53 protein-coding genes and 2 pseudogenes (1 of these 55 cut by a window edge) are annotated in these 52,791 nt (G+C 42.8%); 28 read left to right on the top strand and 27 right to left on the bottom strand.

Going from position 1 to position 52,791, the window contains the following annotated elements:
• Positions 1–678: the 5' portion of a sugar ABC transporter substrate-binding protein gene (locus C7B70_RS08895; RefSeq protein ID WP_106368700.1), read on the bottom strand. Its footprint begins 636 nt before the window's first position; only the first 678 of its 1,314 coding nucleotides appear in the window; the start codon lies at positions 676–678; its stop codon lies off the left edge, out of view.
• A gap of 133 nt (positions 679–811) precedes the next feature.
• On the opposite strand from C7B70_RS08895, the gene pilM reads away from it, so the two are divergent.
• The 4 genes from pilM to C7B70_RS08915 all read left to right on the top strand — a co-directional run bounded on the left by pilM (position 812) and on the right by C7B70_RS08915 (position 5,965).
• Positions 812–1,930: a type IV pilus assembly protein PilM gene (gene pilM / locus C7B70_RS08900; protein WP_106368701.1), complete on the top strand. Its 1,119-nt coding sequence runs from the start codon at positions 812–814 to the stop codon at positions 1,928–1,930.
• On the top strand, positions 1,923–2,762 hold the full coding sequence (locus tag C7B70_RS08905; protein WP_106368702.1) for a PilN domain-containing protein: 840 nt from the start codon (positions 1,923–1,925) through the stop codon (positions 2,760–2,762). The genes pilM and C7B70_RS08905 overlap by 8 nt, the downstream gene beginning before the upstream one ends.
• The gene (locus tag C7B70_RS08910; protein ID WP_106368703.1) at positions 2,762–3,511 is read left to right on the top strand and encodes a pilus assembly protein PilO; all 750 of its coding nucleotides are present in this window, start codon (positions 2,762–2,764) and stop codon (positions 3,509–3,511) included. Before C7B70_RS08905 ends, C7B70_RS08910 begins: the two co-directional genes overlap by 1 nt.
• Positions 3,512–3,895: 384 nt before the next feature.
• Positions 3,896–5,965, top strand: coding sequence for a type IV pilus secretin family protein (locus C7B70_RS08915; RefSeq protein WP_106368704.1), 2,070 nt, complete (start codon positions 3,896–3,898; stop codon positions 5,963–5,965).
• Between the two features lie 41 nt (positions 5,966–6,006).
• Here the strand turns inward: C7B70_RS08915 and C7B70_RS08920 are convergent, their stop codons facing one another.
• Both C7B70_RS08920 and C7B70_RS08925 read right to left on the bottom strand, forming a co-directional pair.
• The gene (locus tag C7B70_RS08920; RefSeq protein ID WP_106368746.1) at positions 6,007–6,558 is read right to left on the bottom strand and encodes a pentapeptide repeat-containing protein; all 552 of its coding nucleotides are present in this window, start codon (positions 6,556–6,558) and stop codon (positions 6,007–6,009) included.
• Between the two features lie 16 nt (positions 6,559–6,574).
• Positions 6,575–7,993, bottom strand: coding sequence for an LCP family protein (locus C7B70_RS08925; protein WP_233220862.1), 1,419 nt, complete (start codon positions 7,991–7,993; stop codon positions 6,575–6,577).
• Between the two features lie 43 nt (positions 7,994–8,036).
• Between C7B70_RS08925 and C7B70_RS08930 the strand changes: the two genes are divergently transcribed.
• The 4 genes from C7B70_RS08930 (at position 8,037) to C7B70_RS08945 (ending at position 13,731) form a co-directional block, all read left to right on the top strand.
• Positions 8,037–9,098, top strand: a complete 1,062-nt coding sequence (locus tag C7B70_RS08930; RefSeq protein WP_199192153.1) for a mannose-1-phosphate guanylyltransferase — start codon at positions 8,037–8,039, stop codon at positions 9,096–9,098.
• 196 nt (positions 9,099–9,294) lie between these two features.
• Positions 9,295–10,941, top strand: a complete 1,647-nt coding sequence (locus tag C7B70_RS08935; RefSeq protein ID WP_106368705.1) for an AarF/ABC1/UbiB kinase family protein — start codon at positions 9,295–9,297, stop codon at positions 10,939–10,941.
• Positions 10,942–11,201: 260 nt separating this feature from the next.
• Positions 11,202–12,761, top strand: coding sequence for a TolC family protein (locus C7B70_RS08940; RefSeq protein ID WP_106368706.1), 1,560 nt, complete (start codon positions 11,202–11,204; stop codon positions 12,759–12,761).
• 82 nt (positions 12,762–12,843) lie between these two features.
• Entirely contained in the window at positions 12,844–13,731 is an 888-nt protein-coding gene (locus C7B70_RS08945) for a tetratricopeptide repeat protein (protein WP_106368707.1), read from the top strand.
• A 141-nt stretch (positions 13,732–13,872) separates the two neighbouring features.
• Here the strand turns inward: C7B70_RS08945 and C7B70_RS08950 are convergent, their stop codons facing one another.
• Together C7B70_RS08950 and C7B70_RS08955 are read right to left on the bottom strand one after the other, a co-directional pair.
• On the bottom strand, positions 13,873–14,553 hold the full coding sequence (locus C7B70_RS08950; RefSeq protein WP_233220863.1) for a phosphatase PAP2 family protein: 681 nt from the start codon (positions 14,551–14,553) through the stop codon (positions 13,873–13,875).
• Positions 14,535–14,768 carry a hypothetical protein gene (locus C7B70_RS08955; protein ID WP_106368708.1) on the bottom strand — a complete coding sequence of 78 codons (234 nt, stop codon included), beginning with the start codon at positions 14,766–14,768 and terminating at the stop codon, positions 14,535–14,537. Before C7B70_RS08955 ends, C7B70_RS08950 begins: the two co-directional genes overlap by 19 nt.
• A 156-nt stretch (positions 14,769–14,924) precedes the next feature.
• Here C7B70_RS08955 and C7B70_RS08960 point away from each other — a divergent pair, with 156 nt between their 5' ends.
• Positions 14,925–17,009: an NAD(P)/FAD-dependent oxidoreductase gene (locus tag C7B70_RS08960; RefSeq protein WP_106368709.1), complete on the top strand. Its 2,085-nt coding sequence runs from the start codon at positions 14,925–14,927 to the stop codon at positions 17,007–17,009.
• A 140-nt stretch (positions 17,010–17,149) separates the two neighbouring features.
• Here the strand turns inward: C7B70_RS08960 and C7B70_RS08965 are convergent, their stop codons facing one another.
• Genes C7B70_RS08965 through C7B70_RS08985 form a run of 5 tightly spaced genes read right to left on the bottom strand, consistent with a single transcriptional unit; the run spans position 17,150 to position 22,696 of the window.
• Positions 17,150–17,395 carry a DUF2281 domain-containing protein gene (locus C7B70_RS08965; RefSeq protein ID WP_106368710.1) on the bottom strand — a complete coding sequence of 82 codons (246 nt, stop codon included), beginning with the start codon at positions 17,393–17,395 and terminating at the stop codon, positions 17,150–17,152.
• Positions 17,396–17,436: 41 nt separating this feature from the next.
• The gene (locus tag C7B70_RS08970) at positions 17,437–18,129 is read right to left on the bottom strand and encodes a carbonic anhydrase (RefSeq protein ID WP_106368711.1); all 693 of its coding nucleotides are present in this window, start codon (positions 18,127–18,129) and stop codon (positions 17,437–17,439) included.
• Positions 18,130–18,169: 40 nt separating this feature from the next.
• The gene (locus C7B70_RS08975; protein WP_106368712.1) at positions 18,170–19,303 is read right to left on the bottom strand and encodes a CO2 hydration protein; all 1,134 of its coding nucleotides are present in this window, start codon (positions 19,301–19,303) and stop codon (positions 18,170–18,172) included.
• The gene (locus C7B70_RS08980; protein ID WP_106368713.1) at positions 19,300–20,847 is read right to left on the bottom strand and encodes an NADH-quinone oxidoreductase subunit M; all 1,548 of its coding nucleotides are present in this window, start codon (positions 20,845–20,847) and stop codon (positions 19,300–19,302) included. Before C7B70_RS08980 ends, C7B70_RS08975 begins: the two co-directional genes overlap by 4 nt.
• Before the next feature lie 7 nt (positions 20,848–20,854).
• The gene (locus C7B70_RS08985) at positions 20,855–22,696 is read right to left on the bottom strand and encodes an NAD(P)H-quinone oxidoreductase subunit F (protein ID WP_106368714.1); all 1,842 of its coding nucleotides are present in this window, start codon (positions 22,694–22,696) and stop codon (positions 20,855–20,857) included.
• 505 nt (positions 22,697–23,201) lie between these two features.
• Here C7B70_RS08985 and C7B70_RS08990 point away from each other — a divergent pair.
• The 11 genes and pseudogenes from C7B70_RS08990 (at position 23,202) to C7B70_RS09040 (ending at position 31,755) form a co-directional block, all read left to right on the top strand.
• The gene (locus C7B70_RS08990) at positions 23,202–23,510 is read left to right on the top strand and encodes a carbon dioxide-concentrating mechanism protein CcmK (protein ID WP_106368715.1); all 309 of its coding nucleotides are present in this window, start codon (positions 23,202–23,204) and stop codon (positions 23,508–23,510) included.
• Positions 23,511–23,590: 80 nt separating this feature from the next.
• Entirely contained in the window at positions 23,591–23,944 is a 354-nt protein-coding gene (locus tag C7B70_RS08995; protein WP_009633978.1) for a carbon dioxide-concentrating mechanism protein CcmK, read from the top strand.
• Positions 23,945–24,247: a EutN/CcmL family microcompartment protein gene (locus C7B70_RS09000; RefSeq protein WP_106368716.1), complete on the top strand. Its 303-nt coding sequence runs from the start codon at positions 23,945–23,947 to the stop codon at positions 24,245–24,247. It abuts the gene before it with no gap.
• A gap of 40 nt (positions 24,248–24,287) precedes the next feature.
• The gene (locus C7B70_RS09005) at positions 24,288–25,949 is read left to right on the top strand and encodes a ribulose bisphosphate carboxylase small subunit (RefSeq protein ID WP_106368717.1); all 1,662 of its coding nucleotides are present in this window, start codon (positions 24,288–24,290) and stop codon (positions 25,947–25,949) included.
• A gap of 61 nt (positions 25,950–26,010) precedes the next feature.
• The gene (locus C7B70_RS09010) at positions 26,011–26,622 is read left to right on the top strand and encodes a transferase (RefSeq protein WP_106368718.1); all 612 of its coding nucleotides are present in this window, start codon (positions 26,011–26,013) and stop codon (positions 26,620–26,622) included.
• A 23-nt stretch (positions 26,623–26,645) separates the two neighbouring features.
• A complete protein-coding gene (locus C7B70_RS09015) occupies positions 26,646–27,398 on the top strand; it encodes a BMC domain-containing protein (protein WP_106368719.1) in 753 nt (250 codons plus the stop codon).
• A gap of 471 nt (positions 27,399–27,869) precedes the next feature.
• Positions 27,870–28,424: pseudogene (locus C7B70_RS09020) on the top strand (V4R domain-containing protein); the annotation flags it as partial.
• A gap of 24 nt (positions 28,425–28,448) precedes the next feature.
• Positions 28,449–28,919, top strand: coding sequence for an allophycocyanin (locus C7B70_RS27625; RefSeq protein ID WP_106368750.1), 471 nt, complete (start codon positions 28,449–28,451; stop codon positions 28,917–28,919).
• A 46-nt stretch (positions 28,920–28,965) separates the two neighbouring features.
• A complete protein-coding gene (locus C7B70_RS09030; RefSeq protein WP_106368720.1) occupies positions 28,966–30,021 on the top strand; it encodes a hypothetical protein in 1,056 nt (351 codons plus the stop codon).
• 31 nt (positions 30,022–30,052) lie between these two features.
• Positions 30,053–30,931, top strand: a complete 879-nt coding sequence (locus tag C7B70_RS09035; protein ID WP_106368721.1) for a serine/threonine-protein kinase — start codon at positions 30,053–30,055, stop codon at positions 30,929–30,931.
• Positions 30,932–31,149: 218 nt separating this feature from the next.
• Positions 31,150–31,755, top strand: a complete 606-nt coding sequence (locus tag C7B70_RS09040; protein WP_146134022.1) for a hypothetical protein — start codon at positions 31,150–31,152, stop codon at positions 31,753–31,755.
• Positions 31,756–31,762: 7 nt separating this feature from the next.
• Here C7B70_RS09040 and C7B70_RS09045 read toward each other — a convergent pair whose 3' ends face one another.
• Positions 31,763–32,749 (bottom strand): YegS/Rv2252/BmrU family lipid kinase, encoded by a 987-nt coding sequence (locus C7B70_RS09045; RefSeq protein ID WP_106368723.1) that lies wholly within the window; start codon positions 32,747–32,749, stop codon positions 31,763–31,765.
• 178 nt (positions 32,750–32,927) lie between these two features.
• Here C7B70_RS09045 and C7B70_RS09050 point away from each other — a divergent pair, with 178 nt between their 5' ends.
• Positions 32,928–33,185 carry a chlororespiratory reduction protein 7 gene (locus C7B70_RS09050; RefSeq protein WP_106368724.1) on the top strand — a complete coding sequence of 86 codons (258 nt, stop codon included), beginning with the start codon at positions 32,928–32,930 and terminating at the stop codon, positions 33,183–33,185.
• A gap of 35 nt (positions 33,186–33,220) precedes the next feature.
• Here C7B70_RS09050 and C7B70_RS09055 read toward each other — a convergent pair whose 3' ends face one another.
• Positions 33,221–33,778, bottom strand: coding sequence for a DUF2854 domain-containing protein (locus C7B70_RS09055; protein ID WP_106368725.1), 558 nt, complete (start codon positions 33,776–33,778; stop codon positions 33,221–33,223).
• Positions 33,779–34,092: 314 nt separating this feature from the next.
• Between C7B70_RS09055 and C7B70_RS09060 the strand changes: the two genes are divergently transcribed.
• Positions 34,093–34,473, top strand: coding sequence for a hypothetical protein (locus C7B70_RS09060; protein ID WP_106368726.1), 381 nt, complete (start codon positions 34,093–34,095; stop codon positions 34,471–34,473).
• 149 nt (positions 34,474–34,622) lie between these two features.
• On the opposite strand, the gene C7B70_RS09065 is transcribed toward C7B70_RS09060, so the two are convergent.
• Positions 34,623–35,324 carry a tetratricopeptide repeat protein gene (locus C7B70_RS09065; protein WP_106368727.1) on the bottom strand — a complete coding sequence of 234 codons (702 nt, stop codon included), beginning with the start codon at positions 35,322–35,324 and terminating at the stop codon, positions 34,623–34,625.
• A 293-nt stretch (positions 35,325–35,617) separates the two neighbouring features.
• On the opposite strand from C7B70_RS09065, the gene C7B70_RS09070 reads away from it, so the two are divergent.
• Together C7B70_RS09070 and C7B70_RS09075 are read left to right on the top strand one after the other, a co-directional pair.
• Positions 35,618–36,076 (top strand): hypothetical protein, encoded by a 459-nt coding sequence (locus C7B70_RS09070; protein WP_106368728.1) that lies wholly within the window; start codon positions 35,618–35,620, stop codon positions 36,074–36,076.
• Positions 36,077–36,078: 2 nt separating this feature from the next.
• Complete coding sequence (locus C7B70_RS09075; protein ID WP_106368729.1) at positions 36,079–36,630, top strand: glutathione S-transferase family protein; 552 nt, start codon at positions 36,079–36,081, stop codon at positions 36,628–36,630.
• A gap of 52 nt (positions 36,631–36,682) precedes the next feature.
• Here the strand turns inward: C7B70_RS09075 and C7B70_RS09080 are convergent, their stop codons facing one another.
• The 3 genes from C7B70_RS09080 to C7B70_RS09090 form a co-directional block, all read right to left on the bottom strand.
• Positions 36,683–36,820, bottom strand: a complete 138-nt coding sequence (locus C7B70_RS09080) for a photosystem II reaction center protein K (RefSeq protein WP_106368730.1) — start codon at positions 36,818–36,820, stop codon at positions 36,683–36,685.
• A gap of 72 nt (positions 36,821–36,892) precedes the next feature.
• Positions 36,893–38,023 (bottom strand): tRNA guanosine(34) transglycosylase Tgt, encoded by a 1,131-nt coding sequence (gene tgt / locus C7B70_RS09085; protein WP_106368731.1) that lies wholly within the window; start codon positions 38,021–38,023, stop codon positions 36,893–36,895.
• A gap of 70 nt (positions 38,024–38,093) precedes the next feature.
• A complete protein-coding gene (locus C7B70_RS09090) occupies positions 38,094–38,546 on the bottom strand; it encodes a hypothetical protein (protein ID WP_106368732.1) in 453 nt (150 codons plus the stop codon).
• A gap of 277 nt (positions 38,547–38,823) precedes the next feature.
• Here C7B70_RS09090 and cobS point away from each other — a divergent pair, with 277 nt between their 5' ends.
• Positions 38,824–39,597 (top strand): adenosylcobinamide-GDP ribazoletransferase, encoded by a 774-nt coding sequence (cobS, locus tag C7B70_RS09095; RefSeq protein WP_106368733.1) that lies wholly within the window; start codon positions 38,824–38,826, stop codon positions 39,595–39,597.
• A gap of 9 nt (positions 39,598–39,606) precedes the next feature.
• On the opposite strand, the gene C7B70_RS09100 is transcribed toward cobS, so the two are convergent.
• Both C7B70_RS09100 and C7B70_RS09105 read right to left on the bottom strand, forming a co-directional pair.
• Positions 39,607–40,062, bottom strand: a complete 456-nt coding sequence (locus C7B70_RS09100) for a pre-peptidase C-terminal domain-containing protein (RefSeq protein WP_106368734.1) — start codon at positions 40,060–40,062, stop codon at positions 39,607–39,609.
• A 21-nt stretch (positions 40,063–40,083) separates the two neighbouring features.
• Complete coding sequence (locus C7B70_RS09105; RefSeq protein WP_106368735.1) at positions 40,084–40,764, bottom strand: ComF family protein; 681 nt, start codon at positions 40,762–40,764, stop codon at positions 40,084–40,086.
• 85 nt (positions 40,765–40,849) lie between these two features.
• Between C7B70_RS09105 and C7B70_RS09110 the strand changes: the two genes are divergently transcribed.
• Positions 40,850–42,091 (top strand): folylpolyglutamate synthase/dihydrofolate synthase family protein, encoded by a 1,242-nt coding sequence (locus C7B70_RS09110; protein WP_106368736.1) that lies wholly within the window; start codon positions 40,850–40,852, stop codon positions 42,089–42,091.
• 121 nt (positions 42,092–42,212) lie between these two features.
• On the opposite strand, the gene metK is transcribed toward C7B70_RS09110, so the two are convergent.
• From metK to C7B70_RS09145, 7 genes and pseudogenes are all read right to left on the bottom strand, one after another.
• Positions 42,213–43,466: a methionine adenosyltransferase gene (metK, locus tag C7B70_RS09115; RefSeq protein ID WP_106368751.1), complete on the bottom strand. Its 1,254-nt coding sequence runs from the start codon at positions 43,464–43,466 to the stop codon at positions 42,213–42,215.
• Between the two features lie 111 nt (positions 43,467–43,577).
• Positions 43,578–44,309 (bottom strand): HAD family hydrolase, encoded by a 732-nt coding sequence (locus tag C7B70_RS09120; protein ID WP_106368737.1) that lies wholly within the window; start codon positions 44,307–44,309, stop codon positions 43,578–43,580.
• Between the two features lie 377 nt (positions 44,310–44,686).
• A pseudogene (locus C7B70_RS09125) lies at positions 44,687–45,649 on the bottom strand (30S ribosomal protein S1); the annotation flags it as partial.
• 306 nt (positions 45,650–45,955) lie between these two features.
• Positions 45,956–46,453 carry a transcriptional regulator NrdR gene (gene nrdR / locus C7B70_RS09130; protein WP_106368739.1) on the bottom strand — a complete coding sequence of 166 codons (498 nt, stop codon included), beginning with the start codon at positions 46,451–46,453 and terminating at the stop codon, positions 45,956–45,958.
• Between the two features lie 121 nt (positions 46,454–46,574).
• A complete protein-coding gene (locus C7B70_RS09135) occupies positions 46,575–46,673 on the bottom strand; it encodes a photosystem II reaction center protein T (RefSeq protein ID WP_009632497.1) in 99 nt (32 codons plus the stop codon).
• A 153-nt stretch (positions 46,674–46,826) separates the two neighbouring features.
• Complete coding sequence (gene psbB, locus C7B70_RS09140; RefSeq protein WP_106368740.1) at positions 46,827–48,356, bottom strand: photosystem II chlorophyll-binding protein CP47; 1,530 nt, start codon at positions 48,354–48,356, stop codon at positions 46,827–46,829.
• 218 nt (positions 48,357–48,574) lie between these two features.
• Positions 48,575–48,946, bottom strand: a complete 372-nt coding sequence (locus C7B70_RS09145) for a hypothetical protein (protein WP_369831840.1) — start codon at positions 48,944–48,946, stop codon at positions 48,575–48,577.
• Positions 48,947–48,963: 17 nt separating this feature from the next.
• On the opposite strand from C7B70_RS09145, the gene C7B70_RS09150 reads away from it, so the two are divergent.
• Positions 48,964–49,419 carry a cupin domain-containing protein gene (locus C7B70_RS09150; RefSeq protein WP_106368741.1) on the top strand — a complete coding sequence of 152 codons (456 nt, stop codon included), beginning with the start codon at positions 48,964–48,966 and terminating at the stop codon, positions 49,417–49,419.
• Here C7B70_RS09150 and C7B70_RS09155 read toward each other — a convergent pair.
• The gene (locus C7B70_RS09155) at positions 49,416–50,915 is read right to left on the bottom strand and encodes an iron uptake porin (protein WP_106368742.1); all 1,500 of its coding nucleotides are present in this window, start codon (positions 50,913–50,915) and stop codon (positions 49,416–49,418) included. The genes C7B70_RS09150 and C7B70_RS09155 overlap by 4 nt on opposite strands.
• Positions 50,912–51,337 (bottom strand): lactoylglutathione lyase, encoded by a 426-nt coding sequence (gene gloA, locus C7B70_RS09160; RefSeq protein ID WP_106368743.1) that lies wholly within the window; start codon positions 51,335–51,337, stop codon positions 50,912–50,914. The genes C7B70_RS09155 and gloA overlap by 4 nt, the downstream gene beginning before the upstream one ends.
• 101 nt (positions 51,338–51,438) lie before the next feature.
• Between gloA and eno the strand changes: the two genes are divergently transcribed.
• Positions 51,439–52,728, top strand: a complete 1,290-nt coding sequence (gene eno, locus C7B70_RS09165; protein WP_106368744.1) for a phosphopyruvate hydratase — start codon at positions 51,439–51,441, stop codon at positions 52,726–52,728.
• Positions 52,729–52,791 lie beyond the last annotated feature (63 nt).

Here is a 52,791-nt window from a genome sequence, read left to right on the forward strand (position 1 = left end):
TACCAAAGTTACACCCATTTGTACCAATGACTCTAATACTTCAGCAGAATCTTCAGCAACAAAGGTAGTAAACATCGCATATTTACCAGTTTTGTCTTTAAGTTGTTTAGCTACTTGAGCCAGTTGAGTATAACTTGTGGGCGGATTACTTACCCCTGCTTGCTTAAGTAACTCAGTATTGTAAATAGTCAATCGTGTAGTTAAATACCAAGGAATACCAAAACTTTTTCCATCTATAGTACTAGCTTGCCAAATATTCGGTAGATACGTCCCTAACACCTCCTTTGGTACTTTTGCATCCAAGTCTAACCAAGCATTACGAGTTGCGAGTTGAGAAGCAAAATCTGGGTTAAGATTCACAACATCCGGTGCAGTTTTCGCGGCTACTGCCGTTAAAATTTTGCTTTCCATTGCCGACCAAGGAACATCAACCCAGTTAATTTTGATACTAGGGTTCTCTGTTTCAAAGGTACTAATTAAGTTTTTGAAATAATCTGTAAACTCTGGCTGTAACTGCATTGTCCAAAATTCAAGCGGCGGATTATTAGTGCTAGACTGCGGGGCTTGCGTACTTACATTACCTGTATTACAACTAACAATCCAGCTTAACATTAAGCCCAGCATTGCAAAAATTCCGAGTTTTTTCCAGGGTTTGATTTTATTTTTTAACCTTTGCATTATTGACATTTGTTAGAACTTATGGATTGATTAAGGCAGTTTGACATTTTTAAGCTACCTTTACGCAAGAGAAGACATTAATATAAATATCTCATCTAGTTTAGTTATCAACCTTTAGGCAATTGACAAAACTGTGTTTAATCGTTTTAAAAATTTATTGGCAAAACGTAAAGTAGGCGTTGGGATTGAACTTGCTTCAGAGAGAATTAATATAGCTCAATTAAGCAAGCAACGTCAGGGGTTTAAACTAACGGCATTATCATCTTTTCCGGTTCCTGAAGGAATATTCCAAGATGGTCAAATTGTTGATTCACCTGCCTTGGCAGAATTAATAACTTCAGCCTTAGCTGAAAGCAAAATCACAGCCCAGCGCGTCGCCACCGCAGTACCCGGTAGAGAATCTTTAGTAAGACTGATTCCCTTACCCGCCGAACTTGACGATCGCGAATTACGAGAAATGGTACTAAATCACGAAGCTGGGCTATACTTGCCCTATCCTAGGGAAGAAGCCGACGTTGATTATCAAAAGCTGGGGTACTTCGTCGATGAAGATGGCATTGAAAAAGTTCAAGTGCTGCTAGTTGCCACGCGCAAAGAGATTACAGATACTTACATGGATACTTTTGCCCAAGCAGGTTTGGAAGTAGACGTGCTAGAAATTAATAGTTTTTCCTTAATTCGGACTATCCGCGAACAACTACGGCAATTTGCCCCTCAAGAAGCCGCCGTATTAGTGGATATTGAGTTTGACAATACAGAAATTGCCATTATTGTTGATGGAGTGCCGCAGTTTTCGCGCACTGTACCGATTGGGACTTACCAGTTACAAGCGGCATTATTAAGAGCGACAAAATTGCCCGCAACTAGAGACACGCGGATGCTACAAACGATTTCTATTCCTTCTACCCAAGGCGATGATGTTGAAGATTCGATTACATCAACTAATCCAGGTATAGCATCATTACTAAGAGTTCTCGGAGAGTTAACGGATGAATTACGCCGCTCTCTCGATTTCTATCTTAATCAAAATAGCAACTTGGAAATTACGCAAATTTTATTAGCAGGGCCCGGAGGCGGAATTAATAACCTAGAGGAGTTTTTTCGCCAAAAGTTAAACCTCCCAACAGTGCAGATAGACCCCGTGTCTGCTTTGTCCCTAGAAGTAAACGAAGATCAATTTACCAAAGCTCAAAGACCGGGATTGGGAATTGTACTTGGATTAGGACTTAGAGAGGCGTGGAGCGATGTATAGTCTCGATGTAAATTTTGTTAGAAGTCGCAAGCCAGTAAAGGCAGATACCGTCTCCAGAAACTTTAGCGTTCCTCGCCTTTCGGGAGACATGACCCCCATCTATATAGGTTTGGGTGTAGGGTTAGCGTCTTGTGCCTTGGTAGGAGCGGGGCTAGTAATTTTGTCAGCCCAAAATTCAAGGTTAACATCAGAAGTAGCTCAGTTAGACCAAACTCTGACCGCGTTGGGTATTCAAGAACAAGAAATTCAACGCACTAAAACCCAGTTGGAGCAAATTAAGGGGCAAAATAGAGCGTTAGCTACGGTATTTAACCAGATTAGACCTTGGTCAGCTATTTTGCAGGATATTCGCGATCGCATTCCCGCTAATGCCGTCCAAATTCAAAGTATCAAGCAAATTGCCCCCACACAAACGGTTGTAGCAGCCACACCCGCAGCTACCCCCGCACCCGCAGCCACCCCAGCAGCTACGCCAGCAGCGACACCTGCCGCCGTCCCCATTCCCCCAGCGACTCCGATTCCCGTTAGTGGGGTAGAGATTTCTGGGCTTGCGCGCTCCTTCAACGATGTAAACGATTTAATTTTGACTCTCAAGCAATCTTCTTTCCTCCAAAGTGCTGAAACAAGAATAATTACCGCTACGTTGGTGGAAAACCCCGTACAATCAAGCGCTAGGGGAGGCGGTAGGTTGCCACAAGTTGTAAGTTATACAATTCAATCAACTTTCAGCGATGCTGGTGCAACTCAGCTATTAAGAGAGTTAGAACGCAAAGGTACTTTAGGTCTAGTAACGCGAATTCGGACACTGCAACAAAAAGGACTTATCCAATAATGACGTTTAGCGATGATTTTATTACGGTCGGCGAAGGGCAAGAATTACAAGGCTCGCCAGATAACTCCCCCTCTTTGTTTGGCATCAAACTAACACCACAAGTTAGCGGCATTTTAATCGCTGTAGCACTGCTCGCTTTAGCTGCTTACTTGGCTAATAGCTATGTTACGCCCCTATGGCAAAAATACGGAGAATTAACAGCAGACCGCGATCTCAAACAGTCACAAGTTAGTCAAAAACAAGCCAATATTAAGCAAGGCGAAGAACTAAAAAAGGATTTAGACACAGCAAAAAAAAATCAAACAGAAATTTTATCCTTATTTGCTAACGAAAAAACCTTGGATACTTTATTGCTAGACATCAACCGCCTAGTTGATTCGGGTAATTCAACTACTGGTGGGGCAGTTGCTAAACTACAAAAATTTGAACCAGTAAATCAATCCGCCGAAATAATCAACGATGGTTCTTTTGGCTCGGAAGTAAACGGCAAATTAAAACGCCGCATAATTAATATTTCCCTTGCTGGAAATTACGAACAAACCCAGTCAATATTTCGCAACATGGAGCGCCTGCAACCGTTGTTGATTGTCAATGAGTACACTTCAACGTTGCAGCAAGATCCGGTCGATCCTACTACGGGGCGCTTACCTCCAGCTTCGATCAATACAGCGTTCAAACTGCAAGCGCTAATTCCAGCTACTCCCGAAGAAACTGCTGCTGCCGCCGCCGCCGCCGCTCCTAAACAGTAGATGACGCATGAATCGACCCAGAACTATGTTTTAGGAATAGTTCTGTTTAATGTTTCTTTATCTAGCATTTTTGCCTAGTTCTAAAATCATCAAACCTAATAGGTGCGTGTAATTACTTAGCAAAGACAAATTTTACAATAAAGATTAAGTGAAGTTATCCGTAAATTCTCGCTTGTATATTTACGGTAGATAGAGATAAGTTTTTGGGGAAGTTTAATAGATGAAAAGTACAAAAAAAACTTTAAGAAAAGGTAGTATAGTAACCCTTAACTATCTGCCTGTAAAGTAAACAAATCAGCATAATTTAAGGAATTAAATCTAAATAAATAACTAAGTTTAGTATTTTTAGTTCGGCTTTCAAGTAAACATCTATATTTATAATTAGTGAAGTGTGAAGACGTGAAAAATCCTTGGATTAATGGTAGTGTAATAGTTGCAGGAGCAACAGTGGTATTGATGGCCGCCCATCCGGGATTTGCCCAAGTAGCAAAAGTAATAAACGTCCAGCTAAATCAAACAAGTGGTGGCTTGAATTTAGTCTTAGAAACCTCTACAGGCAAGCGTCCGCAAATTTTTACCAGTAAGCGAGGAAATAGTTTTGTTGCTGACATTATCAATACGCAATTACAACTACCTCAAGGAGACGCATTTCGCCAAGTTAACCCCGCGCCAGGAGTGGCTTCGGTCATAATTAATCGGTTAGACGCAAATAGCATTCGGATTGTGGTTACAGGCAGCAACAGCGCCCCCAACGGTCAAATTAGCGATCGCACTGACAAAGGATTTACCCTAAGTTTGACCCCCGCAGCGCCTACGGCTGCCGCCCCTAGCTCTAGTGGAGCAACTCCCACCGCGCAAAATCCTGGGGTAATGGTTCCCAATCCTAACGTCACGATTGATGGGGTTACAACTAGCGGAGCCGTTGCACCAACATTACCTAGAGCCGTCGCTCCGCCTGTAGGAGATATTGCCATTTCTAGCACCGATTCTTCTGCCGCCCAAATCGATCTAGGCACGCAAGAGCGCGTCCCACGTTTGGTATTAAGGGAAGCCCCAGTTAGGGAAGTTCTCGCCTTACTAGCCCGTGCTGCCGGACTAAACCTTGCTTTTAGTGCCGCCCCCGCCGCCGGACAACAGAACCAGCCTAACGATCCTGCTACCACCGCAGAGGGGCCAAAAATTTCTTTAGACATTGAGAATGAATCGGTGCAAGACGTTTTTAACTACGTTTTGCGCTTAAGTGGATTGCAAGCAAACCGCGAAGGACGGACGATTTTTGTAGGTACAAGACTGCCCAACCAATCCCGCGATTTAGTAGTACGCAGTCTTAGGCTCAATCAAGTAACGGTAGGCGTAGCTTTAAACTTTTTAGTGGGCATGGGTGCAGAAAGTGCCGTGAGTAGAGAAAGAACAATTACGAGCGTTAATGCTGTACCCGTTGGCGGTTCGGCAACTCCCGCCACTCAAACCCAAACCAGCACAGAAACAAGAATTGAACTGCAACGCATAGAATTTCAAGACTCTACACCTTTACTAAGAGGATTGCAGGCTTTAGGAGACGAGCGGACTAATTCTGTCACCTTAATTGGTACGCCTAAGCAACTAGATGTAGCGACTGCTCAATTAGTTCAGCTTGATTCCCGTCGTCGCCAAGTAGCAATAAACGTCAAAATCGTAGATGTAAATCTCTTGGCTACCGAAGACTTCAATACAAGTTTTTCCTTTGGCATCGGCAATAACTTCTTTACAAATAACGCTGGCTCGGCAACTATAAATATTGCAGGAGATGCCCCTCGGGCGACGAATAATTTAATCGCTGGTTTACAAGCTCAAGTTGTCAACGGTAATGCTAAAGTTTTAACCGACCCTACTTTAATTGTCCAAGAAGGTCAGCAGGCTAATGTCAACTTGACTCAAGAAGTAGTAGGAGAAATTACAACTATTTTTACTGACACTGAAGGTAGTAGTAGAGAAACTCAAGAAATTGAGAAAGTAAACGTAGGTTTAACTGTTACTATCCGAGTCGAACGGATCGACGATAACGGTTTCGTCGCCCTATCTGTAGCTCCCATCGTTAAAGCACCTCAAGGCGAGGCCGTTACATCTCAAGGAGATCGATTTACCCTGATATCAGAACGAAGTCTTAATTCTGGTTTAATTCGTTTGCGCGATAACCAAACTTTGATTTTGTCAGGAATTATTCAAGACAGCGATCGCACAACAGTTTCTAAAGTGCCAATTTTGGGTGACATTCCTTTATTAGGTGCATTATTTAGAAGCACCAACAGACAAAATCAACGCCAAGAAGTAATTGTCTTGCTCACTCCCCAAATTCTTGATGATTCTGAGCGCAGTAGTGCGGGTTTTGAGAATTATAACCCCGGTGCTGATGCGCGTCAATTGCTAGAACGCAGTCGTTCGGGTAAGCAACTAAAAGAAGTCAATACCAAATAATTAGTAATACAAAAGTTGCTAGGATTATTTTTTCTAGCAATTTATTTGCAGCCTAAACTCTCCCTTGTTGCTATCTCCGTGACTGGGTTTGTCCCTGTCGCGCGATCGCACAACAAACTTACTTGGTATCTATCGATTAAAGCATTGCTAAAATCTGCGCCCGTAATATCCGCGTCAAAAAACCGCGAACGAGTTAAGGTTGCGTCAGTAAAAATGGCATTTTTCAAGTTGGCATTATCGAAGGTTACAATATCTACTAATGCACCCGAAAGGTTAGCCCCTTCTAGGTTTGCTCCTAACAAAACGCCTTTAGTCATAATTGCATTAGTCAAATCTGCACCTTGAAAATTTGCCCCCCGCATCTCGGCGGCGACAAACACCCCACCAACTAAATTAGTGTGGGAAAAATCGCGGTTTTGTAAATTGGTGTTGTTGTAATTAATCGTATTATCTTGGGCTAACGCTGGTTTTGCAGCTATTAGTACCCATAAACAAGCAAGACTTACGATTAAAATTAGACTGAGCAAACGTAACAAAGCTTTTTTTAAGAGAGGGAATTTAAAAGTATCCCCAGACAATATAAGAATTCGCATTTGAGTTAAAACTATACTACTCCTCACGCCAATCTTTACCTAAACGCAAAGTTAAATAAGAATCAAGATCCCCCGTTGCGGCTACTTCTACCTTACCTAAGCCCAAAACTTTTTGTAGCTCGGTAGCTGAAGTCAAGTCACCGCGCTGTACGACAATTTCTGTTTGCGCTAATTGGTCTGACCAATCGGAACTTACATAAACATTTTCTAAGCCTTGAGCTTTAAGCGAACTTGCCACCCGACGGCTTAAACTAGGTTGACCAGAAGCATTTTGTACAGCAATTTTCATTGTAGAGAGCGATCGCACTTTGGGGGTACTCAGAACTTTTGCCCCAAAATACTCGCTCATTACTCGATCTTGACTGGAGGGATCGAGCCAATAGCTACTAGGATCTAAACTAAGCGAACTAACAAAGCCTGGTAGCATTACCATTTGTAAGTTTTGAGCATCTAACTTAGCCCCAAAATTGGCAAGAGTTAGCATTTCCTCCGGGCTGAGGTTAGTATCGACATAATTTTGGACGACGCTAACAATTTGCGGTAAACGTGCCATAATTGCCGGATTTGTCAGCCGATTTTTTAAAGCTTTAATTAGCAATTGCTGCCTTTGCACCCGTCCCAAGTCGCCATTTTCTTTGTCTTGAAATCGAGCAAATTGTTGAGCTTCATCACCCGTTAAAGTTTGCCAGCCTTTTTCAAGATCGATAGTTAACTTTTGGCTAACATCTTGGTAAGACATTGGTTGAGGAACAAATACTTCTACTCCGCCTAAAGCATTAACTAATTCTCGCAATCCTTCCGGGCGGAGGCGCAAGTAGCGGTCAATGGGTACATTATTTAAACTTTTACTTACTACCCGCGTTGCTGTGGCTATACTACTAGCATTTGCCAGCAATATTTGTCCTAAGCCAATTTCTGGTAAAACTACCATGCTAGAGCGAGGAATTGATAGAACTTTAATTAACTGAGAGTTGGGATTTATCCGCAGCAATAAAATTGTGTCGCTATTTGCTGTCATATCTGACTGAGAAATATCGCCTTTGTTTTCCCCCACAGGATCGATACCTAAAACTAGAATATTTACGGGTCTAGATATTTGGTATTGATTGGAAAAAGGTACAGATTTATTGCCTTTGCTTAATAAATCTGCCAATCGTTGCTCTTGACTTAAAGGCGCGCGATCGCTCCATATTGGGGTAAGTAGCGCCGCATTACCTCCTAGCAACACAAAAAAGGTAATTAAACACGTCCAAGATAACAAGGGATTTTTGCGCCAAGTTAGCAACAATCGATAACGCAACGTTCCCAAACTGTGTTTGACCAATTGGCGACGGACAGACGAACTAGAGGTTCTTTGGACTCCCTTAACCACAACTATTTTTCCCAAATAAGATCGCACTACAGGTATAGTAATGCAAGCTGTTAATATTGCCACTGATAAAGTAAACTATCCTTGCAAATCGTGGCAATAATTAATTATGACTAGCTCAATGATTCCGGTAATTTTAGCTGGTGGTAAAGGCGAACGTTTTTGGCCCCTCAGTCGCACGCATCGCCCCAAGCAATTTTTAAGTTTGGACGGTAGCGGCAAAAGCCTACTCCAAGCCACCGCCGAGCGCTTGCTACCCCTTTCTGGAGGGTGGGATAGGTTGCTCGTCGTCACATCTGTTGCCTTAGCTGAGGGAGTCAAAGAGCAGCTACCACAATTACCTCTAGAAAATATCCTCGCCGAACCTGAAGGCAAAGACACCGCCCCCGCCGTTGCTTGGACGACTTTAGAAATTGCCAAGCGCTACGGAGAAGATGCAATTGTGGGCTTTTTTCCGGCTGATCCTTGGATTGAAGATCCTGTTAGTTTTCAGCATACTTTACGCTCGGCAGTGGAACTCGCTGCAACGGAAAATGCGATCGCAACTTTGGGTGTAAAGCCAACTTATCCCTCTACAGGCTACGGTTATATTGAGCAAGGAGAACAAACCGCGACTTTTGGCGGTTTACCTGTCTACCGCGTCAATCGTTTTACTGAAAAACCCGACCGCCAAACCGCCGAATCATTTATTGCTACTGGGCGCTTTAGCTGGAATAGTGGGATGTTTATTTTCAAAGCAGGGGTAGTTATCACTGAACTATATACCTACGCCCCCGAAATTATCCAACCCCTAGCAGCCCAAGGAGTAGGGGCTTATGCAAATCTGCCTAAAATTAGTATTGACTACGCCTTGATGGAAAAAACAAAACTAGCCTATGTATTACCTGTAGACTTTGCTTGGGACGATTTGGGCGATTGGAATGCCATTGAGCGCTTATTAAAAACCGATGCACCTAATGTAGAAGTAGCAAATCATGTGGGACTAGATACTACAGGCTCGTTGCTTTACTGTACTGACGACACCGAAGTCATAGTTACAATTGGTTTAGAGGATGTTGTAGTTGTGCGCGATCGCAATGTAACTTTAATTGTCAAAAAAGACCGCACCCAAGAAATTAAGCAAGTCTTGAAAATGCTCAAAGACGATCCAAAATTTACAGATTTATTATAAATATGTCAAAAGTAAACTCCTGATAGAGGCGATAAAGCTGCTTTTTGAGCTACAACCAAACAATCTTGACGGGCAATTTATTGTATAAGGCGGCTAAAAAGACGCTATATAACTTCCTATTGCTTGTATTTGCCTAATAGGTTTCGAGCAAAACTTATTGGCTCTCAACTATTGTTTCCCTTATTTAACATAACTTGTGTTTTTAACTCAAACTACTTCCCGTCAACGCGAAATTATTGAAGTTGTCCTCCGCAATGGCTGGGACTATATGCGCCGCATTTTAACAGGCGGCAAAGCCGACGAACCCCAGTTGCCCACCCCCGCCGTATTGCGGAACATTTTGGTAGATTTGGGCCCTGTTTATGTCAAGCTGGGTCAACTATTAAGTACGCGCCCGGACTTATTGCCCTCTGCTTATATTGAGGAACTGTCAACGCTTCAAGATGAAGTACCCGCCGTACCTTGGGCAGATATTGAAGTTCTATTACGGCAACAATTAAGTCGTCCGATGGATGAAACTTTTTCTAGTTTTAGTGCCATTCCCGTAGCGGCAGGTTCGATTGCTCAAACTCATCGCGCTACTTTGATCGATGGGCGAGAAGTGGCGGTAAAAGTGCAGCGCCCTGGGATCGATCTTACTATTGCTCAAGATATTTCTTTGATTCGTGGGATTGCCGATTTAGTTGCTCGTACGGAGTTTGGACAAACTTACGAGGTAGATTCTCTGGCTGAAGAATTTACTACGGCATTGCAGGCTGAGTTAGATTTTAAACGCGAAGCTAGTTTTACAGACCAATTGCGGCAAAACTTAGCAGATAGTCGCTGGTTTGACTCTAAACGCTTGGTTGTCGCAGAGATTTTTTGGGATCTGACTACAGAGAAAATTATGGTAATGGAGTGGTTAGATGGCGGCCCCTTGCTATCGGCTACCTTAAATAGCGATCGCGACGGTTTAGACTCTAAACTTGAACGGGGCGAAATTACTTCTTTACTATTTCGTTGCTTTTTTCAGCAGGTATATATTGACGGCTTTTTCCACGCCGATCCTCACCCCGGCAACTTATTTTATCTTAAAGATGGGCGCGTAGCATTATTAGACTGCGGCATGGTAGGTAGGTTAGATCCGCGCACTCAGCAGATTTTAACAGAAATGCTATTAGCGATCGTCGATCTAGATGCTCAAAGATGCAGCCAGCTAACGTTGCAGTTGGCGGATTCTGCTCAACCTGTAATTTTATCGCGTTTGGAGAATGACTACGACCGAATGCTGCGAAAATACTATAATTTAAGTCTTTCGCAAATCAATTTTAGTCAGATATTTTACGAAGTTTTACAAATTGCTCGTAACAATAAAATTCGCTTGCCTGGTAATTTGGGTTTATACGCTAAAACCTTAGCCAATTTAGAAGGAGTTACCCGTAAATTTAATCCTGAAGTTAATTTATTAGATGAAATTAAACCGTTAATTACTGACTTGTTTAGGCGACAATTATTAGGCGCAAATCCGCTTCAGTCATTGTTAAGAACAGCCCTAGACGTTAAAAGCTTGTCTCTCCAATCTCCGCGACACATTGAATTATTATTAGATCGCGTAACTTCTGAGACTTTGCAATGGAACATATCGTTACGCGGACTTGATGGGCTGCGTCGTAGCCTGGACGATTCTGCTAATCGCCTCTCTTTTAGTGTTTTGGTAGGCTCCTTAATTATGGGAGCAGCAATTATTTCTAGTAAAGCGCAAACAACTGATTTGTCTTTACCTAGTAGCGTGTTATTTGCTGCGGCGAGTTTGTTAGGTTTATGGCTAATTTTTAGTATTATCCGTTCGGGAGGCTTGAAGTAGTTTAAAGTGCGACGAAATTTGTAATTAAATTTATAAAAGGCAATTACTAATTTTCAGTAATTGCCTTTCATTTTGATAGCATTTTGCGTCAAAGCTTAAAAAATATCGAAATATTTGCTAATTAAGTGCAGACTTGCTAAATAGGTATAATATTTACTTAGTATGCGAAATTTAAGTAAGGTACTTATCTTTACGCCAGGGGAATAAAGCCTATACAGTAATTGAGAAGCGCTCTTTGTGTGGTGAGGTGAGGAGAAGTGGTGAGACAAATATTTAATAACTTTTGCCTAGCTAGTACCATAGTAGTCTTGGTACAGTCTGTTGGGGCGAGTCAAGTATCGGCGGAGGCGGTAACAGGGATTTATAGCAAGTCTCAAACTATTAAGCTCAAGGTAAGTAATTTTGGGCAGAAAATCAAACGAGTAAAGCCATCGAATCTAGCTCAAACGCCAGGTTTTCCGCAAAATTTGCGATCTCCTACGGAAGTTTTGCCCCAAAGCCTCCCCGCACCGAGCAAGTTTAACCCTAGCCCCAATCCGTTACAATTTCCCACTAAACCTGATGAAGTGCGGCTAGAACCCGCCGAAGGAATTAGCTTGCAACAGGCTTTTGAACTAGCGCGGCGCAATAATCGGCAATTGCAAATTGCTATATTGACTTTAGATCGCAGTAGCGCCAGCGTTAGAGAAGCGCAAGCCCAAGAGTATCCAACTTTAAGCATCCAAGGGGGGTTAAATAGCTCCGCAAGCGATGTATTTAGCTATGATGCCAACCAGCAAAGAACTGGTAGTACAGGCAGTTCTACAGCCTTACGCGGTACGGTAGAACTAAGTTATAACGTCTATACAGCCGGGGAGAGAACTGCTCGAATCCGCGCCGCCGAAGAACAACTACGCTTTGATCAATTAGACGTAGAACGCCTAACAGAGCAATTACGCTTAGATGTCTCTAACGACTACTACGACCTGCAACAAGCCGACGAACAAGTTAGGATTAATAGGGCAGCAGTTACTAACGCTGAAGCAAGTTTACGCGACGCTCAGGCACTAGAACAAGCAGGGGTGGGGACTCGGTTTGATGTTTTGCGATCGCAAGTCCAACTTGCTAATGCCAATCAAAATTTGACTAATGCTTTAAGCCAACAGCAAGTGTCTCGCCGCCAGTTGGTAAACCGTCTAAGTTTAGCCCAAGTAGCCAATGCGATCGCCTCAGATCCCGTAGAAATAGCCGGAGTTTGGAACTTACCTTTAGAAGAAAGTATCATTCAAGCTTTTCAAAATCGAGCCGAGCTACAACAAGAGTTAGTACAGCGTAATATTAGCGAACAAAACCGACGAATAGCTCTAGCGAGTATCAAGCCTAGAGTTGCAGTTAGCAGCAACTACAACATTAGCGATACTTTTAGTGATGACGAAAGCTTCGGCGATGATTACTCCCTAGGGGCAAATGTTACCTGGAACTTGTACGATGGCGGTGCAGCGAGAGCTAGTGCTAGAGCGCAATCGGTAAATATTGCGATCGCTGAAACAAGTTTTGCCGATACTCGCAACCAAGTAAGGTTTGAAGTTGAGGAAGCTTATAGCAATTTGCAATCAAATTTAGCAAACATTCAAACAGCTTCCGTTGCTTTGGAACAAGCTAGAGAAGCATTGCGCCTAGCAAGGTTGCGTTTTCAAGCTGGGGTAGGAACTCAAACCGATGTCATCAGCGCCGAAAACGATTTAACTCAAGCAGAAGGCAATCGAGTCACAGCGATTTTAGATTACAACCGCGCATTGGCAAGTTTGACTAGAGCAATTAGTTCTGGCTCGGCTCCGTAGAAGTGCTACGGTTAATCAGTGTGGTTTAGTGTCATAATCCCTGTAATCGAAATATTTATCTAAAGTTGGTTGAGGCGTTTTTGTGCCGAATCGGAATTATTGGCTATCGTTACTGGTTATTATTGGCTCAGGGGGATTAAGTTTACCCGCCCAAGGTCAAGCACTTGTTCCCTATACGGTGCAAATCAATAGTGCAGAACTAGAAAAACAAGGATTAAGTCTGGCTCAAGAAGCCGCGCAGTTGGCACAGTTTCAACAATACGAATTAGCTTTACCACGAGCTAGGTTAGCAACGCAATTAGCCCCCAAAAGCTACCAATCGTGGCTGTTGTTAGGTGGCTTATATTTGCAAACAAATAAGTTTGCTGAAGCTGTCGCGCCTTTACAACAAGCAAAAACTTTAGATCCCAAAAATCCAGCAATTTTGTTTGCTTTGGGTTCGGCAAATTTTGGTCAAGAGAAGTACCAAGCGGCGGTAGATAATATCCTTGCAGGTTTAGCTCTTAAACCCAACGATCCTGAAGCTTTGTTCGATCTTGGTAATTCTTACTACAAGCTCAATCGTTTACCTGAGGCAATTTCTCAATACGATAAAGCCGTGGCGGGAAATAAAAAGTTTTGGCCGGCAATTAACAATATCGGTTTAATTAAATACGAGCAAGGAGATACTAGAGGCGCGATCGCGTCTTGGCAAAATGCCCTAAAAATCGACAAGCAAGCCGCCGAGCCTCAACTAGCTATAGCGGCGGCTCTCTACGCTCAAGGGCAACAACAACAAGGTGTAGCGGCGGGAGAAGCGGCTTTAAAAATAGATAGTCGTTATGGCGACTTGGAGTTTCTCAAACTAAATTTGTGGGGAACTCGCTTACTCAACGACACCAAAAAACTATTAGCTTCTCCTCGTCTTCGTTCGTTGCAAGCAAGTCCCACACCGCCACAACCAGCAAGTCCAGCGCCCACACGACAATAATTGATCATTGCTGATCAAAAAAGGTAGAGGCGTTGCGCTGCAACGTCTCCACTTAAGCGGACAAACTTCAAGCTTTCGGCATTTTTAGCAAACAAATCCGTAAAAATACTCATTGCGCGATCGCGTTTTGGCAAAATAATTCTACTTTGCTCGGTATCTATGCCAAATTCTTGAACTAGAAATACACGCAATCAGCCACACCAACCCCGCCGCATATCCGGCAATGATATCAGTGGGCCAATGCACTCCTAAGTACAATCGACTAAAACCAATAGCTGTAATTAATAAAGTAGTTAAACTAATAATCCCTACTTGCTGGCGACGGTAGCGAGTTGCCAAGATATAGCCAATAAAGCCGTAAATTACCATTGATACCATTGCATGACCGCTAGGAAAGCTGTATTGACCTACATCTACTATCCGATCCCATAATGCAGGGCGATCGCGGCTAAATAGCTGTTTGAGTAGTATATTTAGTCCTATTGCTCCCGTAGCTGCGATCGCTAAAGTTGTAGCTTCCGACTTCTGTTGGCGTTGTAACAACCAAGCGCCTAAAATCAAACAGATAATTGATAATACTAAGGGGTCGCCAATAAATGTAATTCCCAGCATCGCTATATCTAATAGCGGCGAGTGCCAACTTCTAATCGTCAATAATATACTGGTATCAAAAGCATAACTTTCTGCTTCTAAAACTTCTTCGGCAATTTGGGCAAATACCCACAAGGCAAAAGCCGCTAATAATAAGCCGCCGATTCTAACTTTGAGTAAAAGCGAAAGTAAACGCGATCGCACTATTTGTTTTAAGTAAAGCTTTCCCAAACATTAGCCACCACATCACTAAGCCACTGACGCTGCTGCATATCGAGTAAACTGTCATCGGCTAACAACTGCGCGGTTAATTGTTCCAAAGATTGCCCTTTAGCGCTGACAATTTTAATCACACCTGCGATCGCGGCTGCAACCATTTCTTCGTCAATGGGTTTTTGACGAAGGGCAACAAATTCTTGAGGACTAGCGGGAATTGGGTAAGGCATGGCGTAACGTTAAAAGGGGGGTGTTCTAATAAACTTAACTTAAATGTAAACTTTTTTAAACAAATTCTCATTTATCTTGTAAGGGAAGTGTAGCGCAATCTGTAGCTTTGTCAACTCTGCCTTTCTAAGTAATTCACTAAGAGTTAAAATCGCCAAATGAAAGAAATCCTGTATATAGAAATTCCTACACCCGAAACCGCTTGCGTCCGCCAGTGGCTACATGAAGATTGGCTACCCCTAAATTGCGAAAAGCTAACGACTCCCGTAGGTGTGCGATTGCAGAATGCTAAAACTACAAGCCTTAACGCCAGTATCCCCGAACTTTCAATTTTTACTTGGTCTGTACAACGCACAACTTATTTAAAAGTATTTCGCTTAGGTGAAGTTTTCCCCAACGAACAAAAGCTGCTTACTCAGTTGACAAATCAACTAAATGTCAAGTTTCCCCAGCTATATCCCGAACCACCGACAATCGATTTAGCTAATAGTAATATTTTTGAAGCTTTAGCACCCTATTACCCCTTGACGGCGAAGTATTTTCAAAAAATGCCCAATGGCGAAAAGGATCTTCAGCGCGTCTACTGGTGGGAACAGAGATGGCGCGAAGGAGTCTGTAAAGACGAGCAGCCGACTAAGCAGGTAGTATTTTCTCATCAAGAACAAACTGAACAAAAGCCCGAATACGATTTAATCTATATTGGCGGTGCGTTGGGAATAATTCACGCGGCTGTTATGGCACAGTTAGGCTATCGGGTATTGCTCTTAGAACGCCTACCTTTTGGCAAAATGAACCGAGAATGGAATATTTCGCGCTCAGAGTTGCAAAGCTTAATTGACTTGGGTTTGCTAACCTCCACCGAAGCTGAAAGTATTATTGCTAGAGAATATATTGACGGATTTAATAAATTTTTTGATGGGAATAATCCCAATTATCTAAAATCAGCAGTATTGCATACTCCTACAGTATTAAATATTTGCTTAGAATCAGAAAAATTGCTACAGTTATGCGGCGAAAAGCTTAAAGCGTCCGGTGGTGAGATTTGGGACTTAACAGAGTTTGTGCAAGCGGATGTTAATAAGTCGCAAGTTACAGTTACCGTTGAAAATTTAAAAAACTTTACAAAACGAAAAGTAAGCGGACGTTTATTAGTAGATGCGATGGGGACAGCTTCGCCGATCGCCTGGCAATTGAACGGTAAACGAGCTTTTGATAGCGTTTGTCCCACTGTAGGAGCGGTTGTAGCTAGTGGTTTTGAGCCTGGGGTGTGGGATAGCAACTATGGAGACGTGCTAAACAGTCACGGCGATACGTCGCGGGGAAGACAGTTAATTTGGGAGTTGTTTCCGGGATCTGGGGAAGACTTAACTGTTTATTTGTTTCACTACCACCAAGTAAATAAGATTAATCCTGGTTCGTTGCTGGAAATGTACGAAGACTTTTTTACAATTTTGCCAGAGTATCGGCGTTGCGATTTAGATAAATTAGTGTGGAAAAAACCTACATTTGGTTATATTCCAGGGCATTTTAGTAGCAATAGCCGCGATCGCACGGTGGCGTTTGACAGGTTAATTGCGATCGGTGACGCAGCTTCCTTGCAGTCTCCCTTAGTATTTACGGGTTTTGGCTCATTAGTCCGCAATTTGGGGCGTTTGACAGAGCTTTTAGATACGGCGTTGCAGCACGACTTGTTGAGCGCGAAGCACTTAAATCAAATTCGCGCCTATCAAAGTAATATTGCTGTCACCTGGCTATTTTCCAAAGGCATGATGGTTCCTACCGGAAAACACTTACCACCGCAAAGAATCAACTCAATGCTCAATACATTTTTTGGGCTACTAGCTGACGAACCCTTAGAGGTTGCCGATAACTTTATTAAAGATCGATTTAGTTGGTTTACCTTCAATCGATTGGCGCTCAAAGCAGCTTTTAAAAACCCCGCCTTACTGCCTTGGATTTGGGATTTGGCAGGTGCGAAAGACATTTGGCGCTGGCTAGGAAACTATTTCAACTTTGGCATTCACGCTTTAATTAGTGCCATATTTGCTAGTTGGTTTCCTCAATTAGTTCGCCGTTTTCAACCAAGTCTTGAACCGCGTTTTCCGGCATTATGGTTCAAGTTACTCAACATTAGTTATTCGTTAACGGCGGGGCTGGGACAACCTTATACAAACTTGCGCGGAGCGGTGACACCGATAGATAAAAGGGAGACAGAATTAAGCAGTCAACATTTTAATTATTAGGATTTAGCAGTGCGAGCGCGATTGCACTATGTATAAGTTCAATCAGCAATCAATAAGTTGTTGAAGTTCTACGATTGATAGTATTGATAACTCAACGCCTGAAAAGTCGGAAATATCACGAGTTACTATTAAAACCTTCACTACTGATACTTTTGCTGTAAATAATTTGTATAATCTTCTCCAATTTCTTCGTCACTCAAAGGTGTTGAGGTTGTAGTGGCAATTCCTCGCAGTCCTGTTAAAGTTCCTTGGGGAATTTTATTAGCTGGTGGGATTACTATAGACTGTGTTTTTTGCTTAAGAAACTCTACAAAATCTAATACTTCATTTACTTGCTCCGTTGGCATTGTTTTAACAATCTCATAAGTTTTTTCTGGTGCTTCCATGTTTTTAACTTTTTTAAGATATTTTGTTATTGCCCCAAAACCTACTTAAGATTGCTAGAACCCTTAGAAATGCGCTCTTGTTGTTCCGCCGTCAGCCAACTAGCTCTCGAAAACTGACTTTGAGGCGATAGATATTCACGACGAGCAGAGTCATACTCTAATATTTCCCCTGTTTCAATGTGGTACATCCAACCATGAAGCTCAATTTCACCTTTATGCAGCTTGGAACGAATTGATGGATAAGTCCGCAAATTCTCTAGTTGAGTAAGCACATTTTCCTCAATAGTTACCTGCAATAATTGTTCGCCTTCGTAGTGTTGGTAATTATCCTTAACCGTGCGGCGCGTGGCTTCAGTGTGTTTGAGCCATTGATAAACTAAGGGCATATCTTCCTCTAACTTATCCAATTTTAGTAATCCTTTCATCGCGCCACAGTGAGAGTGACCGCAAACAATAATTTCTCTAATTCCCAACGCTTGCACAGCGTATTCTACCGCCGCGCCTTCCCCACCATTAGCCGCACCATAGGGCGGAATGATATTACCAGCATTGCGGATAATAAACATTTCCCCTGGTTCGCTTTGGGTAATCAAATTTGGGTCAATTCGAGAATCAGAGCAAGTAATAAATAACACTCTTGGATGCTGTCCTTGAGAGAGCAACTCAAACATTTCCCGGTGAGTTGTTAAGTAATTTGTCTGAAAGCTATGTACACCTTGAATTATCTTTTTCATCTTGTTTTTTTAAGTAGTACAGTGCTTTAAGAATTTATTTTTAACTATTTGCTTCAATCAATTGAGAAGTAACCAGCCGATCCATCCACCCTTCTAAATAAACTTGGTTAGCTTTTTGATCAGCCGGATCTTGGCTATCGAGGGGGTAAGGCATTAATCCCAAAATGGCGGCGGTGGTAACACAAAACATCGACTTTTGAAAACTGATACAAATTTGTACCCGTAAATCGTCTTCTCCTCGACGACTGCGATCGCGGTAAAGGTCATGGATATAATCTGGGAGATAATGCCGCATATCTTGCATTAACAACGTTGGAGGAATGCCCGAACCGCCAACAGGCAAAGGATCGGCGTACAAAGCGCCATAATCAAAGCGAGTCAAATCCGGCGGAATTTGATGCGCCTGAGCGTTGTAAGAAACCGTCCCTGAAAATGGTGTACCCCGAAAGAAAATTGCTTCTACATAAGGGACGGCGGTATCTGCTAAAAATGTTATCCCCGCCGACGCTGGAATAATGTCATAACTGCAACCATCTAGCTTAACAGCGTAATTAATCGGTAAACTAGCCGCCGCAACTAAGCCATTTTTGATGTGGTCTACAACTTGGGGAATCGACTGGATTTCACCTTTATCAAACAAGTCGCTTAAGTTCAAAAACATCTCGCTCATTACCCGCCAAAACTGCCCTAGGGCGCTGTAATAAACTTGTTGGCGTACTTGTTCGGGGAGATAGTCGGGGAAAAGTTGATTTAATCCCAACATCAGCGGATTTTGCTTAAATCTTGCCTTAATTGCTGCTTGACTATATGCCATAAATTCTGGCGAATCTAAATACTTATCTAAAGCGCCGCCACCATGCCAAAGCATACCTTTCATACAGTATTCGGCGTATTCGTAATTAATGCGATCGCCCCACCAATGTTTCAGCAGTTTTTTTAAGGAAACATCGCCATTGAAGTATTTAAAAAAGGGAAAAATCACCAAAAACTGATGCTCAGAAATGTAGATTAAATTTTTGTAGTAAGCTTCTAGCACGATGCCGTAGCTTTTCAAGATCCCGACTACATCTAAAACATTTTCTTTACTATCTTTTAGCAAAGCTTCCCCAGTTTTTAGCCGCTCAATATACGCCGCTAAGGGATGACTAGATTTTGAACTTGTAATGTCGATCATCGCTGATACTCGTTTAAAGTGCTGTGACGGCTAACAATAGCTGTGGGTGTTGGTATAATTGTGGTTGCGGAAAGTTTGGGTACGGATGATTCCGTCCCAAACCTTTGCAAGAGGGTAACCTCACTCCAACGCAACATCCAAGCAGGTTGTAACCCAAATATTACAATCGCCGCCGCTAAAATCATGGCTGGAGTGCGGTCAAACCAACTCACCGGGGGCAAATTAAGCGCCGGGGTAGAAAGACGACCAAAAAAGACGCGGTTAACTAACAGCAAAAAGTAAACGGCGGTCAAACCCGTACCAATCATACAGAGCAATGTTTGGGTAGGAAACATTGCAAAACTACCGCGAAATACCAGAAATTCCGAGATAAAACCTACCATTCCCGGTATACCCGAACTTGCCATCACTCCCAATACCATTAAGCTACCAATTAAAGGCAAACCGCGTTCGGGGTTCAATAAACCGCGCAAAGTGTCTAAGTTGCGAGTGCCAGTTTTTTGATAGACTACACCCACCAATAAGAACAGTAGCGCGGAAATTAGCCCATGACTAACCATTTGAAAAACGGCGGCTAATAAGCTTAAAGAAGTAGCACTAGCCGCCGCTAAAAGCACGTAACCCATATGAGCAATAGAGCTATAAGCTACCATTTTTTTCATATCAGTTTGGGCGATCGCAGTAAAAGCCCCATAAAGTACGCTAACTACCGCCCAATTCGCCAGTATCGGCGCTAAAACTGTCCAAGCTTCGGGAAATAAACCTAAACCAAACCGCAATATTCCATAAGTACCTAATTTCAGCAAAACTCCCGCTAATAGCACCGATACGGGGGTTGAGGCTTCAACGTGAGCATCGGGTAGCCAGGTGTGGAAAGGAACTAAAGGAATTTTAATCCCAAAGCCAATTATTATCGCCCCCAAAAGTATTAGTTGCTGTCCAACAGGTAAAGCTTGGGATAATAAAGGCTGATAATCAAAGTTGGTCGAACCACTTAGCCAAGTTAATCCTAAAAATGCTGCCAGAATTAAAATGCCGGAAATAGCTGTATAAATCAGAAATTTTGTGGCTGCATAGGCGCGTTTTTCCCCTCCCCAAATAGCAATAAGTAAGTATAAGGGGATTAACTCTAGCTCGTAGAATAAGAAAAACAGCAACAAGTTATCCGCCAAAAAAGCGCCAACTACACCTGTGTTTAGCAGCAACAGCAAAATGTAATAAAACCTAGGACGACTTACAGATTTATCGCTACTATAAATTGCAATCCAAGTTAGCAAGCTATTTAAAGCCAGCAAAGGCAAAGATAAACCATCTACCCCCAATTGATAGCGCAGTCCAATCGAGTCTATCCAGGGTAGAGATTCAGTAAGTTGCAAACTTGGGTTAGTAATATCAAATTGAGTAACAATAACTATTGTCCAGCCCAAAGAAAGCGCGATCGCAATTATCGCTCCAAGTCTAAAGCTATTGGGGTTGGCTTTTCTAGGCAATAGACCAATAATAATTGCCCCTAATATCGGTATCCAAATTAAAGCACTGAGCATCGTTCTCCTAGAATCCCCACATAAATCGCGTCAAAACTAAACCCAATAGACCAACACCGACAATGATTGTCAGCATATAACCTTGAGACTGTCCCGATACGCTGTACTTCAAACTTTCGCCGCTAAAAATAGACGCTAAACCTACTAAATTCACCGCTCCATCGACAACGTAGCGGTCAAACCAATTGCTAAACCGCGAGATTTGATTGACAGCAAAAACAACACTCACGCGGTACAACCTATCGATGTAAAAGTCGTACCCTAGTAAGTCTTGCACCACTCGCCAAGGCAATTGTAGTGATCGCGACCAAGCTTTATGCAGATATACAGTACCGCCAATCGTGCAGCCAACAACGCTCGACAAAAACAGCGCCGCCACCGAAGGTTTATTAACATATTCCCACGTCGGTAATAAAGACCAGCGCTGTAACATCAACGGCACTAACAAATTGACAATTATTAACGACACCATCGGCACAGCCATTGTCCAACCAACTTCCGGTGTCCGTCGCGTCTTTTGTTGGGGCGATCCTAAAAACACCAGTCTAAATAAGCGAGTCAAATTTAAAGCCGTTAAAGCATTAACTACGAGCAAAACCCCAACTAACCAAGGTTGTTCTACCCACAAGTCATCTACCCCTAGTTGCAGCGCCCAAAAACTTCCCAAAGGCAACAGCCCAACCATTCCCGCCGACCCAACTATAAAGGCTGTGGTTGTGGCTGGCATCCGCGACCACAAGCCGCCCATTTCCGTTAAATCTTGGTTTGTAGTTGTTTGAATTACCGAGCCAACACTCATAAATAATAAGGCTTTGGCGATCGCATGAGTAAATAACAACATCAATGCAAACCCCGTCCATTGCTCCCCAATGGCAATAAATACTAACCCTAAATAAGCGCTAGTAGAGTGCGATAAGGCACGTTTAATATCAATTTGAGCGATCGCTACTAATGAAGCACCAATCGACGTTACCGTACCAATAACTACTAAGGTGGCTAAAGCGATCGGTGACAAACTGAAAATTGGCTGAAGGTCAATTAATATATAAGCTCCGCAAGCTACTACTACAGAGTTTCGTAAAATTGATGCAGGATTTGGCCCTTCCATTGCTTCATCTAGCCACAAATGCAAAGGAAATTGAGCGCATTTGCCGATAGAGCCAGCAATCAAAGATAATCCTAATAAATTTGCTGTCAAAGGCGATAAATTAGCATTTTCTGCCCACTCGTATAAGTCAGGATAGTCTAAGCTTCCTGCCATCGTTGCTAAAGTTACAACCCCCATCAGCAGTAAAATGTCTCCCACCCGCTTTGTTAAAAATGCGTCGCGCGCGGCGGTGACAACTAAGGGTTGAGCGTACCAAAACCCTACCAATAAATAAGTTGATAAAGTCAGTAGTTCTAGCAATATGTAAGTTAAAAGCAAAGAATTACTAATAGCTATGCCGCTCATCGCCCCAGCAAAAAATCCCATCAACGCAAAGAAACGTCCCAAAGCCCAGTCTCTTTCCATATATCCCAGGGCAAAAAGTTGAGCCAAAAGACTTAACCCCGTCACCACTTCCAAAGCGCCCACGTTTATCGACGAGATATCTACACTCAACGTCAAATCTATATCAGCGACTTGCAGCCAATGAAATACTAATCTAAGCGGCTGGTGATCCCAAGTTAAAGGAAAAATCAGCGTGCTATGCACGAACGCTAATACTGTCATCAATAAATTAACGTAAGCCGCCGGTCGCGGCCCCGTACGGCGAATGAGACCTGTAGACCAAGGAAGGGTCACTATAGCGCCAAGCAAGCCATAACAAGGAATCCACCAACCCACTTGTAGGAGGAACTGAGCCATTGAAATTACCATTGATAGTTAAGTAACATTTAATCCCTATAGAACTTCACCAAAATAGTTATAGGGAACTTAGGAAGATATATAAAGTTGAGATTTTATCAAAGATCCTGTTATTTATGTCTTAATCCTGCTATTTATTCATCTTAGAGCTTTCAGTCCGCAAAATAATTCCTGAAACTATAAGCTTTGTTTATCAGGATTCCTTTACTAAACTTATTTTATGATTTGTTAAGTTTATTGATTAGTTTCGCGATCGCCTTTTTTTCCTTGATGCTTGGCGATCGCCTATTCTTTAATAAGTAAACTTAATAAGTGGTATATATACTTATCATTAAAAATTATATTGTCAAAGTAACAGCCGTCACTTTATTCTTAAGTTCAGCACCCTAAAGAGCTTTGCTAAATAAACAAATAATGGCTACCCCCGTGAAAATTCTCATGTGGGAAATTGCCATGAAATATTAGCGTCAAAGACTCGTACAATTGAGACTGATAGGAGAATTAAATGTCAATAGCTGTTGGAATGATTGAGACTAAAGGCTTCCCTGCGATCGTTGAAGCAGCAGATGCTATGGTCAAAGCGGCCCGCGTGACGCTCGTGGGTTATGAAAAAATTGGTAGCGCTCGCGTCACCGTAATTATTCGGGGCGACGTTTCTGAGGTGCAAGCCTCTATAGCCGCCGGAGTTGAATCGGTCAAACGGGTAAATGGTGGAGAAGTATTATCTACTCACGTCATTGCTCGTCCTCACGAAAATCTAGAGTATGTTCTCCCGATTCGTTACACCGAAGAAGTAGAACAATTTCGGATGTAAATAAGAGTAGCCGAGATTTGCGAAAAGATCGGCGCATTTAGTACAAAATCACCAAAAAAATTATCTAAGGATTAAAACTCATGGCAATTGCCGTTGGAATGATCGAAACTCTAGGGTTTCCCGCCGTTGTTGAAGCTGCCGATGCTATGGTTAAAGCAGCACGAGTCACTTTAGTAGGTTACGAAAAAATTGGTAGCGGTCGCGTCACCGTAATCGTTCGGGGAGACGTTTCTGAGGTGCAAGCCTCCGTAGCTGCCGGGGTAGACAACGTTAAAAGAGTTAACGGCGGTCAAGTATTATCTACTCACATCATCGCGCGTCCTCATGAAAACCTAGAGTACGTTCTACCTATCCGCTACACCGAAGAAGTAGAACAATTCCGCGATAGTGTCAGTGGCAGAGCGCTCCATTCTGGCCCTTACACTAGACCATAAATGCAAATTGCCAAAGTTCGTGGCACGGTAGTTAGCAATTATAAAGAACCGAGTCTTAGCGGTGTAAAGTTCCTCCTACTGCAACTTGTAGATGAGGAGGGACGCTTATTACCCAAGTATGAAGTAGCAGCCGATTTCGTAGGGGCAGGGCTAAATGAATGGGTGCTTTTCAGTCGTGGAAGTGCTGCCCGTCAAGTTAGAGGGAGTGAATCGCGTCCGGTAGATGCCGCCGTAGTGGCGATTATTGATACCGTCAGTGTTGACAATCTCTCTATTTACAACAAAAAAGACGAATATCGCTAATTGATTGCAGCATTAAATTCTTAATTTGGAGAATATACCTATGGCGAAGCGTAGTTCCGCCGCTCCCCCTACCCCTTGGTCAAAAAGTCTCACAGAACCAAAAATTGACAAGAGTGCCTACATTCACTCTTTTTCAAACATTATTGGGGATGTACGGATTGACAGCAATGTCATGATTGCCCCCGGTACTTGCATTCGTGCTGACCAAGGCAATCCTTTCTACATCGGCAAAAGTACAAGTATTCAAGATGGCGTAGTAATTAATGGTTTAGAGACAGGACAAGTTGTCGGCGATGACAACAAATCTTACTCCGTTTGGATTGGGAGTAATACTTCAATTACTCACATGACCCTAATTCACGGGCCCGCCTACATCGGCAACAATTCTTTTATTGGGTTTCGCTCGACAATATTTAATTCTCGTATTGGTGAAGGCTGTATCGTCATGATGCACGCCTTGATTCAAGACGTAGAAATTCCCCCAGGTAAGTATGTCCCGTCAGGCAGCATAATTACCACCCAGCAGCAAGCAAATCGTCTTCCCAACGTCCAAGAAGCGGATAAAAATTTTGCTCATCATGTCGCCGGGGTAAACGAAGCTTTAAGGGCAGGCTATCACTGTGTTGATGATGTTGATTGCATTACGCCAATTAGGGAAGAACTAAATAGAACTTACGCCTTGAGTCCAACAGATTCGCAAAAAAGTATTAACAAACAGGAATATCAAGAAATGGGTGTAAATAGAGAAGTAATGGAACAGGTGCGCGATTTGCTGGCTCAAGGCTATCGTATTGGTATGGAACACGCCGACGAGCGGAGATTTCAAACAAGTTCTTGGAAAAGCTGCGCCACAATTCAATCAAGTCGAGATTTTGAAGTATTTGCCGAAATCTCCGCTTGCTTAGAAGAGCATGGCGGCGAATATGTAAGGATAATTGGCATCGATACCAAAGCTAAGAAGCGAATATTAGAAACAATTATTCAAAGACCAAGCGATCGCCCCGGTAGCGGTAATGGTAGTAATAGTTATACGCCTAGCCGCTCTAATAGTTATACGCCAAGTAGCTACAGTAGTAAAGTTAGTAGCAGTGTATTACCTGCTGAAGCTGTAGAGCAAGTCCGCAACCTGTTAGCTCAAGGCTACCGCATCGGGACAGAACATGCCGACAAGCGCCGTTTTCAGACTAGCTCGTGGCATAGTTGCAGCCCCATTGATGCCAAAGGCGAATCTGATGCGATCGCAGCATTAGAAGAATGTATCGCAAATCATGGCGGCGAATACGTGCGAATGGTAGGTATTGATCCCAAAGCCAAGCGCCGGATATCTGAAACTATTATCCAAAGACCCGATGGCAACAATAATATTACGCCATCAACTAGCCGATCCACAGCTACCGCCAGTAGTTCAAGCCGTAGCTCCGCAGCTACCAGCACCCGGCTTAGTGCCGAAATTGTCCAGCAAGTAAGCCAGTTGCTCTCTCAAGGCTGCCAAGTTAGCACCGAATACGCCGACGAACGCAGATATAAAATCAATTCCTGGCAAAGTGGCGGCGTAATTCAATCTCAGCGAGATGCGGAAGTAATTGCGGCTCTAGAATCGACCATAGACGAACATAGTGGCGCTTACGTGCGGCTAATTGGCATTGACCCCAAAGCAAAACGCCGAGTTTGCGAAGTGTTAATTCAACGACCGAGCAAGTAGGACGCATTACTTTAAAAAGCAGATAACTTGATTCCTGTTAAATTCCAGAGACTGTATCTTGATGAAGTTCCCCCCCTTACAGCCCATTAGCAATACTGAATATTATGTTAATGGCGATGTGACTATTCACCCTGGCGCTGCGATCGCACCAGGGGTTCTCCTGCAAGCCGACCCAGAAAGCCAAATTATCGTTGGTGCTGGGGCTTGTATAGGTATGGGCGCAGTTTTGCACGCCTATCAAGGAGTTTTAGAAGTAGGGGAAAGCGCCAACATTGGCACGGGAGTTTTGATCGTAGGCAAAGGTAAAATCGGTACTAATGCTTGCATTGGCTCGATGACAACAATTTTTAACTGCTCCGTAGAGTCTGGGCAAGTCCTAGCGCCGGGGACGCTATTGGGTGACTCAAGCCGCCCAATAGAGGATCAATTACCAGAAAATGTACCGGAAGTTGTAGAACCATCAAACGGTCAAGTAGCCGAGCCTGTAAGTGTCAACAGCGCCCCCGCCGAGGTAGCCGAGGTTACTATAGAAGAACCCCAAGCGCCGGAACCTGTAGCCAAGGCAAATAACCCAGTTTATGGGGAAGAAAGCCTTAACCGATTATTATCGACCCTGTTACCCCATAGGCAAGCTTTAAATCGCCCATTAGATAATAGTCCCAGTAGCAGTTAAGGAGTTTACCCAAGAGGTTTAGAATGGAGGGAAATAACCAACAACACTTGCAAGATTTTAGAGACAAAGCCCTAGGTTTAGTATCGACTGGCAGTTTTCCGGCGATCGTGCGCGTTGCTGACGAAATGCTCAAAACCTCAGAAGTAACATTAGTAGGTTACGAAAAGATTGGTAGCGGTCATTGTACGGCGATCGTTCGTGGCGGCATTTCTAATGTGCGTTTGGCTGTAGAAGTTGGCGCAGAAGTTGCCCAGCAGTTGGATCAATTAATATCTAGTTTAGTTATTGCTCGACCTTTACCAAACTTGGAATTAGTTTTACCGATTGGTACTCGTTTAGCTCAACTGACTCAAAGACAAACAAAGAGCAGTCTCAGCAATCAAGCCATCGGTCTAATTGAAACTAGAGGTTTTCCGGCAATGGTAGGGGCAGCCGATGCTATGCTCAAAGCGGCAGATGTGCAACTTTCGGCCCATGAATTTATTGGTGCGGGTTTGTGTACGGCAATTATTCGCGGCTCAGTAGCAGATGTGGCAGTGGCGGTGGAAGCTGGAATGCACGAAGCAAGAAGGATTGGGGAATTGAACGCCGTAATGGTGATTTCGCGACCTATGGAAGACTTAGAACAAACTCTGCCTATAGCTAGTTGTTGGCTAGAAAGACCTCAGCCATTAGTTATCCCGATAAAGATTAAAGAAACTGAGAAAGAATTAGTCGAATTACCAGAATTAGAGCAGTTAACCGTTCAGCTTGAAGAACAGTTAGAAGAATTATAGTGCGATCGCACTTTTTCCCAAATAACAGGTTTTAATTCTCTAAAATTTAATAAAAGATAGCATAGCAGTTAATTAAACTTAATAGCTCCTAGTATCTAACTCGTAAAAAAGCCTGTTGCCAGCCATAAAAAAACAATTTATAGAAATCGCTGCCAGATAGTTGCTTCTAAGTTGTGTAGAAAACTTTATTGCAAATTATCAGCAAGATCGATGATTTTGTTCTTAGTATAATTACGCAGTTAATCGAGAAATTTACTAGAAAAATCAGTGAATTCCTTGATGAATAAACACTTGAAATATCATAAAAGTTTAATATAACCAACATTTAATTCAAGAAATTTTGGCTAAATTTTCAGTTGCATCAACTACAAAGCCATAGCTTCAAGTTAATCACTCTCTAAAAAACAGGAATATTCGCCCATGGTAGCCTTACCTTTGAATAAAATTGTTACTCCTAAAAAGGAATTTTAAAAAGTTGAACATCCTTTAAAACATCAGTATCCGCAAAGAAACGCCCACTATAGTTTTACAGATTACTTTCACTTCCAGAGTGATCGCGGCATAGTTACAGACTGGAACGAAAGCCGCAATATGTTTGCTAGTGAAGATTTTATTATCGGTTTAATTGAAGGCTTAGAGGAAGAAGTAGGCTCGGCTTCTGGTGTCGTAATGTACAATATCGGCTACCAATGGGGGATGAGAGATGCTAAGTTTTTCCAGCAATGGTTTGAGCAAGAGTACAAGAAAACTATCCGGGAAGTAAATTCAGTCTTCATGCTAGAAGCTTGGTGGTGGCCCTTTACCGCTCAAGGTTGGGGCAACTGGGAAGTAGATATGAGCGAACATAAAAATGGATTTATGTTTGTCAACATTTTTGACTCGGCGGTAGCAAGAACTTTGGGCGATGTTGGTAAACCTGTATGCCACATTTACGCTGGCTTATTTGCTGGTTTCTTTAGCGATATTGTCAAAAAATCTTTGAGTTGCATCGAAATTCAATGTTACTCAATGGGGGAAACCTACTGTAATAAACCTACTTTTACCAAACAAATGTTAAAACAACTAGCCCAATTGAGCAACGAGACTGAAGGACGTTATGCTTCGAGTACCGAACTTCAATTTATCAAAGACTATATTGAGTCTGTAGATACGCGCATCAGTGCTTACGAGAAAATTCAACTCGCCGAAGCCGAAATTGTCAGCAAAGTAGCAGAGATTAGGAATGCGGCGGAACCAGAGTTGTTTGCCAAAGTTTCCCAAGTTGACGGTACTTCTGTATGCAGACGCGACTTTGCCAATATTTTACGCCACTCCGCCGCCGCCTTATTATTTGACGATCGCGATCGGATGCCGGAAAACTTTTTACTTTGGTACAAAATTATTGTGCGGACTTTTAGCTACGATCGCGCCGCAGGCGTAACTTATAAAGTTGTGCAAGAAGTCGCTCAAGAATACCTTACTACTCAAGAATCTACTTTATTCAATCCAATTTTACAACTCAACCAAGTTGTTCTCGGTTAAAAACCGCGATTATTAATTAGCAATTTATCGGAGATATTTTGACGTTATGCAATCAAGTTTAAATCAATCCAAAGCTCACGGTTGGTTAGATATTGTCGAAACCGTTTCTGTAATCGGTTCTATTGGTAGTTCTATTGCCTCTATTTTTATCAATCAAGCGGCTCTGGCTTCAATTCCTTTATCAATTACAGTGATGCTCAATTTAGTAAACCGCCGATTGCAGCTAGAAGCGATCGCTAAAAATAATCAAAGTGCGGTTTCTCAAATCATGCCAGCAGTGGAAGCAAATAGCCAGCAAATCGCCCAATTACAGCAGTCTACTTTTGACTACCCACAAGTTAAAAGCAACGTTCAAGAAAATTCCCAGAGCCTCCAGAGCCTTCAAAGCGCAAATTCTCGTATGCTCCAAGGTATGCTTCAAGAGCAAAACAATCTTCAAGGAAGACTTCATGCTATTGACGAACAGCTAACCCATTCTAGCCAAGACTTTAACCAACTCAAGAGCGATACCCAAGAATACACTCAAATGTTGCAAACAAGTCAATTAGAAGTTGCCGAACTCCTGCAAGGTAAAGCTAAAGTTGAAACCACTATTGAGTCTTTAACTGCACACTTAGTAGAAATTCAAGAGATTATTCCTAGCTTAGTTGAAGGCAATAGCAACTTGATGGATTACACCAAACTTCAAAGCTTATATGAGGAGCAAATGGAAATTGTTAGAAAAGTAGGTTGTTTGCGCGAAATTGATAGTTCCACTCAATCAATTCGGATTGCTCCCCACGATGCTGATGCTTACTACAAACGCGGTCTTAGCTTCCAAGCTTTAGGAGATAATCAAGGCTGTATTGGCGACTTTACCGAAGCAATTAAACTCAATTCTAGCCATGCGTTCGCTTACTATAGTCGCGGTTTAGCTGCTATCGAGCTAGGTAATAAAAAAAGCGCAGTTCAAGATTTACGGGAAGCTGCCAAATTATTTTTTGAGGCTGGCGATATTACCAGCTACCAATTAGCAAAAGACTCTAGTAACCAAATTCATGAGCGAACATCAGTTAGCGCTGAAACTGCCACACAAGTTGCTGTCGGAAGTTTGTTTGCCTAGGTTATACGTTTTATCAGCAACATATTTTAATATGAATAATCAACCTAGTAGACTTCGGCAAACAGAATCAAAGTATTGTGACTTAGAGTTAGTAGGACAAGGTCAATTTGGGCGAGTTTTTCGAGCTACTCATAAAATAAGCGGACAAATAGTTGCACTTAAAGAATTAGAAACAAATCGCTTTCCTACAGCTAAATTTTTACGAGAATTACACTTTTTAATTAGCTTGCAGCATCCTAATGTTGTTACTTTTCAAGGTTTAGAGCATACCTCAACAGGCAGATATTTAGTAATGGATTATTGCGATGGAGGTAGTCTACGCAATCTTATGAATAGAGAAGGAAAACTAAGTTTAGCTTTGAGTTTAAAGTTAGTTATTAATATTCTCGCTGGATTAGAGCATATTCATAGCCGCAAAATTATTCACCGAGATATTAAGCCAGAAAATATTTTACTCAGCCAAGATACCACAGGGTTGATAGCGCGCGTTGCTGATTTTGGGATGTCTAAAATCAATTATGAACTTAGCACCGATAAGCAAGACGATTGTGCGGGTTCTCCTGCTTATATGGCTCCAGAGCGCTTTTACGGTCAGTATTCTCCTGCTTCTGATTTGTACGCTGTAGGTATAATATTATTTGAGTTGATAGTGGGTTTACGTCCCTTTTCTGGCTTACCTGGTGAACTATTAAAAGCCCACATAAATCAAGCGGTAGTAATTCCCGAAGCCGTACCTTTTTTGTTACGCTCTACCATTACTAAAGCGATGCAAAAGCTACCATCTAATCGATTTAGTTCGGCAACAGAGATGCTAAAATCTGTGCAACTGGCGGCGCAAATAGAGGACGCAAGTAGTAACATTGTGCCTCCATCAGAATCGGTGTTTGAGTTTTCTTTTTTTGGTGTGTGATTTTTTACTTAATCTAAGGTAAAAATAATACATTATTTGTTAGTTGCCTTGAGCTACATATTGATGATTGAATTTGCCTGAATAAAAATATGAATTTAACTACAAAACTTTCTTTCTCAAATTGTTATTATCTCCGCAAAATCTTAATACAGCACTCCAAAGATTTGCAATGGATATTAGCATAAAATACTGGGGTTTGCCTTAATTCTTCTGAAGACTTGAAACAACTCTTAGACAGCGTATATTTGGAGGATATTTTAGAACAGCTTTTACAACGGTTGTATGGGGAGGGAAAGGAATTTGATGCCAAAGTTCAGCAATTAGAACTTTTGTGCTTATCTCATCAAAAACTTGTAGCCAAAAATCTCTTATACTCTGAAGAAATGTTAAATACTCAACAGCAAGTTTTTTGGCTTTTGGGTTTTAAAAGAATAGAAATCAAAACTGAGGAAATAGTTGTAGCTCTTAACCACCTAAGTAAATATAGTAGCAACTATTTAGGGGCAAAAATAACTGCAAATAATTGGCAAGGAAATCGCCCTAGTAATAATGATTGGCTAAACCATTTTTCTATCGACAGTTCAGCAAAATTTGCTTTTTCTGGTACGAATGCTGAACCAGAAAGCTTTTTACAACTGCAATTAATCCATACGTGGGTTACAAATTTTGTTCGACAGTATACAAAAACTTTTCGGGATTTTCCTCGCACTATTGAGCAAAAAAAATTAGGCGAAATAAAAGAGGGCTTATTGCTAACCCTTCTTGGTACTTACTCTGCTTGGTTAAATATAAATACAAAACCTGTACATAATTGGCTCAAGTGAGGGGGAATTACCCTTCATCAAACCCATCAGTAGATTTAGTCTCAATGGTTAAGTGTGGCAATCCTTCCAGCTTTTCTACTACCGAAGGTAAAGCTAGCTGTTCGGGTACAAATATAGTTAAACCTCCTGGTACGCACTCCACATCAATCGGGGTATAACCAATAATTTCCCCATCAAGAACTACTTTTTGCGGGGGTTCAGTTTTAATAATTACTCTTTTAGCTCGCAGATAACCGACATCATCACGTTCGGTAGCGCTTTCATTTAAAGCCGTTTGCAGCAAATGATAGGAAGCAGCGATCGCACCAGCGCGAGTTATTGGCGATACTACGGTTACATCCAACAAACCATCGTCAAAAACTACTCCGGCGGGCCCTTGAGCTAAAACCGATGTCGGTGGCGCAGCATTTGCAACGGTAATTGCCGCCGCACTGAGCTTAATAATTTTATCGGCGGTTTCGATCTCAGCTTCAAAAGATTCTAATTCTCGCAGTTGTTGAATCCCAGCCATTACATAGGCTAACACCCCAAACCGATTTTTGGCGCGGCGATCAGCCCTGTCTACAGTTTCAGCCTCAAAACCTATCCCTGCTAGTAACACCATCGGGCGATCGTTGCACTTGGCGGCATCAATTACCCGTGTCAAACCACCCAAAATTGTCTCGCAAGCCGCTTCAATAGTATCTGGCAATTCTAAGGCGGCGGCAAAAGCGTTGGCCGTACCGCGCGAAATAATCCCTAGAGGAATGTTTGTCCCTACTAAAGCACTGGCGGCGGCGGACAATGTGCCATCCCCTCCAGAGGCGATAATACTGGTGGCTCCTTGAGCAATAGCTTCAGTGGCGATCGCATCTGCGTCTAATTCTTCAGTAGTGAACCGGATATCTAACTCTATGGTTGGTTCTAATAACTCTCGAATCGTTGCCAAATCTTGCTCCGGATTACCTTGACCAGCCGAGGGATTAAATATAAGACAAGTTCCAGTTCTTTTCATAGGAGTAAACTTATTGCTTGAAATCCTTTGTAGTGTAACTTTTTGCTCGATATAATAAAATTAATTCTGCTATATCCAAGTATCTATTTAGTTAAAGGTTCTAAATATTTAATTGCTCAATAAAGGTAACAGAAAGAAAGCTAATTTTCACCCTATCTAAAGTTGTAATTAATATCTTATGCCCGACCCAATGATGTATCAACAGGACGAATTTGTTGTTTTAGAACCTAACCAACAAGAACAATTCCTCACCACTAGCGAGCTATTAGAAAAATTAAAAATAGTTTTGGCACATAGTCAGCATGAGTTACCGCAAGAACTACAAAGCTTTTCTTCTGTTGAAGAACAAGCTAATTATTTGATAGATACTAGCTGCGAATTAGTTTTGCAACCCGGTCAATATTTACAATGGTATGCTGTGCGCCTCGAAAAATAAAATCTATTTTTCTAAATCTCCCCCAACTAAAAAATCTAGCTTTTCGGCTCAGAAGTAGTAATTAATGCTAATTCAATAGCGTCTTGTTTTGGCTGAGTAATTTTAACTTCTACTCCAGGTGCAAAAAAACTTGTCATTTTCTGATGTTTTTCTTCCCAGGAATTTAACGGGATTAACGGCGAATAAAAATCAATAATTAGTGTATAAGCACCATTAGTTTCTGTTTCTCGTACACCTGTAATAAGCGGACGCTCTTCATCGCTAGGACTTAAACCTAGATGAGACAAAGAGCTATCAAGATGAGCGTCTTGTCCGTAACGGTAGCGAGTAATATCTTGGCGAATTTGATTTTGGGTGTCGGTAGCTTGCTGCTCTCGAAGGGTAGTAATAGCTGGGGTGGTAGGCTGCGTATAGGGTACGGGTTTTAATTCCGACACTTTCAGCGCTAACCCACCCAGTAACAATGGAATACCATAGAAAAAACCCACCAAGTTTAGGGTAGAATTACCGGAAAAATAAGCATAAAATCCAACAATTGTTAAACCACCACCAATAGTTAAACCGAGGGATCCTAATGAAGTTTGACGTAGCATGAGCTTAGGGCAACAAATATGTAGATATATTAATAAACCTAACCTCCTCTTGCCCGGAAACACAAGTAGCTTATCCTAGAACTTATTTTTAGAGCGTTACCCAGTAGCGGAGGCGAGAATTTATTAGCTTCTTTGTAAATAATTAATAAGACTGATGCCTAAATGACCTACCTATGGTAGGCTGCTTGTGTATTTTACAAACAAATACCGGAAACCTTAAACGAATAGCCCAGCTTAGGAAGTTGGAGCTAAATGTTATATTTTATGATCTGGACAAAGAATAAAGATTAGTACTTCCCTAGTGACTATTAAATATGAATGCCCTTCAACCTAGACAATCACTACAAACTGTAGCGCCTCGCCAGTTCGTCGCACCAAAAAGAAAAACCCGCCAACGCAGCCGCTTGCATCCTTACCAGGGAATAGCGCTGGAAAATACAGCTAAGTTAGTTGTCAATATGGTATTAGTTGCGGGAGCAGTGTCAGCTTTAGTAAAATTGTTGCCTTACAATATTTCTCAACAGGCGAAATTACAAGAAATCTCTACAGAAGTGAAGCAGACAGAAAGTCGTGTAGCCGACTTGCAAACAGATTTTAAACGCTCCTTCGCTCCAGAGCAGGCTAAAACAATTATGGCAGAGCAAAGCAGTCGCGTAGATCCAAGACAACGCCCAGTATTTATTGTGAAAAAATAAGGATAATTTTAGAAGCTATGGTTAGTAACTTGTAGTTCAATAGAGATTCCCCTAACCTCTCTTTTTAAAGTAGGAAATCTCTCCCAAGCTACGGTTTTTAAGCCTGAGTGCAACTACTAAATACTATAAAAAGACTTTTAACTCATCTTCTAAAAACTAAGCAACTGTTGCAACCAAGCTTCAACTTGCGATCGCAAACGATAACTAGCAAGATCCCCCGTTAAATCTTGGGTTAGAGGGAGGTAGGCTAAAGCCCGACGATAATCGGAAATCGCCAAATTCCAATCACCCCATAGGTGGTAAGTCCGTCCTCTTTCTGCGTAGATATTACCTTGCAGTTGACCGAATAAGGCGGCAATTTCTAAGTCTTCCACTGCTTCACTGTAATGTCCTAAGTCGCGCCAGGTAATAGCCCGATTAATCCAGGTGCGGACATGACTGGGGTTGAGATCCAAAGCCCGATCGTAGTCGCTTATTGCCAAATTCGGACTACCAGAAACCGCGTAGTAGTTAGCTCGGTTGTTGTAAGCACTAGCTAGTTGAGGGTTGAGTTGGATTGCTTTATCGTAATCAGCGATCGCTTTGAGCAATTGACCACTTTGAAAGTAGATTAGCCCCCGATTGTTGTAATCGATCGCATTATCGGGATGGCGATCTATTAAATGGCTCAACGAAGCGATCGCGCTCGGATAATCGCCAAGCTTGGCTTTTTCCTTTCCATAGGAACGCAAACAGCGATCAGGTAATAAGTCTGGGGACAAGTTTTCGACGATAATTTGCTCGTCACTGATGTCAAAGGGATAAGGGCGGGGAAAACAATCGGGGAGAGATGCGAGGATTGGAGGATTCATTTTTTTATAACTATGAGCAGTAGCTCAATAAACTCAACTTATAATTTTTGCTGCGGCTACATTGGGGCAGTTGTGTTAGTTTGTCAAGTGGCTTGCAATTATTATCGGTGTTTATTTAAGAAAGTTACCAAAAGTTAATATTGAATACATAATTTATAATTTAGCAGGCTATAACTTGGACTTCATCAATCCTTAGTTCAATTCGACAAATAGAGTTAGCAGTAAAAGCTAAGTCTTTAGACAAGTTGGTACAATGCAACAACTAAGAGCGTCCCATTGACAAAAATATTTTTATGCCCAATACCTTGTTAGATGAGGCTACAGATTTAGCCGCCGATGATTATCTTGTAGTTGGTTTAGCGACTTGCTTTGTCAAAGAAGAGGGCGAAGTCCATGAAGTTGAAGTGATTGAGCCGATCCCCTCTGCGGCTTTGGAAGCTATTGTTAAAGGCATTCCCACATCTTATAAACTTGCCCTTGCTACAACTATTGGCGACGTTGTGACCCAATTACCCCAAAAACCTGCCGGATTCCCTGATTCGGCCCAATTTGCCGATGAATTTGTTTTTAGAGCGATCGCCGCCGCGCGGACTTATAAACGTCGGGATGTAGCGACAACTCATATTCCTCTAGGTACAAGCCGCGATGACTTTAAATACTCTATTGAGCGCAAGCGCGTGTTAAATATGAGCCGTACAGTTACAACCGATGACAATGTAAAACAACATTCTCATACTCATAAAGTGCTGTAACTATGATAAAACTTTACGGGGGCGCACGTAGCCGAGCTTCAATTGTCAAGTGGTATTTAGAAGAATTAGCAATTCCCTACGAGTTCGTGCTGTTAGATATGCAAGCATCAGAACACCTCAAGCCAGAGTTTTTAGCCATTAACCCAATGGGAAAAGTTCCGGCGATCGCCGATGGGGATTTTTATTTATGGGAATCAGGGGCAATTTTGCTTTATTTAGCCCAAAAGTACGACAAAAACACCTTTTCTGTAGAGCAACTGGCAACAATAAATCAATGGATTTCGTTCGCTAACTCTACTTTATTCATCGGAGTTTTTATCGAAGCCCATCGAGAGCGTGAAATGTCCAGGCTATTAACGGCGCTTGACAAGATTTTGGCATCGCAACCGTACTTACTGAGTAAAGAGTTTGGTGTTGCTGATGTCGCAGTAGGTTCAATACTGGCATACATTCCGATGCTGCTAAAGCTCGATTTGAGCGCTTACCCGAAAGTGTTGAACTATATGCAGCGCCTTGGAGAGCGTCCAGCTTTTCAAAAAGCAATGTCAATGTAAAAAAATAGGACAGGCTAAAAGCCTGTCCTATAAATATTAGCTTAGAAAAAAATTATCTAAAACCAATTGCTGCTTGCCAAACAAACGCCAGCAACAAGAAAAATACAGGAATAATTGGTAAAACGTCTATTAAAGGATTAAAAATCGCGTAGGCTTCGGGGAGTTTTGCGAGGATCAGTGCGGCTTCCATCTCTATGTATCTCTACTTTCGCAGCTTTAAGAATTGAAATGGATTTTAACACGAAAGCGATTACCAAGTGAGCTACTCGTTTAATAAACTCTCATCGATTTGGGGATTAAGCCAGTGTTGAAAGTCGGTAGTGAAGCGATTTGCTAATATACTGTCGCGAATTTTTTGCGTAAAACCAATTAATTCAGTTACGTTATGAATGCTGAGGAGAGTATAAGCCAGGATTTCTTGACTTCGCACTAAGTGGGACAAATAAGCGCGGGTAAAGTTTTGGCAAGTGTAACAAGGGCAAGTAGAGTCTAAAGGGGTAAAATCTTCTCTAAACTGGGCGTTTTTAAGGTTCCAGCGATCGCCTTGTACTAGCGCCGCACCGTGTCTTGCAAGTCGTGTAGGGATGACACAATCAAATAAATCTATCCCCGATGCGATCGCCTGCGCCATTTCTCGATAAGTTCCCACACCCATCAAATAACGGGGTTTATTTACAGGTAGCATGGGAGTAGTAGCGGCGACAATTTTGGCAATTAATTCTGGTGGTTCGCCCACACTTACGCCGCCAATAGCGTAGCCCGGTAAATCATAAGCCGCTAGAGCTTGAGCCGCCGCCGCCCGTAGGTCTAGATGTACGCCTCCTTGGACAATACCAAACAAAGCTTGATCGGGGCGCTCGTGAGCGACAATACACCGCTCTAACCAGCGATTTGTGCGATTTGTAGCGGCGGCAATTTCTTCTTTAGTAGCTGGGTAGGGGGGGCATTCATCAAAAGCCATAATGACATCCGCACCCAAAATATTTTGAACTTGAATAGAAAATTCTGGCGTAAAGTTAATAATGTCTCCACCATGAGGAGAGCGAAATATCACTCCTGCTTCAGAAATTTTCCGCATTTGGCTTAAGCTAAAAACTTGAAAACCGCCGGAATCGGTCAAAATTGGTTTTTGCCAATTCATAAACGAGTGCAACCCACCCGCCTTACCAACAATTGATTCACCCGGTTGCAAATGTAAGTGGTAGGTATTTGATAACACCATCTGCGCCCCGGTTGCCTCTAACTGCATGGGAGTTAGGGTTTTGACATTTGCTAACGTTCCTACAGGCATAAATCGCGGCGTTTCTACAATGCCGTGAGGCGTAGAAAAAATGCCTACTCGTGCTTGAGTCTGGCTGCATTTTGCCAAGACTTGATAAGAAAATTCTGACATTAAGGTAAAGAAAATTGCTGCATTCTTACCTCAGTGTAGGATTATAGCGCCAGACTTCTGGTGAGGAAAGTTAAAAAGGGCAACTACCATCGTCATCAATTTCTGCGTCCCACTTAGCGGAGATGACTTGATCCATCATTGCTTCTAAACTTGCAGCGTTTAAGTTGCGCGTTACTCGCTCTTGCAATGGTGTAGAAAGTGGAATTAGTCGTAAGCAGGTGGTATCAAGCATTAAATCAAAATAGGTTTCTTTCTCAAGAGACTGTTTCAGTTCGAGATAATCAAAACTATGAAGATTCAAATAAAGGGCATGATTGGCAATTAGTGTCGCCTGTTGGGAATTCGTAAATATTTCCATAACATCGCCTTCACCTTGGCTTGTAAGCTTGTCATCTTGAATATAGACATAGCGGACTCGCCCCAAATCGGCAAGTAGTCGCCCCATATCTATTTTGTTTGTAATGATGCCAGTATTGATAATGCACGGCGCAGGTAGCTGGGAGTCGGGGCGATAGTTACTCATAATTCAAACAATTTGTCGGCAGAACTTGTCTATAGTGAGGATTAAAAGCGATGTAGAGATTGATAAAGTAGGTTTACTTATACTTACCTTACTAAAACTTCTACTTGCTTGCTTTAAGGCTAAGAGTTTGCTGGCAAATTAAATTAAGGTAATTACAAAAAGTTACAGTCAAAAAGCAGCCTACGATACAATATTATCTCAAGTTTTTTAGTTTGCTTCTATTTACAGCCAGCCAGCAACGATAATTACCGACAAGTAAATACCTCAATCAATTTATATGCAAACTAATCATCGTTGCTGGTGGAAAAGATTGGGTTTGGAAATAACAGCAGCAATTACCTTTTATACCTGTATTCCTATACCCATTAATAACTTAGAGTTTCAGCGCGTAGCTTGCTTTGCCCCGCTAGTTGGACTAATTATTGGTGGGATTTTGGGGCTACTCGACATTGGACTATCCTCAATTGGGATGCCTCTGTTGACCAGTAGTGCTTTAGTAATTGGTTTTTGGGTTGTTTTAACCGGAGGACTGCATTTAGACGGGGTAATGGATGCGGCAGATGGACTAGCTGTACAAGATCCGCAAAAAAGGTTAGAGGTGATGGTAGATAGCGCTACTGGAGCCTTTGGGGCAATGAGTGCGATCGCCCTCTTACTACTCAAAACGGCGGCTTTAACAGACTTGCATAGTCCCCACTGGTTAGGATTGATGGTTGTGTGTGGTTGGGGAAGATGGGGACAACAAATTGCGATCGCCTTTTATCCCTATCTCAAACCCACAGGTAAAGGTAAATTTCACTCTAAAGCTATTACTTCTTACTGGGATTTATTACCAGGATTGATATTAATGCTAAGTATTAGCGCCCTAGCCGTTTTGCTAGATGAAACTCTTTTTAAGTTAGCTTTATTTACAGTCGTGGGGGGCAGTGCGATCGCGCATTTAACGAGTGCGTGGTTTTATTACAAGCTCGGTGGTCATACGGGTGACACCTACGGGGCTGTTGTAGAATGGACAGAAGCCTTTTTATTGTGTGTGTTGACTCTGGCGTGAAATGTTGTTTCAAGCTGGGCGCAGGCGACTAACTTTGAGCTTAAAATTTCCTACTCCAGTCTCCCCAAAAGCCCGAACTCGCACTACATAAGTTCCGGTGGTGGCAATCCGGGTAAATAGTAAGGCATTAGTTGTACCATCTGGCCCATCGTCATTTTCAGAGATAGTTGCTCCATCGGTCGATAGTAGCGTCACCATGGCATCAAAACTATCAGAAGTTAGATCAATGGCTACATTGTCACCTCGATTGAGCTTGACTAAGTAATCGCGGGCAAATCCCCCCATTCCTGTGGGAATATCATTCTCTGTCAGCTTGTCTACAATTTCATTACTAGGCGGTAAAGCCATCGGATTATATAACTTGCTTTGAGCTAGTGCCGAGTACGTCCCAATACTAAGAGTTAGTAGGGTAGAAGGAATTAATAGTAGATGCTTTAACTTAATTAATGAAGCTTTAACGACCATTCACCGTTGCTCAAATATAACTCAAGCTTTATTATGCCTTTGGCTAGTAGCGATCGCTACTAGCCCCGCTACAGCAATTCCCTCTTGTTGTAATACTTTGGCTGCAAAGCTTGCAGTTGCGCCAGTTGTGTAAATATCGTCTATTAGCAATACGGGTTTAACTGGGCGGTGATGACAAAATTCTGCTCCTAAGCCAAAAGCCTTGTTTAAGTTTTCGTGGCGCTGCTGGGGAGATAAATTAAATTGCGCGGCGGTATCTTTTTGGCGGGTTAAACCTAGTTCGTGCAGTTTTAAACCCGTAACACTGCAAAAATGTTCGCCGATGAGAGCGGCTTGATTGTAACCCCGTTGTTTTTGTCTTGTGGGGTGTAAAGGAATCGGGACAACGATTACTTGACGATTGGCAAAAGGCGAATTTAGCCAAGCCTCCGCTAACCAATTTCCCAAAGGACGAGCAATTGTTGGTTGATTTTCGTATTTGAGAGATGAAATCGCGCGTTTGAGCGTACCTTGATAATTTCCCCACACAAATATTGGTAATTGCTGCTGTTCGAGATAGTGGGGGCGTGTTAATTGACATTTTTGCAATTGTCTAGTGCAGTCAAGGCAAAATTCTGTAGGAGTTGCGCGATCGCATAACAGACAATGAGACTCTAAAAATAAGTTGAATAATCCTTGAATATTTCTTGTCCAATGGGGCATTATTTATAACTTCAAATCCTAAAATTATCCCGTGCCACGGGGAAGGTAATGGTACGGTTAATACAGAAAAATTATTTATGCTTGCGTGGATATTGATTCAATACTGCAACCATTGCAAAGGTTTGGCGTTCATCTGGGCTTAGAAAGAATCGAGCAACTACTATTTAGTTTAGGCAACCCCCACCATAATGTACCGATAATTCACGTCGCCGGAACTAATGGCAAAGGTTCGGTATGTGCCTATTTATCCTCAATTTTGACTCAAGCAGGCTACAAAGTAGGACGCTATACATCGCCGCATTTAATAGATTGGAATGAGCGGATTTGTTTAAATGAGCAACCGATTTCTGTAGAAGCATTGCAAAGCTTGCTAATAAAAGTTATTGACGCTATTAATCCCACCACCGAATCGCCGACGCAGTTTGAAGTAATTACGGCGGCGGCTTGGTTGTATTTTGCCCAAAGCAAAGTAGATATAGCGGTAGTAGAAGTAGGTTTAGGGGGAAGATTAGATGCGACTAATATTTGTTGTCCCCTAGTTACTGTAATTACCTCCATTAGCCGCGAACATTGGCAGCAACTAGGCTCAACTTTGACAGAGATTGCCACAGAAAAAGCCGGAATTATGAAGCCTGGTTGTCCGGTAGTAGTGGGACAATTGCCCCTAGAAGCCCAAAATGTCGTGCGATCGCGCCTTACTAAATTAAATTGTCCGGCGGTAGTGGTAGAACCTGCTACAGAATTACCAATTGTTAACGGTCAAAGATGGGCAAGTTATCAAAACATTGACTACCCTTTGCCATTGCTAGGCTTCATTCAATTAAGTAATAGTGCGATCGCCATTTCTACCATTCAAGTATTGCAACAAAAAGGCTGGAAAATTACCCCAGAAGCAATTTCTGCGGGGATGAAGAAAACTCGCTGGCTAGGTCGCCTCCAATGGGTGAAGTACGGCGATTTCTCTTTACTAATTGATGGCGCTCATAATCCGGCGGCAGCCCAAGCTTTACGCCACTATGTAGATACCCTAGAAGCCCCGGTAACATGGGTAATGGGGATGTTATCGACCAAAGACCACCCAGAGATATTTACAGCCTTGCTGCGCGCCCTAGACAGCTTGCACTTAGTCCCCGTTCCCGACCATAGCAGCGCCGATCCGCTAGATTTAGCAGTTATAGCCCGAACTATTTGCCCCAACTTAGCAACTTGCCAGACTCATGAAGACTTATTTTCGGCTTTAAAGACAGTACAAAGCGATCGCCCAGTGATTTTGTGTGGTTCGCTGTATTTAGTAGGATATTTTCTCAAATCTTTGCCATCCCCATAAAAAAGGGATAAACTCAACGAGTTTATCCCTTAGCAAGTATTTTGTGAGATATTCCCCCTTTTTTAAGGCGGCTACCCCTCATCCTCAGAATCTATCTATGCAAAGTCGCTTTAATCAACAACTATACAGAAGCCGATTGAGTCAAAGCAGCGCTTAATATTGCCGCTTTATCGGTTTGTTCCCAAGGCAAATCTAAATCGGTACGTCCAAAGTGACCATAAGCTGCGATGTCCTGGTAAAAACGTCCCCCACGTTCCCCAGGAAGCTGACGCAGGTTAAAGGTATGAATGATGCCCAAAGGACGCAGTTCAAAATGTTCTTTGACTAATTCCAATAAGCGATCATCATCTACTTTGCCTGTGCCAAAGGTTTCAACTAAAATGCTTACTGGTCTTGCGACACCGATAGCATAACTTAGCTGCACTTCGCACTTTTCGGCTAATCCAGCCGCGACGATATTTTTAGCAACATAACGGCAAGCATAAGCGGCGCTACGATCTACTTTTGTGGGATCTTTGCCGGAGAATGCCCCGCCACCATGCCGCGAGTAACCGCCGTAGGTATCAACAATTATTTTGCGTCCAGTTAGCCCAGAATCGCCTTGTGGCCCGCCAATTACAAACTTTCCGGTGGGATTCACCAAAAAGCGTGTTTCTGCGTCTGGTTTGATATCACAGTCCGCAAATACAGGCTCGACAACTGCTGTCCAGAGGTCGGCTTTGATTTTTGCTTGGACTGCCTCAAGCTCTGTAATATCGCCAATAGTAGCAGTATGCTGAGTAGAAACCAAAATCGTATCAATCCCTACAGGCTTACCATCTTCGTAAGCGACGGTTACTTGAGTTTTGCCATCAGGACGCAGGTAAGGCAATTGACCGGTTTTTCGCACTGCGGCTAAACGACGAGCAATTCGTTGAGCAAGACTAATAGGTAAAGGCATCAATTCGGGGGTTTCGTTGCAAGCAAAACCAAACATCAAGCCTTGGTCGCCAGCGCCAACCGCATCAAATTGTTCCTCGCTATCTTGTTCACGGCTTTCTTGAGCCGTGTTTACGCCTTGAGCAATATCGGGAGATTGCTCGTCTAAAGCTACCAAAACCGAGCAGCTCTTAGCACAAAAACCGTTATCAGACTCGGTATAGCCAATATCAGCAATTTTTTTCCGAGCTAGGTCTACATAATTTACTTGAGCTTTAGTTGTAATCTCACCAGTAATTAATATTAATCCGGTGTTAACCACAACTTCGGCGGCAACGCGACTGCTAGGATCTTGGGCGAGTAACGCATCTAAAATGGTATCGGAGATTTGGTCGCAAATTTTATCGGGATGACCTTCAGTTACAGATTCGGAAGTAAACAAGTAGCGACGAGACAAGGGCATTTCCTCCTAGGGATGATTAGCAGCAAATTTCGGTTATTATAACCGTCTACTATCACTATATGTCTAGCTTATAAGCAGAAGAAAGCTGATAACTTCATCAATGATTTACACAAATTTAATATCTTCTAAGTGAGAAATCACTACATCTGCCGATTTTAAATAAGGAGCATCTTGGTTCCAGCAGATGCCAATACATCCGGCGGCTCCGGCTTCACGTGCCATTTTGATGTCTCCCACCGAGTCGCCTATCATGAGAGTATTAATTGGTTCAACTTGTAAAGATTGACAGGCATGAATAAATAATTCTGGATTGGGTTTGCTAATTCCGCCCGGTGTGGTTCCCCTTTGCAATTGAATGTAATCGCTCAACTGATGAGTTTGGACAAAGGCGCGTACTCGCTCCGTAGAAGCGGCGGAAAGAATGCCTAGTTTTAACCCCGCTTGGGAAAGGTATTGCAACACTTCTAAGCTACCGACAAAGAGTGGAGAGGGAGCAGTACCAATAAAGCTATCTGCTTCGGTAAAGGCACGACGAGCTAATTCCAAAGATTCTAACCATCCCTTACCCGTTTCGGCAATGTAGGCGGCTGCCGCTATTTCTGTTTCGTGGCGACTGCCTACTGCCAATAGTCCGGTAGGATCGAGCTTATTTCCATTGATGCCAAAAGCCATTAATAGTGGTTCCCCTATGCCAGGAACTTGCGCGTCGATAATGCGCGATCGCTTTTGTCCTAAGCTTCTTAAATAAGCTTGACTATCTTCAAGAGTCCCATCTTTATCAAAGATGATTGCTTCAATGTTTGTAAAAGTGCGGTTTTTGCATTGAATAGTTGCCAAAAATTCCGATCTCCCAAATTGTGCGGCAAATAAATAAAAAGAGGGAAATTTCCCTCTTTTTTAGCTGATAAATGACCTACGAATAGCCGAATTTAAATTTCTTCGGTTGTTGCGGAGACTTCTTCGCTCGCGTCGGGGATATCTTCGCTTGCGTCAGAGACATCTTCGCTCGCGTCGGGAATATCTTCATCTACCACGGAAACATCTTCGCTCGCGTCGGGGATATCTTCATTCATTGGGGCGATCGCTTCTTCCATTGCGTCGGGGATGTCTTCATCTACAACGGAGACATTTTCCATTGCGTCGGGGATATCTTCATCTACAACGGAGACATCCTCGCCTGTTGTAGAGATATCTTCATCCGTTGGGGCGATCGCTTCTTCCATTGCGTCGGGGATATCTTCGTCAGATAATTCGTCGTCGCTAATTGTAGTACCCTGCTGCTTGGCAAGCATTTGTTCGCGATACTTAGCAGCCATTTCTTCAGCGCCATCAAAGACCAATTGCCGATCTTTAATCATATCGCCGGGTTCTGGCTCTAATTGCTTAGTAGATAAAGAAATTCGTCCTCTTTCAGCATCTAAGTCAATGATCATAACTTTTAGTTCGTCATTGACGTTGAATACACTATGAGGCGTATCGATGTGGTCGTGAGAAATTTCGGAAATGTGCAGTAATCCGCTTACTCCACCAATATCTATAAAAGCACCGTAAGGCTTAATGCCGCGTACAGTTCCAATTACAACCTCGCCGACTTCCAAACGATTCATCTTGCGCTCTACTAAGGCGCGACGATGACTGAGAACTAGACGGTTGCGGTCTTCATCTACTTCTAAAAATTTTAATGGTAATTCTTCGCCTAATAAATCTTCTTTAGGTTTGCGAGTGCTGATGTGAGAGCCAGGAATAAAGCCGCGTAAGCCTTCAATTCTAACTAAAGCACCACCGCGATTTGTAGCGAAAACTCCCGATCGCACGGTAGCATCCTCTGTTTGCAGTTGTCTCACTCGCTCCCAAGCTCTCATATACTCGATGCGACGAATGGAAAGGGTTAGCTGTCCGTCTTCGTTTTCATCGGTAAGAATGAAAAATTCTCGCGTTTCGTTGGATTGTAATACTTCTTCCGGGGCATCTACCCGGTTAATTGACATTTCCTGAATGGGAATATAAGCGGCGGTTTTAGCACCAATATCAATCAGAGCGCCCCTCGGCTCCATACTAAATACTGTACCTGCCACAACATCACCAGGGCTAAAGTGATAGTCATACTTATCGAGCAGTGCAGCAAAATCGTCGTGAGTAAAGCCAATATCTAAAGTAGTTTGTTTCTGATTGACCATGCTAATTTTTCCTGATGTTAGTCTCCGTAGTTTTTTGCCTCCTACGATGCACCTGCGCGCTTGTGATAGCGGCAATTTACACCTAAGCCTCGATCTGTTGCTCTTTGCTAAGGTCGAGGATTTACAATCTTCGGGTTAGTGTTCCCGGTGGTAATGGACGGCGATCACCTGAACACATTTTTGCAATTTACTTTTATTCTCATCCTAGCTTAGGACGTGGTAATTCTAAACGCATTAGTATCCAGACCCATCATTATAACTGAGCTAAGGGGTGCAAATTCTTTTAATGTTCATTAATAGCGCTTTTTAGCTCATTGCCGTGACTGTAAAAACTTCAGGATGGGGTTCAGTAGCACAATTACTTAAATCGTCCAAAGTTTCTACAAAGTCGCGAATATTTTTAAATTGGCGATAAACTGACGCAAACCGCACGTAAGCAACTTCACTAATTGCTTTTAGTTGCTCTAAAACCAGATCGCCAATTTCTAAGCTTGTAACTTCCCGGACTGCGCGCTGTTGTAATTGGGATTCAATTTCATCTACTATTGCCTCTAATTTGAGGTAAGGAATCCCGGTTTTTTGACAAGCGCGAACCATTCCCCGCAAAATTTTGGAGCGGTCGAATAATTCACGATCGCCTGTTTGCTTGATCACGGTAATTGGCACAAATTCTATCCGCTCGTAAGTTGTAAATCGACGCAAACAACTTAAGCATTCCCGCCGCCGCCGGATACTTTGCCCGGCTTCAGTGGCGCGGGATTCTAGCACTCTATTATCGGGATGCTGGCAAAAAGGGCATTGCATAGGGGCAACGGGGATAAGCAAGACTTTTGAGTAGCAAGGCAAATATGGCAAAATCCGATGCTACAAATAAAGCGTAGCATCGGATTTGTACCTAGTAGTAGTTTTCAGTAAACTTTGCTGCTTACTTTTTCTCAATCCGGGGTGGTTCCCGAAAAGCGATCGCAAAAAACAATGTTCCAATGGCAAGAGCCAAAATCAAAATGTAAGCAACGCTTTCCATATTTCAAATCCCAAATTAGTTACTTAATACTGATATTTTACCAATTAAAAGAAAAGAACGGCTGAACAATTCCTTTGCAATTGTGACTTACATGATTGTTTAACCGTTCTTAACATCACTGCCAGCAAAGTTGATTTGATTGCTGCTTAAAGTTTAAACAGCTTCTTTTTTGCGGGTAGATTTGTCTCCCAATTTCTGGAATAGACCCCATTCGACTTGCTCCTCTAAGTCTGCTTCTACCCCTGCAAACACGTCGCGGAAAATTGTCCGAGAACCGTGCCACAAGTGACCGAAGAAGAATAATAAAGCAAATACGGCGTGTCCGTAAGTAAACCAACCTCTAGGACTGGTACGGAATACACCATCAGAGTTGAGTTTTTCGCGGTCAAACTCAAAGGGTTCGCCTAATTGAGCTTTACGCGCGTACTTTTTAACTTCCGAGGGATCTTCAACGGTCTTGCCATTTAAAGCACCACCGTAGAAACTAGCTGTAACTCCCGCTTGCTCGAAGCTGTACTTAGATTCAGCCCGACGGAAAGGAATATCAGCGCGGACAACGCCATCAGCATCGGTCAAAACTACAGGGAAGGTTTCAAAGAAGTTAGGCAGACGACGAACGCTTAATTCGCGTCCTTCACCATCTTTAAATACCGGATGTCCTAGCCAACCTTGAGCGATTCCATCGCCTTTATCCATTGGGCCAACGCGGAATAAACCACCTTTAGCGGGGTCATTACCAACGTAGTCATAGAAAGCAAGTTTTTCAGGAATTGCCGACCAAGCTGCCGTCAGGGTTTGACCTTGGGCTATTTCTTCTTGAACGCGGCGATCAATTTCTTGCTTAAAGTAGCCTTGATCCCATTGGTAGCGGGTGGGACCAAATAGTTCAATTGGGGTAGTAGCGTTGCCGTACCACATTGTCCCAGCTACGATAAAAGCGGCGAAGAAGACGGCGGCAATACTGCTTGATAGTACAGTTTCGATATTACCCATCCGTAGGGCTTTGTAGAGCCTTTCTGGAGGTCTGACGGTAAGGTGAAATAACCCGGCAATAATCCCGACAATACCCGCCGCGATATGGTGAGCTACTACACCGCCAGCATTAAACGGGTTGAAGCCCGCAGGGCCCCATTCAGGCGCAACAGGTTGAACGCTCCCGGTAAGACCATAGGGGTCAGAAACCCACATTCCCGGCCCAAATAAACCTGTGAGGTGAAAAGCACCGAAGCCAAAACAGAGCAAACCAGATAAAAATAAATGGATGCCAAACATTTTGGGCAAATCTAGTGCAGGTTCGCCAGTACGAGGATCTCTAAATAATTCCAAATCCCAATATACCCAGTGCCAGCAAGCAGCTAGGAATAATAGGCCAGAAAGCACGATATGAGCGACGGCAACGCCTTCAAACGACCAAAAACCCGGATCGGTTGCTGCGCCACCAGTAATGTTCCAGCCGCCCCAAGATTGGGTTACGCCTAAACGTGCCATGAAGGGCATGACAAACAATCCTTGTCGCCACATGGGGTTGAGAACAGGATCGCTGGGGTCAAAAATTGCTAGTTCGTACAAAGCCATCGAACCAGCCCAACCAGCGACTAGAGCAGTGTGCATTAAGTGTACAGATATCAGTCGCCCTGGATCGTTCAGAACAACTGTATGTACGCGGTACCAGGGTAGTCCCATTGACTACGATCCTCCAAGGATGAGTATTTACAAACAGTAATTTTTCAGCTTTTTGTTATTGCCAGATGCTTACGCGCATAACAGTTGTTTTAAGTTAAACAGCGATCGCACTTTCGCACTCTGGTAACGCCAAACAAAATGAGTATTATTAAAAAAGTGTAACTATTGACTGGCTCGAATGCAAGAGTATAAAGAGCGCCATGGCACTTTAATTCTGGCTATTCAACCAGAAGTTGGGCATTTTCGACCTGACAACTGGCGGTGGCGTAGCTCAGTCGTTCGATTACTTGGGGGGCGCTCATTAACCGCTTTAATACTACTGAAGCGATCGCATTTGGGGTAATAGAGGCGGGTTTTACTTCAATAGTTAAAATGACTTCTTCTACTCTATAGAGCCATAATGTCTCATTTTGCGTAATTAATTGCAGATTTAATCGTTCAACCTTTGGTTTGCGCCGCCAAGCTGCTTCATTCCACAATCCATCACTTGCCCACACTCTGCCGATTGTCCAGCCATCGGTGAGAAAAAAATATTTCACGCTTGCTTGAACTAATAATTGGTTGTTGTTTACGATAGCAAACAGAGCCATCTTTAATTAACTGCAAAATGATAATTAATCCAGAAAATGTAACTAATTGTTACGGTTCTAATTATCCAGAAGAATTTAAACCCGTAGTAGCCGGACGAGTTAAGAAGCGTTTGGGTAACGCCGCCGGACTAGAGAATTTTGGAGTAAATTTAGTAGAGCTTGCCCCTGGAAGTGCCTCAGCGCTGAGACATTGGCACGATAAGCAAGATGAATTTATTTATGTTGTGTCTGGGGAAATTACTTTATTAACGGATGCTGGAGAGGAGATTTTCAAAGTAGGCGATTGTGCTGGGTTTGCCGCCGGAGTAGCCAACGGGCATTGTTTAATTAATCGTAGTGGAGAAAAGGCTACTTATTTGGAAATTGGCGATCGCACTTCTAGCGATCGGGTAACATATCCTGACGACGATTTAGTTGCCCAAAATAGTCCTGAAGGCTGGATTTTTACGCACAATGATGGCAAATTATACTAAAAGGCGAAGCTTGTTCTTAATGTAGCTTGCCAGGTAATACCGTTAGCACTGTCATTATTAGCGTTGTCGATTAGCTGCACAATCGGACTGACACTCAGATTATCGCTTAGTTGTAGCTTATAAAAAGCCTCGAAATTGGTTTGAGTTGCATTGCCCAAACCTGCCTCTACAAAGGGTTGTCCGATCGCAATTCCGGTTAAAGTTCCTGGTAGTACCAAGTCTCGCCAAGATACTCCCACCGCCCAAGTATGAGGTTGTAAGTCTAGGTTTTGAGAAATTGCTGTATTAAAACCATCGTAATTGCCAATTCCAAACCGACCGAAAAACGCCGTAGTGCGGTTAAAAGCATACTCGCCATTAATTCCAAAGGCTGAAATATCGGTGTTGTCGATTAAGGCTTTAGTATATTGCAAACGGAGAGCAAAGTTAGAGCGGGGTGCGTATTCTAGCTCTATACTGCCCGTATTGCGATCGCCGAATAAGTCCCGATCTCTATTAGCGGCAATATAAAGACTTCGTAATGTAAAATCACCGCCGCCAATATTCCAAGCTAAAGCCGCTCCCGCACCTCCAGGGCGATCAATTTGGTTGGGGACAATGAGGGGGTTATTGAGGAAAAAGCTAGAGCTAAAATCGCTAGATTCATCATTAGCGTAGCGATTGCGATCAATAAAGTCTTCGGGGGGCATTTTTGCCCCGATAGTCACTTCTAAATCTTTTTGAGGACGAAAGGTGTAATATAGCCGTCTTAAGTGGACATTATGATCAACTTGGGAATATTCTAAGCCGCCGCCATCAGCTAATAAACCTGTAGTACCTAGGAGATTGGGTATTTCATTTTGGACAGAAGAAATTGCATCTCCGCCATTATTTCCGGCTTCAAGTTGGGTAATTAGGCGGTTATTAGGGGTAAAGCTAGTAATAAAATTTAAGCGAGTACGGGCGACGAGAGTTGGATTTGCTTTTCTACCTTCAGTAAAGGCAAAAATTACCTCTCCTTGCAATTTACTTGTGGCGGAAAACTGATTAGTTTCTAGATTAGTAACGCGCCTTTCAATATCGTTTAAGCGAGTGCGAATTTGGTCTAAAGGCAAGCGATATTCTAGTTCTAAGCGCCGTAAAGTTACTAAATCCTCTTGATTAACAAAAGTACCAGTATTAGTGACTTGCTCTAACACGCCTTGAAGCGCCGCCGCGAACTCATAACGGCTCAAAGAGCGGTTTCCGCGAAACGTCCCGTCAGGATAGCCAGAAATAGCTCCGTAACGTTGAATAAGAGCGGCTAAAGCAAGATATGCCCAATCCGTAGGCAAAACATCGCCTAGTTCATCTACCGCCGTTACTTGAGCAAGCTGGGTAGAATCAAAATCTAAGTCTTTAGCGGCGACAACTTGAGCTTGAACAGGGAAAGCTAGGAACAAAATCGAGTAACTTGTCAATACCCAACCAGTTCCCAGCTTGCTATTGAAAAATTGATGCTTAAACTGAAACTTCATTGCTGATTTTGAGCGGAGGATGCTTGCTTAGTGCCTGAAGTGCCTAGTTGAATTAGCTCTATTTTGTACCCGTCGGGATCTTCCACAAAAGCAATCACTGTAGAACCGTGTTTCATTGACCCTGCTTCGCGCACTACTTTACCGCCTTGGGTTTTAATTTGTTCGCAGGTGCTATAAATATCATCCACTCCTAGGGCAATATGTCCGTAAGCATTGCCCAATTCGTACTTATCTTCACCCCAGTTATGGGTTAGCTCAATTACGCTATGGTCAGATTCATCGCCATAGCCCACAAAAGCTAGAGTAAATTCGCCCCCTGGATAATCTTTTTGGCGTAATAACTTCATTCCCAGCAGTTCGCAGTAAAACTTTAGGGAAGCCTCTAAGTTGCCCACGCGGAGCATTGTATGTAGTAATCGCATTTTGCAACTCCAAATCCTCTATTACATTACATTTTTTATTGTAAAAACGCGATATATTGCATTTCTAGCTGACTGCTGACTTAATTGAGGTGCTATTGAGGATGATGAATACACTAGATACTGCTATTGATAACATTGTTGCTAGAGAAATTCTCGACTCGCGGGGTCGTCCTACAGTTGAAGCGGAAGTTCACTTAGTTAGTGGTGTAGTAGGGGTCGCTCAAGTCCCCAGTGGGGCATCTACAGGCAGCTTTGAGGCGCATGAGTTGCGAGATGATGATAATAGCCGTTATGGAGGAAAAGGGGTACTCAAAGCGGTACAGAACGTCAATGAAGCGATCGCGCCCCAGTTACTAGGCTTGGATGTAATTAATCAAGAATTAATTGATCGCACGATGATCGCCCTTGATGGATCGCCTAATAAATCTTCTTTGGGTGCAAATGCAATTTTGGCGGTTTCTCTAGCATCTGCAAAGGCTGGTGCGGAGTATCTAGAATTGCCTCTTTACCGCTATCTGGGCGGCCCTTTAGCCAACTTGTTACCTGTACCGTTGATGAATGTAATCAACGGCGGCGCTCACGCTTCTAATAACGTTGATTTTCAAGAGTTTATGATTGTTCCGGTGGGTGCATCTTCTTTTCGGGAAGCGTTACGCTGGGGGGCGGAGATTTTTGCGGCTTTGAGTAAGGTTTTAGACGATAAAGGTTTGCTTACTGGGGTAGGCGATGAAGGTGGTTTTGCGCCGAATTTAGAATCTAATCAAGCGGCTTTAGAATTGCTGATGATGGCGATCGCCAAAGCGGGTTATAAACCAGGGGAAGAAGTAGCGTTGGCGCTAGATGTGGCGGCTAGTGAGTTTTACAAGGATGGTCAATATGTCTACGATGGTGTACCTCACGCACCAACGGAGTTTATTAGTTATTTAGGGCAACTATGCGATTCTTATCCGATAATTTCGATTGAGGATGGTTTGCATGAAGACGATTGGAGTAGTTGGCAGCTTCTTACTCAACAAATAGGTAAGAAAACTCAGCTAGTGGGTGATGATTTGTTTGTAACTAATGTTACTCGTCTGCAAAAAGGTATTGACCAATCTGCCGCTAATGCAATTCTAATTAAGCTCAATCAAATAGGCTCTTTAACGGAAACTTTGGAAACTATAGATTTGGCTACTCGTAATAGTTTCCGCTCTATTATCAGCCACAGATCGGGAGAAACTGAGGATACAACGATCGCAGATTTGGCTGTTGCTACTCGCGCTGGACAAATTAAAACGGGTTCTCTCTGTCGCAGCGAAAGAGTTGCTAAGTATAACCGTTTACTCAGAATTGAAGACCAGTTAGGTAGTCGCGCTGTTTATGCTGGTGCTGTTGGTTTGGGGGCTAAGTAAGTAGTTATAGCTCACTTTAAGAAAAACCGAATATGGGGGGTCTGCCCCCCAAACCCCCCATTG

This window comes from Chlorogloea sp. CCALA 695, assembly GCF_003003885.1.
GTDB lineage: Bacteria > Cyanobacteriota > Cyanobacteriia > Cyanobacteriales > Chroococcidiopsidaceae > Aliterella.

Excerpts from the sequence above, each read along its gene's own strand:
- C7B70_RS08930 (WP_199192153.1), top strand. The coding sequence starts at position 8,037 with ATGACTAGCTCAATGATTCCGGTAATTTTAGCTGGTGGTAAAGGCGAA.
- C7B70_RS09075 (WP_106368729.1), top strand. The coding sequence starts at position 36,079 with ATGATAAAACTTTACGGGGGCGCACGTAGCCGAGCTTCAATTGTCAAG.
- tgt (WP_106368731.1), bottom strand. The coding sequence starts at position 38,023 with ATGTCAGAATTTTCTTATCAAGTCTTGGCAAAATGCAGCCAGACTCAA.
- C7B70_RS09045 (WP_106368723.1), bottom strand. The coding sequence starts at position 32,749 with ATGAAAAGAACTGGAACTTGTCTTATATTTAATCCCTCGGCTGGTCAA.
- nrdR (WP_106368739.1), bottom strand. The coding sequence starts at position 46,453 with ATGCAATGCCCTTTTTGCCAGCATCCCGATAATAGAGTGCTAGAATCC.
- C7B70_RS08980 (WP_106368713.1), bottom strand. The coding sequence starts at position 20,847 with ATGCTCAGTGCTTTAATTTGGATACCGATATTAGGGGCAATTATTATT.
- C7B70_RS09070 (WP_106368728.1), top strand. The coding sequence starts at position 35,618 with ATGCCCAATACCTTGTTAGATGAGGCTACAGATTTAGCCGCCGATGAT.
- C7B70_RS08920 (WP_106368746.1), bottom strand. The coding sequence starts at position 6,558 with ATGCGAATTCTTATATTGTCTGGGGATACTTTTAAATTCCCTCTCTTA.
- gloA (WP_106368743.1), bottom strand. The coding sequence starts at position 51,337 with ATGCGATTACTACATACAATGCTCCGCGTGGGCAACTTAGAGGCTTCC.
- C7B70_RS09155 (WP_106368742.1), bottom strand. The coding sequence starts at position 50,915 with ATGAAGTTTCAGTTTAAGCATCAATTTTTCAATAGCAAGCTGGGAACT.
- C7B70_RS08965 (WP_106368710.1), bottom strand. The coding sequence starts at position 17,395 with ATGGAAGCACCAGAAAAAACTTATGAGATTGTTAAAACAATGCCAACG.
- C7B70_RS09105 (WP_106368735.1), bottom strand. The coding sequence starts at position 40,764 with ATGCCCCATTGGACAAGAAATATTCAAGGATTATTCAACTTATTTTTA.
- eno (WP_106368744.1), top strand. The coding sequence starts at position 51,439 with ATGATGAATACACTAGATACTGCTATTGATAACATTGTTGCTAGAGAA.
- C7B70_RS08960 (WP_106368709.1), top strand. The coding sequence starts at position 14,925 with ATGAAAGAAATCCTGTATATAGAAATTCCTACACCCGAAACCGCTTGC.
- C7B70_RS08905 (WP_106368702.1), top strand. The coding sequence starts at position 1,923 with ATGTATAGTCTCGATGTAAATTTTGTTAGAAGTCGCAAGCCAGTAAAG.
- C7B70_RS08985 (WP_106368714.1), bottom strand. The coding sequence starts at position 22,696 with ATGGCTCAGTTCCTCCTACAAGTGGGTTGGTGGATTCCTTGTTATGGC.
- C7B70_RS09100 (WP_106368734.1), bottom strand. The coding sequence starts at position 40,062 with ATGGTCGTTAAAGCTTCATTAATTAAGTTAAAGCATCTACTATTAATT.
- C7B70_RS09065 (WP_106368727.1), bottom strand. The coding sequence starts at position 35,324 with ATGAATCCTCCAATCCTCGCATCTCTCCCCGATTGTTTTCCCCGCCCT.
- C7B70_RS08975 (WP_106368712.1), bottom strand. The coding sequence starts at position 19,303 with ATGATCGACATTACAAGTTCAAAATCTAGTCATCCCTTAGCGGCGTAT.
- C7B70_RS09030 (WP_106368720.1), top strand. The coding sequence starts at position 28,966 with ATGCAATCAAGTTTAAATCAATCCAAAGCTCACGGTTGGTTAGATATT.
- C7B70_RS09060 (WP_106368726.1), top strand. The coding sequence starts at position 34,093 with ATGAATGCCCTTCAACCTAGACAATCACTACAAACTGTAGCGCCTCGC.
- C7B70_RS09150 (WP_106368741.1), top strand. The coding sequence starts at position 48,964 with ATGATAATTAATCCAGAAAATGTAACTAATTGTTACGGTTCTAATTAT.
- C7B70_RS09000 (WP_106368716.1), top strand. The coding sequence starts at position 23,945 with ATGCAAATTGCCAAAGTTCGTGGCACGGTAGTTAGCAATTATAAAGAA.
- psbB (WP_106368740.1), bottom strand. The coding sequence starts at position 48,356 with ATGGGACTACCCTGGTACCGCGTACATACAGTTGTTCTGAACGATCCA.
- C7B70_RS08970 (WP_106368711.1), bottom strand. The coding sequence starts at position 18,129 with ATGAAAAAGATAATTCAAGGTGTACATAGCTTTCAGACAAATTACTTA.
- C7B70_RS08990 (WP_106368715.1), top strand. The coding sequence starts at position 23,202 with ATGTCAATAGCTGTTGGAATGATTGAGACTAAAGGCTTCCCTGCGATC.
- C7B70_RS09005 (WP_106368717.1), top strand. The coding sequence starts at position 24,288 with ATGGCGAAGCGTAGTTCCGCCGCTCCCCCTACCCCTTGGTCAAAAAGT.
- C7B70_RS27625 (WP_106368750.1), top strand. The coding sequence starts at position 28,449 with ATGTTAAAACAACTAGCCCAATTGAGCAACGAGACTGAAGGACGTTAT.
- C7B70_RS09145 (WP_369831840.1), bottom strand. The coding sequence starts at position 48,946 with ATGGCTCTGTTTGCTATCGTAAACAACAACCAATTATTAGTTCAAGCA.
- C7B70_RS08955 (WP_106368708.1), bottom strand. The coding sequence starts at position 14,768 with ATGCCTTACCCAATTCCCGCTAGTCCTCAAGAATTTGTTGCCCTTCGT.
- C7B70_RS09010 (WP_106368718.1), top strand. The coding sequence starts at position 26,011 with ATGAAGTTCCCCCCCTTACAGCCCATTAGCAATACTGAATATTATGTT.
- C7B70_RS09080 (WP_106368730.1), bottom strand. The coding sequence starts at position 36,820 with ATGGAAGCCGCACTGATCCTCGCAAAACTCCCCGAAGCCTACGCGATT.
- C7B70_RS09015 (WP_106368719.1), top strand. The coding sequence starts at position 26,646 with ATGGAGGGAAATAACCAACAACACTTGCAAGATTTTAGAGACAAAGCC.
- C7B70_RS09050 (WP_106368724.1), top strand. The coding sequence starts at position 32,928 with ATGCCCGACCCAATGATGTATCAACAGGACGAATTTGTTGTTTTAGAA.
- C7B70_RS09135 (WP_009632497.1), bottom strand. The coding sequence starts at position 46,673 with ATGGAAAGCGTTGCTTACATTTTGATTTTGGCTCTTGCCATTGGAACA.
- C7B70_RS09090 (WP_106368732.1), bottom strand. The coding sequence starts at position 38,546 with ATGAGTAACTATCGCCCCGACTCCCAGCTACCTGCGCCGTGCATTATC.
- C7B70_RS09055 (WP_106368725.1), bottom strand. The coding sequence starts at position 33,778 with ATGCTACGTCAAACTTCATTAGGATCCCTCGGTTTAACTATTGGTGGT.
- cobS (WP_106368733.1), top strand. The coding sequence starts at position 38,824 with ATGCAAACTAATCATCGTTGCTGGTGGAAAAGATTGGGTTTGGAAATA.
- C7B70_RS08995 (WP_009633978.1), top strand. The coding sequence starts at position 23,591 with ATGGCAATTGCCGTTGGAATGATCGAAACTCTAGGGTTTCCCGCCGTT.
- C7B70_RS09035 (WP_106368721.1), top strand. The coding sequence starts at position 30,053 with ATGAATAATCAACCTAGTAGACTTCGGCAAACAGAATCAAAGTATTGT.
- C7B70_RS08910 (WP_106368703.1), top strand. The coding sequence starts at position 2,762 with ATGACGTTTAGCGATGATTTTATTACGGTCGGCGAAGGGCAAGAATTA.